Origin of the sequence: Streptomyces sp. NPDC047043 (genome assembly GCF_040644055.1) — a bacterium.
Lineage (GTDB): Bacteria > Actinomycetota > Actinomycetes > Streptomycetales > Streptomycetaceae > Streptomyces.
The window spans coordinates 225171-279908 of the sequence record NZ_JBEYVO010000004.1; the positions used below are offsets into that span (position 1 = coordinate 225171).

Annotated in this window: 56 protein-coding genes (2 of these 56 running past the window's edge); 16 read left to right on the forward strand and 40 right to left on the reverse strand. The window is 70.5% G+C overall.

Going from position 1 to position 54738, the window contains the following annotated elements; all coding sequences use genetic code 11:
- Positions 1-534, forward strand: the 3' portion of a protein-coding gene (locus ABZ880_RS08180) for an alpha/beta hydrolase (RefSeq protein ID WP_361258758.1). It extends 420 nt beyond the left edge of the window; the window shows 534 of its 954 coding nt (coding positions 421-954); its start codon lies beyond the left edge, outside the window; the stop codon is at positions 532-534.
- A 30-nt stretch (positions 535-564) separates the two neighbouring features.
- On the opposite strand, the gene ABZ880_RS08185 is transcribed toward ABZ880_RS08180, so the two are convergent.
- From ABZ880_RS08185 to ABZ880_RS08205, 5 genes are all read right to left on the reverse strand, one after another.
- Entirely contained in the window at positions 565-1626 is a 1062-nt protein-coding gene (locus ABZ880_RS08185; RefSeq protein ID WP_361258761.1) for an Ldh family oxidoreductase, read from the reverse strand.
- Positions 1627-1640: 14 nt separating this feature from the next.
- Entirely contained in the window at positions 1641-3350 is a 1710-nt protein-coding gene (locus ABZ880_RS08190) for a thiamine pyrophosphate-dependent enzyme (protein ID WP_361258764.1), read from the reverse strand.
- 13 nt (positions 3351-3363) lie between these two features.
- Positions 3364-4224: an amidohydrolase family protein gene (locus ABZ880_RS08195; protein WP_361258767.1), complete on the reverse strand. Its 861-nt coding sequence runs from the start codon at positions 4222-4224 to the stop codon at positions 3364-3366.
- A gap of 129 nt (positions 4225-4353) precedes the next feature.
- The gene (gene lhgO / locus ABZ880_RS08200) at positions 4354-5565 is read right to left on the reverse strand and encodes an L-2-hydroxyglutarate oxidase (protein ID WP_361258770.1); all 1212 of its coding nucleotides are present in this window, start codon (positions 5563-5565) and stop codon (positions 4354-4356) included.
- Positions 5558-7024, reverse strand: a complete 1467-nt coding sequence (locus ABZ880_RS08205) for an aldehyde dehydrogenase family protein (protein WP_361258773.1) — start codon at positions 7022-7024, stop codon at positions 5558-5560. The genes lhgO and ABZ880_RS08205 overlap by 8 nt, the downstream gene beginning before the upstream one ends.
- Before the next feature lie 135 nt (positions 7025-7159).
- Between ABZ880_RS08205 and ABZ880_RS08210 the strand changes: the two genes are divergently transcribed.
- On the forward strand, positions 7160-7447 hold the full coding sequence (locus ABZ880_RS08210; RefSeq protein ID WP_361258775.1) for a putative quinol monooxygenase: 288 nt from the start codon (positions 7160-7162) through the stop codon (positions 7445-7447).
- A 107-nt stretch (positions 7448-7554) separates the two neighbouring features.
- Here ABZ880_RS08210 and ABZ880_RS08215 read toward each other — a convergent pair whose 3' ends face one another.
- The 12 genes from ABZ880_RS08215 to ABZ880_RS08270 all read right to left on the reverse strand — a co-directional run bounded on the left by ABZ880_RS08215 (position 7555) and on the right by ABZ880_RS08270 (position 18504).
- Positions 7555-8550 (reverse strand): methionine synthase II (cobalamin-independent)-like protein, encoded by a 996-nt coding sequence (locus tag ABZ880_RS08215; protein ID WP_361258778.1) that lies wholly within the window; start codon positions 8548-8550, stop codon positions 7555-7557.
- A 3-nt stretch (positions 8551-8553) separates the two neighbouring features.
- Positions 8554-9033 (reverse strand): heme-binding protein, encoded by a 480-nt coding sequence (locus tag ABZ880_RS08220; RefSeq protein WP_361258781.1) that lies wholly within the window; start codon positions 9031-9033, stop codon positions 8554-8556.
- Between the two features lie 22 nt (positions 9034-9055).
- Complete coding sequence (locus tag ABZ880_RS08225; RefSeq protein WP_361258784.1) at positions 9056-9841, reverse strand: alpha/beta hydrolase; 786 nt, start codon at positions 9839-9841, stop codon at positions 9056-9058.
- A 26-nt stretch (positions 9842-9867) separates the two neighbouring features.
- Positions 9868-10239, reverse strand: a complete 372-nt coding sequence (locus ABZ880_RS08230) for a VOC family protein (protein WP_361258787.1) — start codon at positions 10237-10239, stop codon at positions 9868-9870.
- Entirely contained in the window at positions 10236-11015 is a 780-nt protein-coding gene (locus tag ABZ880_RS08235; RefSeq protein ID WP_361258790.1) for a fumarylacetoacetate hydrolase family protein, read from the reverse strand. The genes ABZ880_RS08230 and ABZ880_RS08235 overlap by 4 nt, the downstream gene beginning before the upstream one ends.
- A complete protein-coding gene (locus ABZ880_RS08240; RefSeq protein WP_361258793.1) occupies positions 11012-12460 on the reverse strand; it encodes an NAD-dependent succinate-semialdehyde dehydrogenase in 1449 nt (482 codons plus the stop codon). The genes ABZ880_RS08235 and ABZ880_RS08240 overlap by 4 nt, the downstream gene beginning before the upstream one ends.
- A gap of 14 nt (positions 12461-12474) precedes the next feature.
- On the reverse strand, positions 12475-13398 hold the full coding sequence (locus tag ABZ880_RS08245; protein ID WP_361258796.1) for a VOC family protein: 924 nt from the start codon (positions 13396-13398) through the stop codon (positions 12475-12477).
- Between the two features lie 97 nt (positions 13399-13495).
- Entirely contained in the window at positions 13496-14407 is a 912-nt protein-coding gene (locus ABZ880_RS08250; protein ID WP_361258799.1) for a LysR family transcriptional regulator, read from the reverse strand.
- A 47-nt stretch (positions 14408-14454) separates the two neighbouring features.
- Positions 14455-15405, reverse strand: coding sequence for a sugar ABC transporter substrate-binding protein (locus tag ABZ880_RS08255; RefSeq protein ID WP_361258802.1), 951 nt, complete (start codon positions 15403-15405; stop codon positions 14455-14457).
- Between the two features lie 44 nt (positions 15406-15449).
- Positions 15450-16460 (reverse strand): ABC transporter permease, encoded by a 1011-nt coding sequence (locus tag ABZ880_RS08260; protein WP_361258805.1) that lies wholly within the window; start codon positions 16458-16460, stop codon positions 15450-15452.
- A complete protein-coding gene (locus ABZ880_RS08265; RefSeq protein ID WP_361258808.1) occupies positions 16457-17944 on the reverse strand; it encodes a sugar ABC transporter ATP-binding protein in 1488 nt (495 codons plus the stop codon). The genes ABZ880_RS08260 and ABZ880_RS08265 overlap by 4 nt, the downstream gene beginning before the upstream one ends.
- Entirely contained in the window at positions 17941-18504 is a 564-nt protein-coding gene (locus ABZ880_RS08270; protein ID WP_361258810.1) for a carboxymuconolactone decarboxylase family protein, read from the reverse strand. Before ABZ880_RS08270 ends, ABZ880_RS08265 begins: the two co-directional genes overlap by 4 nt.
- A 233-nt stretch (positions 18505-18737) precedes the next feature.
- Between ABZ880_RS08270 and ABZ880_RS08275 the strand changes: the two genes are divergently transcribed.
- The gene (locus ABZ880_RS08275) at positions 18738-19151 is read left to right on the forward strand and encodes a cupin domain-containing protein (protein ID WP_361258813.1); all 414 of its coding nucleotides are present in this window, start codon (positions 18738-18740) and stop codon (positions 19149-19151) included.
- A gap of 21 nt (positions 19152-19172) precedes the next feature.
- Here the strand turns inward: ABZ880_RS08275 and ABZ880_RS08280 are convergent, their stop codons facing one another.
- From ABZ880_RS08280 to ABZ880_RS08330, 11 genes are all read right to left on the reverse strand, one after another.
- Positions 19173-20528, reverse strand: a complete 1356-nt coding sequence (locus ABZ880_RS08280; protein WP_361258816.1) for an MFS transporter — start codon at positions 20526-20528, stop codon at positions 19173-19175.
- 133 nt (positions 20529-20661) lie between these two features.
- Positions 20662-21402, reverse strand: coding sequence for a PP2C family serine/threonine-protein phosphatase (locus ABZ880_RS08285; RefSeq protein ID WP_361258819.1), 741 nt, complete (start codon positions 21400-21402; stop codon positions 20662-20664).
- A gap of 102 nt (positions 21403-21504) precedes the next feature.
- The gene (locus ABZ880_RS08290; RefSeq protein ID WP_361259231.1) at positions 21505-22149 is read right to left on the reverse strand and encodes a response regulator transcription factor; all 645 of its coding nucleotides are present in this window, start codon (positions 22147-22149) and stop codon (positions 21505-21507) included.
- 42 nt (positions 22150-22191) lie between these two features.
- Positions 22192-23517 (reverse strand): sensor domain-containing protein, encoded by a 1326-nt coding sequence (locus ABZ880_RS08295; protein WP_361258822.1) that lies wholly within the window; start codon positions 23515-23517, stop codon positions 22192-22194.
- Positions 23518-23795: 278 nt separating this feature from the next.
- A complete protein-coding gene (locus ABZ880_RS08300) occupies positions 23796-25121 on the reverse strand; it encodes an MFS transporter (protein ID WP_361258825.1) in 1326 nt (441 codons plus the stop codon).
- Positions 25122-25275: 154 nt separating this feature from the next.
- Entirely contained in the window at positions 25276-26226 is a 951-nt protein-coding gene (locus ABZ880_RS08305) for a VOC family protein (RefSeq protein WP_361258828.1), read from the reverse strand.
- Positions 26223-27299: a 4-oxalomesaconate tautomerase gene (locus ABZ880_RS08310; protein ID WP_361259234.1), complete on the reverse strand. Its 1077-nt coding sequence runs from the start codon at positions 27297-27299 to the stop codon at positions 26223-26225. The genes ABZ880_RS08305 and ABZ880_RS08310 overlap by 4 nt, the downstream gene beginning before the upstream one ends.
- A 32-nt stretch (positions 27300-27331) precedes the next feature.
- Positions 27332-28045: a 4-carboxy-4-hydroxy-2-oxoadipate aldolase/oxaloacetate decarboxylase gene (locus ABZ880_RS08315; RefSeq protein ID WP_361258831.1), complete on the reverse strand. Its 714-nt coding sequence runs from the start codon at positions 28043-28045 to the stop codon at positions 27332-27334.
- Positions 28042-28794, reverse strand: coding sequence for a PIG-L deacetylase family protein (locus ABZ880_RS08320; protein WP_361258834.1), 753 nt, complete (start codon positions 28792-28794; stop codon positions 28042-28044). The genes ABZ880_RS08315 and ABZ880_RS08320 overlap by 4 nt, the downstream gene beginning before the upstream one ends.
- A gap of 64 nt (positions 28795-28858) precedes the next feature.
- The gene (locus ABZ880_RS08325) at positions 28859-29509 is read right to left on the reverse strand and encodes a GntR family transcriptional regulator (protein WP_194084327.1); all 651 of its coding nucleotides are present in this window, start codon (positions 29507-29509) and stop codon (positions 28859-28861) included.
- 185 nt (positions 29510-29694) lie between these two features.
- Positions 29695-30192, reverse strand: coding sequence for a MarR family transcriptional regulator (locus ABZ880_RS08330; protein ID WP_361258838.1), 498 nt, complete (start codon positions 30190-30192; stop codon positions 29695-29697).
- 273 nt (positions 30193-30465) lie between these two features.
- On the opposite strand from ABZ880_RS08330, the gene ABZ880_RS08335 reads away from it, so the two are divergent.
- The 3 genes from ABZ880_RS08335 to ABZ880_RS08345 all read left to right on the forward strand — a co-directional run bounded on the left by ABZ880_RS08335 (position 30466) and on the right by ABZ880_RS08345 (position 34380).
- Positions 30466-31500, forward strand: a complete 1035-nt coding sequence (locus tag ABZ880_RS08335; protein WP_361258841.1) for a zinc-binding dehydrogenase — start codon at positions 30466-30468, stop codon at positions 31498-31500.
- Between the two features lie 142 nt (positions 31501-31642).
- A complete protein-coding gene (locus ABZ880_RS08340) occupies positions 31643-32842 on the forward strand; it encodes a histidine kinase (RefSeq protein WP_361258844.1) in 1200 nt (399 codons plus the stop codon).
- A gap of 62 nt (positions 32843-32904) precedes the next feature.
- Complete coding sequence (locus tag ABZ880_RS08345) at positions 32905-34380, forward strand: MFS transporter (protein ID WP_361258847.1); 1476 nt, start codon at positions 32905-32907, stop codon at positions 34378-34380.
- Positions 34381-34452: 72 nt separating this feature from the next.
- Here ABZ880_RS08345 and ABZ880_RS08350 read toward each other — a convergent pair whose 3' ends face one another.
- The 4 genes from ABZ880_RS08350 to ABZ880_RS08365 all read right to left on the reverse strand — a co-directional run bounded on the left by ABZ880_RS08350 (position 34453) and on the right by ABZ880_RS08365 (position 37592).
- Positions 34453-35535: a maleylacetate reductase gene (locus tag ABZ880_RS08350; RefSeq protein WP_361258850.1), complete on the reverse strand. Its 1083-nt coding sequence runs from the start codon at positions 35533-35535 to the stop codon at positions 34453-34455.
- Positions 35532-36398: an intradiol ring-cleavage dioxygenase gene (locus ABZ880_RS08355; RefSeq protein ID WP_361258852.1), complete on the reverse strand. Its 867-nt coding sequence runs from the start codon at positions 36396-36398 to the stop codon at positions 35532-35534. Before ABZ880_RS08355 ends, ABZ880_RS08350 begins: the two co-directional genes overlap by 4 nt.
- 26 nt (positions 36399-36424) lie before the next feature.
- A complete protein-coding gene (locus ABZ880_RS08360) occupies positions 36425-37018 on the reverse strand; it encodes a hypothetical protein (protein WP_361258855.1) in 594 nt (197 codons plus the stop codon).
- Positions 37019-37079: 61 nt separating this feature from the next.
- A complete protein-coding gene (locus ABZ880_RS08365; RefSeq protein WP_361258857.1) occupies positions 37080-37592 on the reverse strand; it encodes a hypothetical protein in 513 nt (170 codons plus the stop codon).
- 132 nt (positions 37593-37724) lie between these two features.
- Between ABZ880_RS08365 and ABZ880_RS08370 the strand changes: the two genes are divergently transcribed.
- Positions 37725-38069 carry a cupin domain-containing protein gene (locus tag ABZ880_RS08370; protein ID WP_361258860.1) on the forward strand — a complete coding sequence of 115 codons (345 nt, stop codon included), beginning with the start codon at positions 37725-37727 and terminating at the stop codon, positions 38067-38069.
- 23 nt (positions 38070-38092) lie between these two features.
- Here ABZ880_RS08370 and ABZ880_RS08375 read toward each other — a convergent pair whose 3' ends face one another.
- Complete coding sequence (locus ABZ880_RS08375; RefSeq protein WP_361258863.1) at positions 38093-39097, reverse strand: LacI family DNA-binding transcriptional regulator; 1005 nt, start codon at positions 39095-39097, stop codon at positions 38093-38095.
- A 122-nt stretch (positions 39098-39219) separates the two neighbouring features.
- On the opposite strand from ABZ880_RS08375, the gene ABZ880_RS08380 reads away from it, so the two are divergent.
- Positions 39220-40377: a Gfo/Idh/MocA family oxidoreductase gene (locus ABZ880_RS08380; RefSeq protein WP_361258866.1), complete on the forward strand. Its 1158-nt coding sequence runs from the start codon at positions 39220-39222 to the stop codon at positions 40375-40377.
- On the opposite strand, the gene ABZ880_RS08385 is transcribed toward ABZ880_RS08380, so the two are convergent.
- Entirely contained in the window at positions 40361-40972 is a 612-nt protein-coding gene (locus tag ABZ880_RS08385; RefSeq protein WP_361258869.1) for a poly-gamma-glutamate hydrolase family protein, read from the reverse strand. The two genes, ABZ880_RS08380 and ABZ880_RS08385, sit on opposite strands and share 17 nt — an antisense overlap.
- A gap of 10 nt (positions 40973-40982) precedes the next feature.
- Complete coding sequence (locus tag ABZ880_RS08390) at positions 40983-42014, reverse strand: LacI family DNA-binding transcriptional regulator (RefSeq protein ID WP_361258871.1); 1032 nt, start codon at positions 42012-42014, stop codon at positions 40983-40985.
- 130 nt (positions 42015-42144) lie between these two features.
- On the opposite strand from ABZ880_RS08390, the gene ABZ880_RS08395 reads away from it, so the two are divergent.
- The 5 genes from ABZ880_RS08395 (at position 42145) to ABZ880_RS08415 (ending at position 47035) form a co-directional block, all read left to right on the forward strand.
- The gene (locus tag ABZ880_RS08395; RefSeq protein WP_361258874.1) at positions 42145-43308 is read left to right on the forward strand and encodes a phytanoyl-CoA dioxygenase family protein; all 1164 of its coding nucleotides are present in this window, start codon (positions 42145-42147) and stop codon (positions 43306-43308) included.
- 16 nt (positions 43309-43324) lie between these two features.
- On the forward strand, positions 43325-44101 hold the full coding sequence (locus tag ABZ880_RS08400; RefSeq protein ID WP_361258877.1) for an SDR family oxidoreductase: 777 nt from the start codon (positions 43325-43327) through the stop codon (positions 44099-44101).
- A gap of 53 nt (positions 44102-44154) precedes the next feature.
- Entirely contained in the window at positions 44155-45159 is a 1005-nt protein-coding gene (locus tag ABZ880_RS08405; RefSeq protein WP_361258880.1) for a Gfo/Idh/MocA family oxidoreductase, read from the forward strand.
- A gap of 373 nt (positions 45160-45532) precedes the next feature.
- Complete coding sequence (locus ABZ880_RS08410) at positions 45533-46549, forward strand: Gfo/Idh/MocA family oxidoreductase (RefSeq protein ID WP_361258883.1); 1017 nt, start codon at positions 45533-45535, stop codon at positions 46547-46549.
- A gap of 42 nt (positions 46550-46591) precedes the next feature.
- Positions 46592-47035, forward strand: coding sequence for a GNAT family N-acetyltransferase (locus tag ABZ880_RS08415; protein ID WP_361258886.1), 444 nt, complete (start codon positions 46592-46594; stop codon positions 47033-47035).
- On the opposite strand, the gene ABZ880_RS08420 is transcribed toward ABZ880_RS08415, so the two are convergent.
- The 5 genes from ABZ880_RS08420 to ABZ880_RS08440 are packed head-to-tail and all read right to left on the reverse strand — an operon-like array spanning position 47028 to position 51994.
- On the reverse strand, positions 47028-48053 hold the full coding sequence (locus ABZ880_RS08420; RefSeq protein ID WP_361258889.1) for a Gfo/Idh/MocA family oxidoreductase: 1026 nt from the start codon (positions 48051-48053) through the stop codon (positions 47028-47030). The genes ABZ880_RS08415 and ABZ880_RS08420 overlap by 8 nt on opposite strands.
- A gap of 19 nt (positions 48054-48072) precedes the next feature.
- Complete coding sequence (locus tag ABZ880_RS08425; RefSeq protein WP_361258892.1) at positions 48073-48975, reverse strand: sugar phosphate isomerase/epimerase; 903 nt, start codon at positions 48973-48975, stop codon at positions 48073-48075.
- A 1-nt stretch (position 48976) separates the two neighbouring features.
- Positions 48977-49894 carry an ATP-binding cassette domain-containing protein gene (locus ABZ880_RS08430; RefSeq protein ID WP_361258895.1) on the reverse strand — a complete coding sequence of 306 codons (918 nt, stop codon included), beginning with the start codon at positions 49892-49894 and terminating at the stop codon, positions 48977-48979.
- A 4-nt stretch (positions 49895-49898) separates the two neighbouring features.
- A complete protein-coding gene (locus tag ABZ880_RS08435) occupies positions 49899-50975 on the reverse strand; it encodes an ABC transporter permease (protein ID WP_361258897.1) in 1077 nt (358 codons plus the stop codon).
- On the reverse strand, positions 50975-51994 hold the full coding sequence (locus ABZ880_RS08440) for a sugar ABC transporter substrate-binding protein (RefSeq protein WP_361258899.1): 1020 nt from the start codon (positions 51992-51994) through the stop codon (positions 50975-50977). The genes ABZ880_RS08435 and ABZ880_RS08440 overlap by 1 nt, the downstream gene beginning before the upstream one ends.
- Positions 51995-52290: 296 nt before the next feature.
- Between ABZ880_RS08440 and iolC the strand changes: the two genes are divergently transcribed.
- The 3 genes in view from iolC to iolB are tightly spaced (at most 30 nt apart) and all read left to right on the forward strand, a layout consistent with a single transcriptional unit that may run on beyond the window.
- Complete coding sequence (gene iolC / locus ABZ880_RS08445) at positions 52291-53253, forward strand: 5-dehydro-2-deoxygluconokinase (RefSeq protein ID WP_361258902.1); 963 nt, start codon at positions 52291-52293, stop codon at positions 53251-53253.
- 13 nt (positions 53254-53266) lie between these two features.
- On the forward strand, positions 53267-54145 hold the full coding sequence (locus ABZ880_RS08450) for a deoxyribose-phosphate aldolase (protein WP_361258905.1): 879 nt from the start codon (positions 53267-53269) through the stop codon (positions 54143-54145).
- Positions 54146-54175: 30 nt separating this feature from the next.
- Positions 54176-54738 carry the 5' portion of a 5-deoxy-glucuronate isomerase gene (gene iolB / locus ABZ880_RS08455; protein ID WP_361258908.1) on the forward strand. The gene runs 328 nt beyond the window's last position, so 563 of the gene's 891 nt are visible here — the first part of the coding sequence; its start codon is at positions 54176-54178; its stop codon lies off the right edge, out of view.

A 54738-nucleotide genomic window follows, 5' to 3' on the forward strand; every position in this document is an offset into this window, starting at 1 on the left:
GCCGAGCACGGCTGGGACGGCGGTCGGCTGACCGTGGGCGGGCAGAGTGCCGGGGGCGGGCTCGCGGCGGCCGTGGCGCGGCAGGCGCTGGAGGAGGGCGGGCCCTCGATCGCGCTGCAGGTGCTGCACTATCCGCCGCTCGACCTGGCGACGAACGCCCGGAGCAAGCGCGCGGCCGTCGCCAAGCCCACGCTACGGCCCTGGATGGCCGACGTCTTCGACACCTCGTACGTCCCGGACATCGAGCAGCGCGGCGACCGGCTGGTCTCGCCCGCCCATCCGTCGGACACGGCGGACCTCACGGGTATCGCCCCGGCCCTCGTCGTCACGGCCGAGTTCGACCTGCTGAAAGCGGAGGCGGTGGCCTACACGGACCGCCTGCGGACGGTGGGCGCGTTGGTGGCGCACCACGACGTGGCCGGAGCCGACCACGGATACGACACCTCGGACGACGAACGCGCCAGGAATACCTACGCTCTGATCGCACGCCACATCCGGCAGGTCGTCAATGCCGAAGCGCCCGACGTCGGTTGAGCGTCGGGCCTTGTGGCAGTCGGTCGGTGTCTAGGTGAGCGCCTCCGGCAGCGCGATGCCGAACTTGACTGCGTTCTCAGCCAGTTCCCGCCGTACCTTCGGCGCTACGGGGACGCCCTGCTGGCCCCGCTCCGCGGCCACCGTAGCGCTGCGCTCCCCCGGGTAGTACACGCCGTCGGCGCCCTCCGCCACCGGCAGGCCCTTGAGGGTGCTCAGTGTGGTGTCGACGTCCGCCGTGAAGGCGTCCGTGCTGCCGAAGGCGGCCGGGTCCACGGCGATGAGCAGGGCGTTCTGCCGGTGTTTGCGGCCTGCGGGGTCGTCGGAGTGGAAGGACGTGAAGATCGGTGCGCCGACGAGGACGCTGGTCAGCAGCTCGAAGGCCAGGGACATGCCGGAGCCCTTGGCGCCGCCCAGCGGCAGCGGCATGACCGCCTGCTCCGGGTCGGTGGTGGGGGTGCCGTCCTCGGTCGCGGCCGCGCCCTCGGGCAGCGGGGTACCGCTCGCCCTGGCCTGGCGGATCTTGCCGAGGGCGACGGTGGCGGTGGCCATGTCGAGGAGCAGCGCTGCGTGGTCGCGGGCCGGTACGGCGATCGCGAGGGGGCTGGTGGCGACGGCGGCGCCCTTGACGCCGGTGTAGCCCATGTTGGGCATACCGGCCACGAAACCGATACCGATCAGGCCCTGCTCGGCGATCTTCGAGACGTAGTAGCCGATCGCACCGGTGTGCACGGTACGGCGTACGCCGACGGAGGCGATGCCGGTCTCCCGGGCGCGCCGGGCGGCCTCGTCCGCGGCCGCGCTCAGCGCCACCGGACCGGGCGCACGGTCGGCGTCGAGGACTGCGGCCGCGGGAGTCGTCGACTCGACTTTCATGTCGGGCTCGGTGTTGGCAACACCCTTGGCGAGCAGCTCCAGATAGGCGGGCACGCGGGCGATCCCGTGGGAGTCGACACCGCGCAGGGCGGCCCAGACGAAGACGTCGGCGGTGGTACGGGCGTGCTCGGCGCTCAGGCCGGCCCTTTCCAGGAGCGTGGCGGAGAAGGTGCGCAGGTCCTCGGCGGGCACCAGGACCTTGGCAGGCGGGTTGGGCATGGGTGTCTCCTGGGTCATCGGGTGACGAGAACGTCGACGACGGCGGTGGTGCCCCCGGCCACGGCCTTGAGGGCGCGCTCCAGCGCGGGTGCGAGGGAGTCCGTGGTGTCGACGGTCTCCGTGTGCATGCCGAACGGCTCGGCGAATGCGGCCAGTCGGGGCAGTCGGTGGAGGTCCGTGCCCAGCCACTCCCCCGTCTCGGCGGCCGCGCCGTCCGGGTAGAAGCGGCGGTGGTTGAGGTTCATCGACTTGTAGACGCGGTTGTTGAACACCACGATCAGCAAAGGGAGTTCGTACGCCTTGGAGGCGTCGTACGACGGGATGACCGGGTTGTAGGCGAACGCCCCGTCCCCGATCGTGAGCACCACCGGCCGCTCCTGCGCGGCGAGTTTGACGCCGAGCGCGACCGCGATGCCCTGGCCGAGGCCGCCTTGCACGTAGAAGTACGAGTCGGGGGCGGTTGTTTGGATGTGTCGCTTGACGACGCGGCTGTGCGTGATGGTCTCGTCGACGACGATGCCGTCCTCGCCGTCGAGCAGCTTGCGCAGGGTCGCCGCGACGAGCACCGGGTCGATGCCCTCCGACTCGACCGCCTTCGCCTCGGCCTTGGCGATCGCGGCCTGTTCGCCGGCGTGCCGCTCCTCCTGGGCCGTACGGCGGGCACCCACCAACGGCGCGTCGAGATCCTTCGCGCGCTTGGTCAGCTGCCGCAGGGTGTTGGCGACGTTGCCCTCCAAGTACCGGTCGGCGAACAGCACTTGGTAGACCACATGCGGGCGCTGCGGCACCTCGTCGATCACCACGACCTTCGCCTTGGCAGGCCGGCGCGACGGCGGGTAGAAGGGTGCCCGGCAGTTCACCAGCAGGATCAGGTCCGCCTCGTCCATCCACGGGCCGATGTCGCCGCCGGCGTGCAGCGGATGCGTGCGCGGGAAGTTGCCGCACACCGCCGAATCGGGCTCGACGACCGGGATGTGCCAGGCCTCGGCGAAGGCGACCAGGGCCTCGAAGCCGCCCGGCTCCCGGCCCGCCGTCTCCGTGACGATCACGGGGTTGGCGGACTCGCGGATCAACTGGGCGACGGTGTCGACCTCTTCGGGCGAGCTGTGCGTGGAGCCCGGTACGACGACGGGCTTGGCCTCGCGGCCGTCCCAGTCCTCCAGGAGGATCTCCAGCGGGATGTTCAGGTACGCCGGTCCGGCCGGCGCCCGCCAGGCCAGCTCGGCGGCCCGCGTGATCATCGTGGGCAGGGCGTGCACACTCGCGGCCTCGGTGGACCACTTGGTGAACGGCTGGGCGACGCCGTGCGGGCCGCCCACGACGGAGAGGTTGCGGTACCACTGGCCGCCCGGGTCCTGGCCGGGGCCGTCGCCGTACGTGGTCGACTCCGAGGAGCCGACCACCATCGGGACGCCCGCGAGGAGCGCGCCGTGCACGGCCATGGAGCCCTGCAGGAGGCCGGGGGCCGCGTGCAGGAGGACGCCCTGGGGGCGGCGCTTGACGAGGCCGTACCCCGTGGCCATGCCCACCGCGACGGTCTCGTGGGTCAGGTCCAGGTACTCGGGGCAGGGCAGTCCGTCCCGGTGGCGCCGGGCCAGGGACTCCCACACCGGGGCCCACTCGGACCCCGACGAGCAGAAGATGTAGTCGGCGCCGACGGCGTTGAAGGCGGTGACGAGAGCGTCGCCGCCGTCGGCGCCCGGGGAGTTGGTCGTGTCGGTCATCTCTCGCGCTTCCTCAGCCCTCGATCGGCCAGTTCAGGACCTCGGAGATACCGCGGCCCATGATCCATTCGAGCTCTTCGGGGCTGAAGTCCCAGTGCTTGGTGAACTGTTCGATGGTGTCGGTGTAGGTGATGCCGTGACCGAGCAGCCGTGTGATGTCGGTGCCGTAGAAGCAGCGCTGCGGTCCCAGCTTGTCGACCATCTCGCGCACGTACTTCTGGATGTTGTTGTTGGGGAAGGGCTGGGTGGAGTAGCCCGGCAGCGCGGAGACCTTGACGTAGATGTTGGGGTGGACGGCCAGGTCGGCGGTCTCCTGCACCCAGTAGCCGATCGCGTCGTCGACGCAGCGGGCCATGATGCCCATGTGGTCGATGATGATCTTCAGCTCGGGGTGCTTCTCGGCGATCTCGCCGAGCTCCCGCTTCCAGATGGGCGCGTGGACCATCGTGGGGATGCCGAGCTCCTCGGCGATCGGCCAGTACCAGTCGTTGGTGCCGTCGATCATCCAGTTGCGGTCGATCGGCCGGTGGAAGGTCAGGCGCGTGCCCTTCACATACGGGTTCTGCGCGAAGTCCGTCAGCATGGCCTTGCCCTCTTCGGGCTTGTTCTGCGGGATGCGGGCCATGATGCCGAAGCGGTCGGGGTGCGCCTCGCAGGCCTCCAGGGCGTAGTCGATGCGGTCGCCCTCCCAGGACGGCGGAAGGATCAGCGCCCGGTTGACGCCGGCCTCGTCCATCAGCTCGAGGGCCTCCTCGTAGGAGAAGGGGTCCTCGCGGTGTCCGTTGAGGCGGATGCGCTCCCGCGCGCCGGGGACCCAGGGGCGGTCCGGGGTCTCTTCCTTCCAGATGTGGATCTGGGTGTCGACGACGAACATGTCTTCAACTCTTTCTGCCGAGCGGGGTGGTGGGATGGTGCGGAGGGAACGCTAGGCGGGACGTGAGGCCTTGCCGAGCCCTGGGAATGCAAGCTGTTGTTGCGCGAAATACCGCTGCACGCTGGGCATTTACCGTTTGCGTGACGTGTCGTCGAAGACCGCGTCGACGATGTGTTCGGCGATCGCCATGGAGGCCGTAGCGGCCGGTGAAGGCGCATTGCGTACGGCGGTGATCCGGCCGGACTGGTGGATGCGGAAGTCGTCGACGAGGGTGCCGTCGCGGTCCAGGGCCTGGGCGCGGACGCCTGCTCCGCCGCGTACGACGTCCTTGGCGCCGACGCCTGGGACGTACAGCTTCGCGTCCTTCATGAAGGCCGCCTTGGACAGCGAGCCGCGGTATTCCTTGAAGCCGGTGCGCCAGTGCTGGGCGGCCATCTTCCAGGAGCCCGGGTAGGCGGCGAGTCCGGCGAGGTCCCTGACCGAGACGCTGCTGAGCTTGTAGCCCTCCCTCGCCAGGGCGAGTACGGCGTTCGGTCCGACCTCGACCGAACCGTCGACCCGCGGGGTGAAGTGCACACCGAGGAAGGGGTAGCGCGGATCGGGCACCGGGTACAGCAGGCCCCGTACGAGATGCGTGCGGTCCGGTTTGAGGAGCATGTACTCGCCCCGGAAGGGGACGATGCGTGGCTCCTGTTCGTCCTGGGCGAGCCTGGCCACGGAGTCCGAGTGGAGGCCCGCGCAGAGGATCAGCCGGTCGACGCGGACACGTTCCTGGCCGGAGGCGACCTCGATGCCGCCGGGCACACGAGTGATGGACGTGACCGGGAACGCAAGCCTGACCTCGCCTCCCGAGTCCTCGATGTCCTTCGCGAACTCCCTTGCCATCGCCGGGTAGTCGGTGATCGCCGTGCGCGGGGAGTACAGGGCCGCGATGCCGCCCGCGTGCGGTTCGATCTCGCGGATCTCCTCCTTGGAGACCTTGCGGAGATCGGGCACGTGGTTGTTCCTGGCCCGCTCGTAGAGGTTCTCCATCCGGCCCGGTTCGTCCGGGCGTACGGCCACCACGAGCTTGCCGATCTCCTTGTACGGCAGCGCGCGCTCCTGGCAGTACTCGCGGAGCAGGGACACGCCCCGTACGCACAGGTCGGCCTTGAGGCTGCCGGGTGCGTAGTAGATCCCGGCGTGTACGACACCGGAGTTGTGTCCGGTCTGGTGGACGGCGACCTCGTGCTCCTTCTCCAGCACCAGGACGCGGGTGCCGGGGCGACGCAGGGCGATCTCGCGGGCCGTGGCCAGGCCCACGATGCCGGCCCCGACGACGCCGATCGTCTCGTCAGCCATGGGTCCGCTCCGCAGCACCGATGTTGACGGCCACCGTCTTGACGCGGGTGGAGAAGCGGAGCACCTCGTCGCCCTGCTCCTTGTACGCCGTGCCGGAGTCGCGGAAGCCGCCGAAGGGAAGGTGGACGTCCCAGCCGGTGGTGGTCGTGTTGACGGCGACCTGACCGCACTCGACCTCGTCGGCGAAGCGGTACGCGTTGCCCAGGTCGCGAGTGAACACCGCTGCCGCCAGGCCGAATCGGGAGTCGTTGACGGCCTCGACGGCCGCTGCGAAGTCGGCGACCGCGCGGACGGCGAGGACGGGCCCGAAGACCTCCTCGCGCCAGATCGCCGTTTCGGGGGTGACGTCGGCGAGAACGGTGGGCCGAACGTAGCAGCCGTGTGCGCGCTCGCCCTCGGTGTCGGCCCGGCCGCCGGTGAGGACGGTGGCGCCTTCCGCGACGGCCCTCTTGAGGTCGGCGAGGACCGAGTCGCGCTGCTTCGGGCTGGACAGCGGGCACAGGGTGGTCGCCGGATCGCTGCCCGGGCCGACCTGCAGCGCCTCGACCTCGGCGACCAGCAGGCGGGTGAACTCCTCGTACACCGGCCACTCGACGACGACCCGGCTGGTGGCCGTGCACCGCTGCCCCGCCTGACCGAACGACGCCGCCACCACGGCCCTGGCGGCGGCCGGGAGATCGGCGTCCCGGAGGACCACCGAGGCGTTCTTGCCGCCGAGTTCGCCCTGGAAGCGGACGTTGCGGTCGGCGAGGCGGCGGCGGATGCGGTTGCCGACGGCGTTGGAACCGGTGAAGGTGATGCCGACGATGCGCGGGTCGTCGAGCAGGGCCTGCTCGATCTCTGCCGTACGGCCCGTGACGACGTTGAGCACACCGGCCGGCAGGCCCGCGTCGTGCAGGGCGCGGGCCAGGTGCAGCCCGGAGAGCGGGGTTTCGGTGGCCGGCTTGAACACCGCCGCGTTGCCCGCGGCGAGCAGCGGGGCGAGCTTGCGGGCCGGGGTGATCAGCGGGTCGTTCCAGGGGCTGATCACCAGGATCACGCCGATGGGCTCGCGCTGGGTGTGCGTACGGTGGTTGGGGCGTACGTCGTGCAGGAGGGTGCCGTAGCCCTGGCGGGCGAGGCCGGCGTAGTACTCCAGGAAGTCGGCCGCCTTGAGGGTCTCGCCGGTCGCCTCGGCGAGGGTCTTGCCGTTCTCGGCGGTGACGTCGGCGGCGACCTCGTCGACCCGTTCGCGGATCAGCCGGGCCGCGTCGGTGAAGATCCGGGCCCGCTCGAAGGGGCTGGTGCGCCTCCAGACGGCGAAGCCGCGCTCGGCGTGGTCGTAGGCCCGGGTGACGTCCTTGGCGGCGAGGGCGGGGATGCGGGCGATCGGGGCGCGGACGTCGGCCGGGTCGTGCACGTCGATCCAGTCGCCGGTCGTCATCCACTCCCCGCCGGAGAGGGTTTCCAGAGTACGCATGCGGTTCACGACACCTCACTGGGCAATGGTGGGACCAGCCCCGGGGCGGCAGACATTGGTTGCGCTCTGTGCGAGCCGCTGATCAGGGGATTCGTGCTGGAATCGGCAGGTCGGACCTGCACGAGGAGGAAACTGATGACCTATGCAGTCGTCGCCCACTACCGCTGCGCCGCTGCCGACGAGGGAGAGGTGCGGGACGCGTTGTTGAAGGCGCGGTCGGCTACCCGTAACGAGCCGGCGAACCTTGGGTACGAGGTGCATTCCGTGGTGGATGAGCCCGGGGGGTTCCTTTTGTACGAGCGGTACGTCGATCGGGCCGGGTTCGAGGCCCACAAGGCCGCCGAGCACTTCAAGGAGGTCATCGTGGAGACGGTGTGGCCGCTGCTGATCGAGCGCACGGTGACATTCGCTGAAGTGCTTTAGCGTCTGCCGGGCCTGTGTTCGTTCAGGGGCGCGGGTTGTGTGTGGTTGATCGCGCTCACGCGGCGGTAGCCGCATCTCGATACAGCCCCGCGCCCCTCAGGGAGGCTTCAGAACTCGTTGCCCCAGCAGTACCGGGCGATTGTCTCGACCAGTACGAGCTTGTTGCGCTGCTGCTCTGCGGTCAGCAGCGGTCGGCTCACCACGTCCGCGAAGCCCCGCGACGGTGATACGGCGCCGTCCTCCAGGTCCTTGAACTCGCCCACCGCGTCGATCCGTTCCATCACCGTGTCGATGTCCTCCAGCTCGGGCACCGTCGCATCGACCACGCCCAGGCAGAAGTCGCGGTCCTCGGGCAGCGACTTGACCAGGGTGAGTTCGGCCGGGGTGCCCTGGTCGAAGGGGAGGATCCAGCGGTCGGCGGGGACGGTGCCGTAGAGCTGCTCGGCGCGGGACCCGTCCACCGCCGTCGGTGCGACCCAGCCGGGGGCGACGCCGATCCGTACGCCCTCGGGGCGCTCGTCCAGCCGTACGGCCAGCGCGTCGACGGCGAGTGCGTCCTCGAAGGACAGTGCGCCCGGGTCGGTCGGGTCGGTGCCCAACTGGCCCAGCAGGAGCGGGTTGTTGAGCTGGATCAGGCGTACGCCCTTGGATACCAGCAGTTCGATCTCGGCCTGGATGATCTCCGCGAGGGCCTCGCCCAGTTCGCGGGCGGAGGAGACGCCGAGATCGGGCTGGAACGTCGTGGCGGCGAGGTAGGCCGGTGAGGGCAGTGACACCTTCGGTGCGATGATCGTCAGCGCGGCGAGCCGCTCCGCCCAGTCCGCGAGCAGTGGGCCGTTGGCCTTGGGCAGCGATTCGGCGACCCAGCGCACCAAGCCGTAGGGGTCCGCCTCGTCCGTACGGCGGAATCCTGACACTCCGTCAATGACCGCACTGCGGAAGTCCTCACGCGGGAAGTCGCCGTCGGTCACGACGGTGGAGCGCAGCCTGCGCTGGAAGGCCACCGCGTCCTTGACCGCCTGTTCCACGCCGACCGCGGCGAGTTCGGCCGGGCGGACCAGGCTGCCGTGATGGTCGATGCGGTAGTTGAACGTGTCCGCCATGGCTCACGCGTCCTTTCCGGAGGTTCCGGCCGGTCCGCCCGCGACACCCCATGCGGCGAACTCCAGCTCGTAGCCCAGGGCTTGGAGGACCTCCTCGGCTATCTGCTGGTCCTCCTCCGCGGTGCCGCCGGCGATGCCGAGGCCGCCGATGATCTCGCCGTCCTTCTTGATGGTGACGCTGCCCTCGGTGGCCATGATCGGCAGGGCGGCGCCCGGGAGCTGGGAGAGCTGGGAGAAGAAGACCGGCTGGCTCTCCTGCCATTTCTTCAGCATCTTGCCGGGGCGCTGCATGATCGCCGCGGTGTAGGCCTTGGCGCGGGCGATGTCCGGGGTGAGCGGGCGCGCGCCGTCGGGGCGGCGGATGGCGACGGGGAAGCCGCCGGCGTCCACGACCGCGACGCTCACCGCCTTGCCGATCGCCTGGGCGCGCTTGTGGGCGGCGTCGATGATCTCCTCGGCGGCGTCCAGGGTGAGGCTGGTCATGCTGCTTCCTTCGGTGCGGGGATCATGCGGCTTCCTTGGGGGCGGTGAGGGTGCGGCGCAGGTGGGCGACGGCCGCGTTGTACTTGTCCGGCGCCTCCCAGTACATGGAGTGCGGGGCGTCCGGGACGATCTCCAGGTGGGAGCCGGGCAGGAGTTCGTGGGCGCGGGTGACGGTCTTCACGCCGAGCACCGCGTCCTTCTCGCCGGCGAGGAAGGCGACCCGGATGCCCGAGGCCTGGATCTCCTCCAGGGAGGGCCCGTTGGTGTCGAGGTTGCGCAGGTCCTGCATCCTGGCGACGTTGAAGGTGCCCATCTGCTGGAAGAGGAAAGTCAGATCGGCGCGCTCCTGCTGGAAGGGCTTGGTGAGCAGCCGGTCGATGACGGGCAGCTTGACGGCCTCGGCGCGGTCGGCGGCGGCCAGTTCCCTGAGCTCGGGGTGGCTGATGCCGCCGAGGGAGTGGCCGAGGACGACGGAGGGGACGCGCTCGGGGCGCAGGAGTCCGGCGCGCAGGGCGGCGACGGAGCCGATGGACTGGCCGACCAGCATGGCGTCGGTCAGGTCCTCCTGGTCCAGGACGGCGACGACATCGCCGGGGAAGTCCTGACCGTCGAACTCCTCCATCGACGAGTCGGACTTGCCGAAGCCGCGCAGGTCCACGGTGACGATCGTGAACTCCTCGCGCAGTGCGGCCACTTGCTGCCACCAGGCGGCGTGGTGGCCGCCGCTGCCGTGCACGAACAGGATCGCCGGACCGCTGCCGTGGCGCTCGTAGTAGATGGCGGTGCCGTCGGAGTCGGCAATGGGCATGAGGATGAACTCCCGTACGTGCAGGATCAGTTGGGGCGACGGCCGTGGAAGACGAGCTCGATCATGGTGTGGTCGGGGTCGTGGATGTAGCAGAACTTGGACTGGTTCTCCGGGCGTTCGATCGGGCGGGTGTGCCGGATGCCCAACTGCCGCAGGTGGGCGAGGAAGTCGTCCCAGTCGTCGACCTCGACGGCGAAGTGGTAGGGCGCCATGCGCTCCATCTCCTCGACCGGGGTGAAGTGGAGGTCGAAGTTGCCGCGGGTCATCAGCACCACCCGGGTGTTGGACCTGGGCATGATGCGCTTCATCCCGAAGACCTTGGAGTACCACTCGGCGGTGCGGTCGGGGTCGGTGGTGGGGAAGTTGACGTGGTGGATGTAGCGGGGTTCCCTGCTCATGACGGTTTCCCTTGTGTCCCTTCGAGTTGTACGGGGTTGGACAGCACACCGATGCCGCTGATCTCGACGTCCACGGTGTCCCCCGGTTCGAGTTGGCAGGTGGACTCGGCGCCCATCCACAGCACGTCGCCGGGGTGCACGGTGAGGTGCTTCGTCATCTCGACGAGGTGGTCGAAGGGGTCGAACACCATGTCGCCGGTGGCGAATCGGGCCTGCACCTCGCCGTTGACCCGCAAGGTGGTCGTCTGCGCGAGGGCGTCGACGTCCGTCTCGATCCACGGCCCCATCGGCTTGAACGTGTCGCTGTTCTTGCTGCGCCAGAACGTGCGGTCCTGGTGCTGCCAGGTGCGGGCGCTGACGTCGTTGCCGATGGTCCAGCCGAAGACGGACTTGCGTGCTTGTTCGTACGTGGCGTGCCGCAGCGTACGGCCGATGACGGCGACGAGTTCGGGCTCGGCCTCGAAGCGGCCCTCGACCTCGGCGGGTTTGACGATCGGCGAACGGTGGCCGGTGAGCGCGTTGTTGGCCCGGTAGCCGATCTCGGGGCGCCCGGGAGTCGGGACGCCGGCGTGCGCGATGTGCCGCGGGTAGTTCATGCCGACGGCGTAGAAGACGGGCGGCACAACAGGGGGCAGCCATACGGCAGTTGAGCGTGGCACCGCCCCGATCACCGTCGGCTCGCCCTCGATCGGCGACTCGGACAGCAGCTCGACGTCCGACTCCCCCACCCGGCCCCACACCGCCCGGCCGTCCACCGAGACCCGCGCGTACCTCATGGCACCAGCAGGTGGGAGACGCGCTTGGTGACCAGGTAGGCGTCCAGTGCCTCCGGCCCGCCCTCCCTGCCGTAGCCGCTCTCCTTCACCCCACCGGAGGGTGCCTCGTGGACCGAGCCTCCGCAGTGGTTGATGGAGAGGATCCCGGCTTCCAGTTCGCCGGACAGTCGCTCGGCGGTCGCGGCGGACCTGGTGAAGCCGTACGCGGCGAGGCCGTACGGCAGTTCGTTCGCCGTCCGGAGCGCCTCGTCGAGGTCGGTGAACGGCACGATCGGGGCGATCGGGCCGAACGGTTCCTCGTGCATCAGGCCCGCGTCCGCCGGTACGTCGGTGAGGACGGTCGGAGCGAAGAAGTAGCCGGGGCGGTCGAGCTGTTCGCCCCCGGTGAGCACCTTGGCCCCGCGGCCCACGGCATCGGCGGTCAGCCGGACCATCGCCTGCAGCCGGCGCTCGTTGGCGAGCGGCCCCATGGTGGTGCCCTCGGCCAGACCGTCGCCGACGACCACGGACTCGGCGGCCTTCACGAACTCGGCGGTGAAGTCCTCGACCAGGCTCTGGTGGACCAGGAAGCGACTCGGCGAGGTGCAGACCTGCCCGGCGTTGACGAACTTCGCCTGGGCGGCGCGGCGGGCGGCCGTGGCGGGGTCGGCGTCCTCGCACACGATCACCGGGGCGTGGCCGCCCAGTTCCATGAGCGACGGCTTCATGACCTTGCCGGCCTCGGCGGCGAGCAGCTTGCCGACGGGGACCGAGCCGGTGAAGGCGACCAGGCGGACGACCGGGGAGGGGATCAAGTGGGCGGACACCTCGGCCGGTTCACCGAAGACGAGGTTGAGGACGCCGGCCGGCAGGCCCGCGTCCGCGAAGCAGGCGACCAGGGCCGCAGCCGTCGCCGGGGTCTCCTCGGAGGCCTTGACGACGATCGAGCAGCCGGCCGTCAGCGCGGAGGAGATCTTCCGCATCGGGCCGCCCGCGGGGAAGTTCCAGGGCACGAAGGCGGCGACGGGGCCGACCGGTTCGCGGCGCACCGACAGCAGGGTGCCGGGGGCCGACGGGATGATACGGCCGTACGCGCGACGGGCGTCCTCGATGTGCCAGCGCAGGGTGTCGGCGACCCGGCGGGCCTCGCCGGTGGCCTCCGCGAGGGGCTTGCCCTGCTCCCGGGTCATGATCCGGCCCACCTCGGCGGCACGCTCGGTGAGCAGGTCGGCGGCGGTGTGCAGGATGGCGGTGCGCCGGGCGACGGACGTGTCGCGCCAGGTCCTGAAGCCCTTGTCGGCGGCCTCCAGGGCGCGGTCGAGATCGGCGGCGGTCGCCAGCGGTACTTCTCCGATCACCTCCTCGGTGGCCGGGTTGACGATCGGGGCGGTACGTCCGGTGCCGCCCTGGCACCACTCGCCCGCTATGTACATGCGGACGGCGGGGTGGCCGTGGTCGGTGGTCATGGGTGAGTGCCCTCTCAGGGTCGGGACCGGGCAGGCGCGTCCTGGTCGCGGTTGGTGCGCAGGGCCCAGATGTGGTGCGGCGGGGTGGTCTCGTGGACGCGGGTCTCGTAGCTGTCGTCGACCCGGTCCATGTCGGCGGCGTACTCGACGCGGCCGCCGCACGGGGCATGGAGGAAGCGGAAGACGTTGGAGCCGATGCTGTGGCGACCGAGCCGGCGGGCCTCCCGCCAGCCGTGGTCGATCATGTGGTTGCCGCCCTCGATCACGTCGTCGAAACCGGGGACCTCGTAGGCGATGTGGTTGACGCCGGCCTTGTCAGGGCGGTGGCACAGCAGCATGGTGTGCTGGTCCTCGTCGCCCGGGGCCTGCATGAACACGCCCATGGGCTCGACGATGTCGGTCGGGCGGAAGCCGAGGAGGTCGGTGTAGAAGGCGACCGCCTCGTCCTTGCCTGGCTTGGGGATGTTCAGGGCCACGTGGCACATACGGAGCGGGCGGACCCGCTCGATGGGGTCGAGTGCGGTGTTCCAGCGGGTGACGTTCCCGAGGACGTTGGCCGGCCGGGGTGTGACGGGGGCCGGCTTCGGGCGGGCCAGGGTGAGGCCGACGCCGAAGCCGGTCTCGTCGACGGTGTGGTGGACTCCGTCGGCGCTCTCGCGGATCTCGCGGTCCTTGGCCACGGCGGTCACCAGGCGCTGCAGCTCCTCGGGGGTGTCGACGCCCCACACGACCTCGCGCAGGGTGGGGCCGGGCTCCACCGGGGGCGGCAGCAGGCCGGGCAGGGTGTCCAGGTGGAGGGTCTGCCCGGTGAGCGTCTCGAAGACGGCGTGCTCGTCGGTCCGCTCCACCGGGAACAGCCCGAAGTCGTCGAAGAAACGGGCGCATTCGTCGAGGTCGTCGATGCCGTAGGTGACCGATTCGATCCTCTGGATTCCCATGGATTCCTCTTTTCGCGGGTCGCCTGCGAGCGTAGATTTCCGCAGGCCGAAGGCTCAATGGCGCGGTCCCCGCGGAATACGCAATCGTTTCTTGCGCCTACTGCCCGATCGCCGGGATGGGGTTGCGCGAGAACCACTCCGTCAGGAAGTCCAGGAACACGCTGATCTTGCGCGGGGTGGCCTGCCCGGGGCCGTAGATCGCGTACAGCGGGCGGTCGGGCACCGCCAGGTCGGGCAGCAGGACCTGCAGCGCTCCGGAGACGAGGTCGTCGTATGCCGGGCGCTGCGGCAGCAACGCGATGCCGCGTCCGTGCACGGCCGCCTTCTGCAGGGCGATGTAGGAGTTCGACGAGAAGGCGATGTTGCGGATCTTGTGCAGGGTCGACGCATGGCCGTGGCCGATGCGCCAGACCGGGTCGTTGACGTGCACCAGGCAGTCGTGCCGGACCAGGCCGTTGGGCTCGTCGAGCGGGCCCTCGCGGTCCAGGTACTCCTTCGACGCGCACAGGACGAACGGCAGCGAGGCGATCTTCTTGAGCCGGACGCTGGAGTCCCTGAGGTCGCGGGTGTGGAAGGCGATGTCGAATCCGCTGTCCAGGAAATCGTAGGTACGGTCGGACATTCCGCCGAGTTCGAAACGGACCTGGATTTTGGGATGGGCCGCGGAAAAGGCGGCAATGGCGTCACCGAGATCGAGGCTGCCTATCCATTTCGGACAGATGATGCTGAGCGTTCCCTCGGCGCGGTCATGCAGGTGCGCTATGCCTGCGTCCTCCGCTTCGATCTCCTCCAGAATGCGTGCGGCGAATTCCGCGTACCGCTGGCCGGGTTCCGTGAGACTCACCGAGCGGGCCGTGCGGTTGACCAGTCGTACGCCCACCTGCCGCTCCAGCTCCGCCACGTGCCGTGACACCAGCGAGCCCGACGAGCCCAGCTTCTTTGCGGCTCCGCTGAAGCTGCCCACCTGCGCGACGGTGACGAAGCTGTGCATCAGGAGCAAGCGATCCATGTTTTTCCTCCGGGCCCTCCCACTCACAGCTTTGTGAGCGAGGGTTCTTACTTCGGGCAGTACTGAGGCGCTTCGCTCAGGTTGTCCTTGGTGACCAACACAAGAGGAATGTTGGCAATCTTGTCAACCTTCTTGTTGCCCAGAAGACCGACGGCGTTCTTGACCGCCGTGTCGCCGATGGCCTTGGCGGAGTTGGCCACGGTGGCGGAGAACTCGCCGGACTTCACGGCCGCCAGGCCCTCGTCGGTGCCGTTGACGGTGACGATCCTGACGTCCTTCTTGCCGGCCGCGTCGAAGGCCTTGCGGACGGCGAAGCCCATCTCCTCGTTGGCGACGAACGCGTAGTCCAGGTCCGGGTGGGCCTCGATCATGTTCTCGGCGACGTCCTGCGCCTTGGCCGGGTTGAACATGCCGGGCTGGTTCGCGACCACCTTCGCGTTGGCCGGAAGGGCGCCCTTGAAGCCGTTCACCAGCAGGTCGGAGGCGGCGCCCGGGGCACCGGCGACGATGCCGACCTGCACGTCCTTGCCGCCGGCGTCCTTCGCGATCCAGCCGGCGTCCAGGCTGCTGACCTTTTTCAGGTCGACGACGGCCGCGCCGAGGATGTCGCTGACGTCGCTGGTCGCCACGGAGGTCAGGTAGATCGGGATGTCCGAGGCCTTGGCCTTGGCTATGTCGCCCTTGAGCGAGTCGACGTTGACCGTCTGCACGATCAGCGCGCTCACGTTGCGGGAGATCATGTCCTCGATGTTGGACAGCTCGGTACCGGCGTTCTGGTGGGAGTTGGCCGTGTAGACCTTGGCTCCCTCCGTCTTGGCCGTCTGCTCCACGGCCTTCTGCAGACAGGTGTGGAAGCCGGTGTCGCCGCCGTTGACGAACCCGAGCGAGACATCGCCGGAGCCGCTGGAGCCCTTGTCGTCGCCGCAACCGGTCAGTACCAGGGCGGAGGTGACGGCCGTGGCGAACAGCGCGCTGCGGGAGCGGGCGGAAATTCTCATGGTGAAGCGCCTTTCGTTAGAGGCAGGTTGGGAAGTGCGGGGTGTCAGTGCCGCGATGCGGAGCGGGACTTGTGCATCTCATTCGCCACGGCCGCCACGAGCAGCACCGCGCCGACCGACACCGGCTGGTAGTTGCTGGAGAAGTCGAGGAGGTTGAGCGCGTTGGCGACGACGCCGAGCAGCACCAGGCCGAGGGCGGTGCCGAGCACCGTGCCGTAGCCGCCGGCCAGGGAGGTGCCGCCGATGACGACCGCGGCGACCACGGCGAGTTGGAGGGAGAGTCCGGCGGTGCCGCCGGGGCTGGAGGAGCCGAGGCGGGACAGCAGCATCAGGCCCGCGAGTCCGGAGAGGGTGCCGGTCAGGCCGTACAGAGTGAGCTTGCGCCCTGTGACGTTGATGCCGCTGAGGCGGGCGACGTGCTCGTTGCCGCCGATGGCGAAGGCGTCGCGGCCGAAGACGGTGAACCGCATGACCAGGGCCGTCGCGGCCAGCACCAGGACGGCGACGACCAGCAGATAGGGCACGCCGAGGACCTTGTCGTTGCCGAGGGCGAACATACGGGTGCCGATGGAGATGGTGTTGCCGTTGTGCACGAGCAGCGCGACGCCGTCGAGCAGGGTGGCCGAGGCGAGGGTGACGACGAACGGCGCGACGTTGGTGAAGGTCACGACGAGCCCGTTGACGAGCCCGATCCCGGTGCCCAGCAGCAGCGCGACGACCACCGTGAGCGCTGTGCCATGGCCGTCCGCCAGCAGTTTCGCGGCGACCGCGGCGGTGACGGCGACGTTGCTGCCCATGGAGAAGTCCATGCCGCCCGCGGTCATCAGGAGGGTGAGTCCGGCGGCGAGCACCGCGTTGACGCTGATCTGGCCGAGGACGTTGATGATGTTGCGGTCGGTGGCGAACGTGTCGCTCTGCACGGCGGTGAAGACCACCACGAGCGCGAGTACGGCGATCAGTCCGGCGTGCGGGACGTCACGCAACTTGCCCATGGAAATACGGGACTTGGGTGGATCGGAGACGCCGGAGGCATCGGGAAGTGTCTTGACGCTCACTGCGGTTGTCCTCCGAGGGCCGTGGCGACGAGTTCGTCGCGGGTGATGGCGGTGATGTCGTGCTCGGCGACCGTGCGGCCGGCGCTCACGACGACGACCCGGTCGGCCAGGCGCATGACCTCCTCGGCGGAGGAGGAGGCGAGCAGTACGGCCACCCCGCGGGAGGCGAGGTCGTCGATGAGGGTGTGGATGTCGGCCATGGCGGCGATGTCCACGCCGTTGGTGGGGTCCTCCAGGAAGCAGGCGGCGGGCGCGGTCTCCAGCCACTTGCCGAGCAGGACCTTCTGCTGGTTTCCGCCCGACAGCGCGCTCACCGGCGGGTTGCCGGCCAGCGCCTTCACGCCGTACGTACGCCTCAACGGGGCCGCCCGGCGGGCGAGTTCGGTACGGCGGTGCAGGCGTCGGCGCGTGAAGCGGTCGTCGGCGAGCATCAGGTTCTCGTCCAGGGACAGCTCCGGGACCAGGCCCAGCGCGCGGCGGTCTCCGGTGACGCAGCGCAGGCCGCCGGCGAGCGAGGCGGGGATGCGGCCGAAGGGCACCGGCCGTCCTTCGACGTGGAGTTGGCCGGTGTCCGGCCGCTGTCGGCCCGACAGCAGGTCGAACAGCTGCGACTGCGCGTCCCCGGCGGGGCCGAGGACGGCGACGATCTCGCCCTTGTGTACGTCGACGGTGAAGTCCCGGATGGCCCGGCCGTGGGTCAGCCCCCGTACGGCGAGGCCGACTTCGTCCTTCGGCGTGGGGCGTTCGGGGCGGGTGGAGACGACGTCACGGCCCACCATGGCCCGTACGAGCTCGGTGTGGTCCAGCTCCGACGCGGGCGCCGTACGGACCACTGCCCCGTCGCGCAGGACGGTGAGGCGGTCGGCGACGGCCATGACCTCGTCGATGTAGTGCGAGATGTAGACGACGGCGACGCCTTCGTCCCTCAACTTCCGCACCAGGGCACGTATTTGGTGGGCCGCCTCGGCGCTCAGGCAGGCGGTCGGCTCGTCGAGGATCAGGATGCGGCCGCCGCGGCGGACCTCGCGGGCCACCTCGACCATGGTCTGCTCGGCGACGCTGAGCGAGCCCGCGGTGCGCTCCACGTCGATGTCGATGCCGAGCCCGTGCAGCGCCTCGCGTGCCTGGTCGCGGACCGCCTTCCAGTGGACGGTGCGGATGCGGGTGGGCAGGTCGCCGAGCAGGACGTTCTCGGCGACGGTGAGGCCCATCGCCAGTTCACGGCGCTGCGGGACCGAGGCGATGCCGAGGCGGCGGGCCTTGCGGACGGTGAGGCCGTGCTGGATGTGCCCGTCGACCTCGACGACGCCGCGGTCGGCCTGGTGGACCCCGGAGAGGATCTGCACCAGGGTCGACTTGCCGGCGCCGTTCATGCCCATCAGGGCGTGGATCTCGCCGGGGTAGAGGTCGAGGTCGACGCCCTTGAGGGCGGCCGCCCCGCCGAAGCTCTTGGTGACGCCCCGGACGCGGAGCACGGCGCTCACGGCTGCGGCCCGTCGCTGTCGGGAACGATCCGGCCGTAGCCGCGGATGTCCGGGAACGGGGGCTCCTTGTCGGCCTGCAGGTCCACCTGGAAGGTGTTCAGGCACATGCCGAGCATGGTGAAGTTGCCGAGCGCGCCGATCGTGTCGACCAGGCCCTTGGAGCCGAAGTGCGCGAGCGCGGCGGCGAAGGTCTCGTCGGTGACGAAGTGCTCGTCGAGGATCTCCCGGCAGAACCTGTAGAAGACCTGGTCGCCCTCGTTGTCGAAGACGGCCTCGCGCTGCTCGGCGATGGCCTTGACGGCGGCCTCCGGGATGCCCGCCTCGATCGCCTGGTGCACATGCGCGTTCCACGAGTACTGCGCGTCCCAGTTGCGGGCGGCCATCAGCAGCGTCAACTCCCGCAGATGCCTGGGCAGACTGCAGTCGAAGCGGGCGAACGCGCCCAGGGACTCGGCGCGTTCGCACATCTCCGGGCTGTGCAGCCAGACCCGGAACGGCCCACGGACGGCACCTCGGCGACCGGCGATACGGGCGGCCAACTCCTGCTGCCGCGGGGTCATTTCCTCATCGCTGAGAACGGGGAGCCTCATGTGGCCGATACCTGCCTTTTCTTTCCGGCGCGTTTCCCGCACGAATCCAGAAGCCGTGCGGTGCGAGCCGACGGTACAGCCGGGTCCGGAAAGCTCACCCCTCCCGAAATGCAAGGTAAAACTGCACGCCGGAGGGCACCCATTCACGGGCGCGCGACCTAACGTCTGTCGACGCATCACCCCGAAGTGGAGAGGAACTCCGGATGACCACGATCATCAAGGTCGCGTCGGTACCGCTGCTGGACAGAGGGGGTGCCGTCGTCACGACACCGCTCATCACCACGCCGTCGGCCGGCGGGGAGAACAGGATCACCAGCGGGATGAGCGTCTATCCGGTCGGCTCCGGCGCGCCCCTGCACTCGCACAACTGCGACGAGCACGTGACGGTCCTCGAGGGCGAGGCGGAGGTGTGGGTCGACGGCGAGGTGACGAAGCTGGAGCAGTACGACACCACCTATATCCCGTCACCCATTCCCCATCTGTTCCGCAACATCGGCGACGTCCCGCTGCGCATTCTCTGGGTGTATTCGTCCGGCCATGTGACAAGGACGTTCACGGAGACGGGGAGGACGGTGGAACACCTGTCGGCCGAGGACCAGATGGGCTCGGACGACTAGGGCCTGTGCGGCGGACAGACCCTAAGGCTCTCCCCGGGAGGTCGCGGCGTCGGTTTCCGCGGGAACGGGCCGCTGCGGAGCCGTGGCCACCGGCGCCCGGCGAGGCATGGCCACCAGCGCGATCATGGCGACGGCGCAGCAGCCGACGATGTACCAGCTGATCCAGGTGCTGGAACCGGTGTGCTGGAGGATCGCCGTGGCGATGAGCGGCGCCGGTCCGCCCGCGATGACCGAGGCGAGCTGATAGCCGAGTCCGGCACCGCTGTAGCGGACGTTCGTGCCGAACCCCTCGGCGATCAGTGCGGCCTGGGGGCCGTACTGGATGTCGTGGAAGACCAGGGAGAGCACGATCGCGAGCAGGACGAGCCCGGAGGTGCCCGTGTTCAGCAGGCCGAAGTACGGGAACGCGAACAGCCCGGTGCAGCAGATGCCGATGCCGTAGATCCGGCGTCGTCCGAACCGGTCGGAGAGGTGGCCGAAGAGCGGGACGCTGATCAGCCCGACGGCCGCCGCGACGAGCGTGTAGTTCAGCAGGTCGCCCCTGGGGAGGCCGAGCTTCTCCGTGCCGTAGGTGAGCACGAAGGTGATGAAGAGGTAGAACGGGGCCTGCTCCGACATCCGGACGAAGGCCGAGGTCAGCACGGTGAGCGGCTGGTGGCGCAGCACGCTGCGGACCGGCTGGCGCACCAGCACCCGCTCCTCCTTCACGGCGGTGAAGGCCGGGCTTTCCAGCACCCGCAGCCGCACGTACAGCCCGATGCCGATCAGCACCACGCTGGCGAGGAAGGGGATACGCCAGCCCCAGCTGTCGAAGCCGTCGCCGGATGCGGCGTGCATCAGTTTGACCATGCCGGTCGAGGCGAGGAGACCGAGCGGCACGCCGAGCTGCGGCCAGCTGGCCATCAGCCCGCGGCGGCGTTCGGAGCCCCATTCCATGGCCATCAGGACCGAGCCGCCCCACTCCCCGCCGACACCGATGCCCTGGACGACCCGCAGCAGGACCAGCAGCACGGGTGCGACCAGGCCGATGGTGGCGTAGCTCGGCAGGAGGCCGATCAGGAAGGTGCTGAGGCCCATCAGGACGAGCGTGGTCACGAGGGTGGACTTGCGGCCGATCCGGTCTCCGACGTGCCCGAAGATTGCGGCTCCCAGGGGGCGCGCGGCGAACCCCACGAACTGCGTGGCGAACGAGGCGAGCACTCCGGTGTACGGCTCCGCACCGGGGAAGAACACGTGGGGGAAGACCAGCGCGGCGGCGGTGCCGTAGAGGAAGAAGTCGTACCACTCGATCGCGGTGCCCACCGTGCTGGCGACCACGGCGCGACGGCGGTGCCGGTGCATGGCTTCGACGGCGGCGGATTGCTCGTGTACGGCCATGACGGCTCCCCGGCCAGCTGGTTGAACCCTTGAACCAATGGAACGGATTGCCGTGAGAGTGCTGGCCCGTCGCGGGCATGTCAAGAGGAGGTGCGGTCGTGGCCGCCGCGCATCCGCGCGGCCGTCGCCTCCCCTACTCGTCCGAGACGCGTACGACCGCCACCGTGATGTTGTCGGGACCGCCCGCCGCGATGGCGGCCTTCCACAGCTCGAAGACCGCCCGGCCGTCGTCGTGCTCCCGCACCAGCTCCTCGATCACGTCCGTCGTCAGCGGGTCGGTCAGGCCGTCCGTACAGATGATGTAGCGGTCACCGGGCTTCAGCGGCACCGCCGTCACATGGGGCTCGACGTCGCGGTACGCGGTGGTGCCGCCCAGGCACTGGGTGACCAGTGACGTGGTGCGCTGCCCGGGTTCGAGCGGTGGACTGTCGTCGACGCTGACCTGGCGCAGCCCGTCGCGGTCGACGGCGAGGACCCGGCTGTCGCCCACGTTGAACACCAGCAGCGAGTCGGGCTGTACGACGACGCCGGCCACCGTCGTCCCCATGGCGGCGAGCTCGCCGCCCTCCGCGGCCTGGTACACGGCGCGGTTGCAGGCCTTCAGGACGGCGCGTACGACGTCCTCGCCGTCCAGCGACGGTCCCATCGCTGCGATCCGGCGGGCGGCCAGGGCGCTGGCCACCTCGCCGCCGGGATGCCCGCCGAGCCCGTCGGCGACTGCGACGACCAGGGGCGTCCCCAGCGGGAAGACCAGGGTCTGGGGGCTCTCGGTCACGGTGGCGCACAGGGTCCACGGCCCGACGACGAGACTGTCCTCGTTCCGCTCGCGAAGCAGCCCGGGATGGCTGAGCGCACTCACTGCCACGTACTGCATGAAGCCCCACCGCCTTCCCGCACCGGACACACCACTGAAGGACGTGCTCCCCTGGCAAGTCTAGGAGCAGTTCACCATTTCTGCTGGTCAGAAGCCCTTTGCTCACGCTCCGAGGTAGCGCAGCACGGCCAGCACCCGCCGGTTCGCGTCCTCCGACGCAGGCAGGCCCAACTTGCCGAAGACGGCCGCCACATGCTTCTCCACGGCGCCGGCCGACACCACCAGCGTCTGGGCGATCGCCGCGTTCGACCTGCCCTCCGCCATCAGCGCCAGCACCTCGCGCTCGCGTGCCGTCAGCGAGGCGAGATCCTCCACGCGGCGCCCGGCACCGGCGAGTTGGGTGACGACCTCGGGATCGAGGGCCGTTCCGCCGGCCGCCACCCGGGTCAGGGCGTCGGTGAACTCGGCGACGTTCGCGACCCGGTCCTTGAGCAGATAGCCGACGCCGGCCGAGCCCTCGGCCAGCAGCCTGGTCGCGTACTTCGTCTCGATGTACTGCGAGAACAGCAGCACACCGGCGCCGGGTTGCGCCCGCCGGATGTCGATCGCGGCGTGCAGGCCCTCGTCCGTGTGCGTGGGCGGCATCCGGATGTCGACGACGCTGACGTCCGGCCGGTGCTCGGCCACGGCCGCCCGCAGCGCGTCGGCATCACCGACGGCCGCGCACACCTCGTGGCCGCGCTCGGTGAGCATCTGTGCCAGCAACTCCCGCAGCACGGCGGCGTCTTCGGCGATCACGACCCGCATACGGCGCATGCTCTCACGTCCTCGCTCCCGGGCCGGCGCGGCTCACGCGTGCAGCGGCAGCGCCACCGTCACGGCCGTCGGCCCGCCGTCCGGGCTGCTGATGTCGAGGGTTCCGTCGACCGTACGCACCCGCTGCGTCAGCCCCGCGAGACCGCTGCCGGCATCGAGCGCGGCACCACCGCGGCCGTCGTCCGTCACGCACAGCCGCAGCAGTCCCTCCTCCTGCGTGACGCGCAGGACGGTCCGCCGGGCACCGCTGTGCTTGATGACGTTGGTGAGCAGCTCGGCGGCGCAGAAGTAGGCGATCGTCTCGATGGCCGGCGTGGGCCGCTCCGGGACGTCCACGGCCAGCTCCACGGGTACGGTGCTGCGCGCCGCCAGCGTCGCGAGGGCGTCGGGCAGGCCGTCGTCCAGCGCGGGCGGGTGGAGACCGCGGGCCAGGTCGCGCAGCTCGGCGAGGGCTTCGGTGGCGTTGCTGTGGGCGGTCTCGAGCAGCCGGCGCAACCGCGCGGGGTCGGCGACGGGATCGCCGTCCGCACCCAGGCCCTCCTTCGCCATGTCGAGGCTCATGGCCAGCGCGACGAGCCGTACCTGCGCACCGTCGTGCAGGTCCCGCTCCAGTCGGCGCAGCAGGGCCGCGGAGTCGTCGACGGCCAGGGCGCGGGTCTCCTCCAAGTTCCGTACGCGCTGCGCGAGTTCACCGGGCCCGAGCAGGGCACGCACCAGCCAGCGGTCCACGGCGACGATGCCGCGGGTGACCCACGGCGCGGCGAGCAGCGTGGCCGCGCCGATCGCGGCGGCCACGAAGGTCCCGGCGAAGGAGGTGCTGTGCGGCGCGCCGCCGCCGACCGGAGTCGGCGTGATCGTCGGCATGCCTTCCGCGCCGTCGCGCGGGCGCTGGCCGATGACGGCCCAGCGCAGCGGTGCGGAGAGGTTGATCAACCCGGTGAGCCACCAGCTCACGGCGTACAACTCAAGGGCGGCAACAGGCAGTTTGACCAGCACGTACGCCGCCGACCGCCACCCGGCGGCGTCCCGCAGCCGCGCGTCCAGCCGGGCGAAGGCCTTGCCCGCGGGCCTGACCGGCGGCGGCACCGGCACCCGCTCCCCCAGCAGCCCCGCCGCCAGCCCACGGTGCACGGCGGCCAGGCCACGGGCGAGCCCCGTCGCGACGACCACGAACAGCAGCCCGAGAACGGCACCGAGGAGGGAGACGGTGAGCCCGGCACCGAGGGCGAGCAGCACGAGCACGAGCACGAACCCGCCGAGGGCGACCGGAAACCCGACGAGACAGTAGGCGACCTCGGCCCAGGCACGTCCGGTGAACGGCTGGGACAGCGCTCTCCTGGCTGTGTCGTGTGCGGGCATGGTTCCAGTGTTCCGTCGGTGAGGCCGCGCCCCAAAGGGGCACGGGAAACTGCGCGACCAGCCACGATGGCGCCGCAGACGACCAACGGCCCATCGCGGCACTCACAGCGGAGCTCTTACGCATCCCGGCGTACAAGAAGCCGACCGCCCAACCCCAGTGCCGCCGCCACATACAGGCACAGCATCGAGAAACCGGCCCTGACGCCGGACGCCGGCCCCCGCATCCGCTGCGGTGGCCGGCGTCCGTCCTTGTCCCCTGTGACCGGGTCCGCGACTGGTCAGTGCGCGGCGGCCAGCTCCTGCTCGGCGCCGGTGCGTGCGCCCGGCTTCGCGCTGCGCAGGGCCGCGATGCCGATGAAGACCATGGACGACAGGCCGGCCAGGGCGAAGGCGGTGAAGCCCCACTCTCCGTTGCCCGCGGCGAGCAGCTGGCCGCCGAGCCACGGGCCGAAGACGGCGCCGAAGCGGCCCATGCCGGAGGTCCAGCCGACGGCGGTGGCGCGGTTGTCCGGCGTGGAGCGGATCGAGACCGTCGCGTAGATCATCGTCTGGGCGCTGTTGAGGAAGACGCCGGTGAGGAAGACGACCAGCGTGGTCACGCCCATCGACATGTGGACGCTCAGCAGGTAGACACCGGCGGCCGTCAGCGCGAACCAGATCGCCGAGATGCGCGGGGCACCGAACGTGTCGGCGGCCCGTCCCGCGACCAGCATGCCCACGATGCCGCCCAGGTTGAAGACGACGACGAAGGTCAGGGCGTTGGTGAGCTCGTAGCCCTCGGTGCGCATCAGGGTGGGCAGCCAGGTGGCGACGCCGTAGACCAGGAGCAGTCCGCCGAAGGAGGCGAACCAGTACAGCAGGGTCTGGATCCACTCGCCGCCGCGGAACAGGTTGACCAGGGCGTCCCAGCGGTCGGCCGCCGTCTTCCGGCCGGCCGCGGCGGGCAGCTCGACGTCGTAGCGGGTGGCCAGCGCCTGTGCCTCCTCGGCCCGCCCCTTGGCGACCAGGAAGCTCAGTGACTCGGGCAGGAACCTGGCCAGCACCGGTGCGAACGCCAGCGGGGCCACGCAGACCCAGAAGGCCGCGCGCCAGCCGACCGGGTCCACCAGCCACTTGGCCACGTAGGCGGAGAGGATGCCGCCCGCGTGGTGCGCGGTCATCAGCATGCCGATGACGATGGCGCCGCGGCCGCGCGGGGCGTAGTCGGAGACCATGCTGATCGCGGTCGGCAGCAGACCGCCGAGGCCGACGCCCGCCAGGGTCCGGCCGAGGCCGAAGACCGCGACGCTGCCCGATATCGCGCAGATGCCGGAGGCCAGCGAGAAGACGGTCACGCAGACGACCATCAGCTTCTTGCGGCCGATCCGGTCCGCGACCGTGCCCGCGGTCAGCGCGCCGACCAGCATGCCGAAGGTGGCGTAGGAGCCGAGGTCGCCGGCCTGGTCGGCGGTGAGGCCGAAGGTCTTCGTCTCCAGCAGGTGCGGCAGCACGGAGCCGTAGATGAACATGTCGAGGCCGTCGAAGAGCACGGCCAGCCAGCACAGACCGACGACCAGGAGGGCCAGTCTGCTGATGCGAGCGGACGGGGAGGGGGAGGAGGACATCTTTGTTTTCCTCTCGTGGAACAGGGTGCCCCGACGCTAAGGACCGGGAGCGAGATTCGTCAACGTTTTTGTCAACAATCTCATCGACAATCAAAGGCGGTCCGTTGCGCCGCGCCGGGGCGAGGGAGCGGCGGAGGGAGCGGTGAGGGACCTGTCAGGAGACCGGCGGTGTCCCGTGCGTGTGGAACGACTCGATGGTCTTCAGGCCCCAGGCCTGCCCCTTCTTGCGCTCCTCCTCGGTCCAGGTGATCAGCGGCCAGTCGGGCGCGAGGACGAGGCGGGTGAGCGGGTTGCACAGCTCGATACGGTTGCCGCCCGGCTCGTAGACGTACAGGAAGAACGTCTGCTGGATGGCGTGCTTGTGCGGGCCCGTCTCGATGAACACACCGGTGTCGATGGCGAGATCGGCCGCGCGCAGGATGTCCTCGCGGGTGTCGGTCGCGAAGGCGATGTGGTGCAGCCGGCCGGCCGAACCGGTCCAGTCCTCGGTGTAGACGACGTCGTACGACTTGTTCGTGTACGTCAGCCAACGCGCCGCGATCCGCCCGGAGTCGAGCCGGATCTGCTCCGTCGGCCGGGCCCCCAGCAGCTGTTCCTGGAACTCGGCGTTGGCGAGCACGTCGGCGGCGAGGAAGTTGATGTGGTCCAGGCGGCGGACCCCGACTCCCCTGTTGGGCTTGGCCTGTGGCTGGTTCTTCAGCGCCGGGCGCAGTTCCTCGGGGGCCCGGTAGTGCTCGCTCTCCCAGTACAGGGCGTGCTCGTGGCCGTCCGGGTCGGTCGTCAAGTACAGCTTGCCGAGGCCGGGTTCGTCCTCGACCCACTTGCCGCTGCCACCCGCCTCCTCGATCGCCTTGATACGGCGGTGGAGGGCGTCCTCGCCGGAGGTGCGCAGGGCGAGCCGGCCGAGGCCGGGCCGCTCGCGGGCGGTGAGGACCAGGCTGTGGTGCTCGTAGTCGTCGAAGGTCCGCAGATAGACCGTGTCGCCGTGCTGCCCGTTGACCGTGAGGCCCAGGTAGTCCGTGAAGAACGCGACGCTGGCGTCGAGGTCCGGCGTGAACAGCTGGGCATGGCCGATGTGGGCGATGTCGCCGAGCGGCGGAGTCATCGTTGACCTCCTTGGGGTTGTGCGGGGATCGGTGCCGTCTCGGCGGACCTCGGGAAGACGGTGCCGTCGAAGATCTTGCGGGCGGTGCGGACCACGGCGGTGCGGTGGGCGGCGGGCAGGCCGTCGGGGGTGGCTCCGAGGCTGCTTTCGATGTCCAGGAATCCCGTGGGATGTTCTATGCGAATTCGGTCACTGTCGGGATCGATCTCCGAAAGCTCCGCGCCCACGCTGCCTTCGATCCGCAGGCCGGCGGCCACGCCGGCGGCGCCGAGCACACCGATCGAGGTGTGGCAGCGGACGGGGATGAAGGTGCGGGTGCTGACCGCACCGCCGTCCCGGGGCGGGGCGAGCAGGGTGAGCTTGGGCACGGTGGTGTCGGAGACGTCGCCGAGGCCCATCAGGCGGCCTGCTTCGAGCCGGATCTCGCGGAGCCGGTCGGCCAGTGCGAGGTTCTCCTCCAGATCCTTGGGTGGTTCGTAGCCGGTGACCTCGAGCGACGAGGCGGCGAGGAGGACCGTGGGCATGCCGTTGTCCACGCAGGTCACGGGTACGCCGTCGATCTCGTCGCGGATGTTGCCGGTGGGCAGCAACTTCCCTGCCCCGGCCGGGAATTCGATGACCACGGGCGCGGCCGTCCCCGGCACGCCCGAGATCTCGGCGCCTCCCGTGTAGTCGACGCGGCCGCCCGGGGTCGGGAAGGTCGCCGTCGCGTGGTCGCCGGTGTTGACCATGCGGATGCGGACGGAGGTCGACTCCTCCCCCGCCGGGACCAGTCCGCGCTCGACGGCGAACGGGCCGATGCCCGCGAGGATGTTCCCGCAGTTCTGACGGTCACTCACCTCAGGCCGGTCGACGACGACTTGGAGGAAGAGGTAGTCGACGTCGGCGTCCGGGTCGGCGGAGGGCGAGACCACGGCCACCTTGCTGGTGAGCGGGTGCGCGCCGCCCAGGCCGTCGATCTGCCGGTCGTCGGGGCTGCCCATGATGCGCAGCAACAGCGCGTCGCGCAGGGCCGGTTCGGCGGGGAGGTCGTCGGCGAGGAAGTAGGCGCCCTTCGAGGTGCCGCCCCGCATCAGCAGACAGCGCACCTCCTCGGGCCCGCGGGTCACGACCGCTCCCCCGCATCCCCCGCGTACTCCTCGTACGTCTTGTACTCGACGCCGAGCCGCTCGAGGGTGTCCCTCAACCCGTAGCGGTCCAGGCCGAGTTGGCCGTCGAGGAAGGCGGCACGGGTGGCGGCCTCCTTGGCCTCGCGGGCTTCGGACCTCTCGACCGTCTCGCGGGCGCGCTCGCGCGGTACGACCACGACACCGTCGTCGTCGGCGAGGATCACGTCGCCGGGGCGGATCATCTGGCCGTCGATCGCGATCGGCACATTGACCGAGCCGCCGGTGGCCTTGACCGTGCCCTGCGAGGAGACCGCCCGGGACCAGGCGGCGAAGCCCATGTCCCGCAGCTCCTGGGTGTCGCGGATGCCGGTGCTGAGGACGACACCGCGCACGCCGCGCTGCTGCAGGGCGGTCGCGAACAGCTCGCCGAACAGACCGTCCGTGCACGGCGAGGTGGTGGTGACGACCAGGATGTCGCCCTCGCCGCACTGCTCGACGGCCGCATGGATCATGAGGTTGTCGCCGGGCCAGCTGAGCACGGTGACGGCCGTGCCCGCGACCCGTACGCCCTGCTGGACGGGCCGGATGTCCGGACCCAGCAGGCCCGTTCGCCCCATCGCCTCGCTCACCGTCGCCACGCCGAAACCGGCCAGCGCCTCGACGTCCTTCGGGTCGGCCTTCGGCGGGTTGGTGACGATCACGCCGCTCATGCCAGCTCCTTCGCGATCTGCGGGTAGGGACGCATGTACGCCTCGGCCATGGTCTTGTGGGCCAGGCCCAGGTTGGGGCCGGCGTTGCGCTTGAGCTGGACGCCTCGGCGTACGGCGAGGTCGGTGTAGTAGTCCCACAGGTGCTGCTGGGCGCCGAGGCACTCCATCGCCTTGCGCTTGGTGTCCCACACCTCGGTGATGTCGAGCAGGACCTCGGGCTTGAAGCCGCTCATCTCGGGCTGGTGCGGCTCGAAGTAGAAGACCGGCGGGGCGCCGATGATCTCGCCCTCCCCCGGGTAGCCGATGGCCTGCGCGAGGACGCGGGCCTCCAGCGCCATACGGTTGGCGGCCGGATGGTCGCCGTTGTACGGGTCCTCGACCGGGTGGGTGAGCACGACGTCGGGCTGGGTCTCGCGGTAGACGGCCACCAGCCGGTCGGTCAACTCGGCGGTGGGCACGAGGGGGTAGTCGCCGGCGTCGAAGAAGCGGACCTCGGCGCCGAGGGTCGCGGCGGCACGCTCGGCCTCGTCCCGGCGTATCGCCTTGATCTCCTCCAGTTGTTTGCCCTCGCGCCACGCCTTGGCGGACTCGCCGCGCTCGCCGAAGGTCAGACAGGCGATGGTGACCTTCTCCCCGCGGGAGGCGGCCAGGGCGATGGCACCACCCGCCCGCCACACGAAGTCCCCGGCATGCGCGGTGACGACGAGTGTGGAACGTGGATCGGTGGCGGGCGCATTGGCCTGGGTCATTGCTGCAATCTCCTTGGTGACAGGTTGACGCCCGCCCTGTCAGCGGCTCTCGGCCGCGCGGCTGTCAGTCGCGCAGCGCCTCGATCACGCTGGTGAGGTGGGCGCGGACGGCCGCCTCGGCCGCCTGCGGATCCCTGGCCCTGATCGCCTCGATCATCGCCAGGTGCTCGTTCAGGGAGTGCTGCGGACGCCCCGGCCTGAGCGCCAACTGGAAGCGGTGGCGCACCAGTTGGGCATTGAGCCGCTCCAGCAGGTCCACTGCCGTCTGCTGGCCGGAGAACTCGCGCACCTTGGCGTGCAGTTCCTGGTTGAGCTCGGAGTACGTCACCGGCTCACCGTCGGCCACGGCCTTGGTCATCGCCGTGCCCAGCTCCGTCAGCTCGGCGAGCTGCTCGTCGCTTGCGGCGACGGCGGCCTTCGCCGCGCACAGCCCTTCGAGGACCATGCGGCACTCGGTGATGGCGACCGCTTCCTCGACGGTCACCACCCGCACCCGCGAGCCGCGGTTGCGGATCCGCTCGACGAGGCCCTGGGCCTCCAGATCGATCAGTGCCGCCCGGATGCTGGCCCGTGTCACACCGAACTGCTCGGCGAGCTCGTTCTCCACCAGCCGCTGCGCCGGTGCCATCTCGCCGTGCAGGATCGCCTGCCGCAGCTGCGCGAGCGCATGCTGTTTGGCCTGCTCTCCGGTGCTCGGACGGGCTTCTTTCGGCATCGTTGCCCTCCCTGAGTGAGTGCCTGTCGAACCTAAATCTAGCCAAACAAGATTGTCAACAATTTTGTCTGCCGTATTGCAGGCACGACTGACAGGCGTGACCGGCACCAATGACCGGAGGACGACGAGGGGCCCGGCACCGCGCTACGGCAGTGTCGGGCCCCTCGTCACCGGCGGACCGCCGGTCAATGGACCGTCGGCAGCGGGTCCTCGGCATGGGCCACGAAGTCGTCCACCAACCGGTGGAAGAGCGCCGCGAGTTGCTCAAGGTCCTCCCCCGACCAGTCGGCCAGCGCCACTGCCAGGCCACGGCGGCTCGCCTCACGGACGCGGTGGACCGCCGCAAGGCCGAGGTCGGTGAGCTGGACGCGCTGGGCCCGGCGGTCGTCCGGGTCGGCGATCCGGATCACATAGCCACCCCGCTCCAACTGCCGCAACTGGCGAGTGACATGGGAGGCCTCCACCGACAGTCGGACCGCGAGCACGCCGGGCCGCAGTGGCTCGCTCTCCGCGATGTGCCGCAGGATGGCGACCGCGGCCCGGTCCAGCGGCAGCCCGGTCAGCGCCATCAGGCGCTCGTGCTGCCGGGCCCGGCCGGCCAGGTATGTGACACGGGTGAGCGCCTGCTCGATGTCACTCACGTTCGCCGGGACGGACACTGAGGCGGGTCGTTGCACGGGCATGTACTCGAGAGTAATTCTACTTGCCTGACTTAAGCAATATGCAGATAATTGCTTGACTTAAGTAATCCAACTGTGCTTGCCTAAGTCAAGCAAGCCAGTCAGTTCGCAGACCGGGGCCGCGTCGAGCGGAGGCGGCCCCTGTGCGCCGGCTCCGTGGGGACGGGGGCGGCGCGGTCACCGGGTCCGGCGGGCCGGGACACTCCCCCGCCCGGCCCCGGACCCGGTGACGCCTCTCTTCCCACGCTCCTCTCCACTCCGAAAGCGAGCCTCTCCATGGCCACCATGAAGTCCGTCAAGACCGGCGCCAGGGACCACATCGACCTGGTGGACGTCGAGCGTCCCGTACCGGGTCCGAGGGACGTCCTGGTCAAGGTCCGCGCCTGCGGCATCTGCGGCACCGACACCTTCTTCCTGCACCTGGGCGGCATGCCCGCCGGCGCCGACGGCTCCATGCGCTCCATCCCCCTGGGCCACGAACCGGCCGGCGAGATCGTGGAAGCGGGTGCCGAGGTGACCGGTCTGAGGGTGGGCGACCGGGTGGTGGTCAACCCGCAGGGCGTCCCGTCCGGGATCATCGGGTGCGGTGGTGCGCACGGCGCCATGAGCGAGTACCTGCTGCTGGAGGACGCCGAGATCGGCAGGACCGTCGCCGTCTTCCCCGACACCGTGCCCTTCGACGTCGCCGCGCTGAACGAGCCGATGGCGGTCGCCCGGCACTGCGTCAACCGGTCCGAGGCGAAGGCGACCGACAAGGTCGTGGTCTTCGGTGCCGGGCCCATCGGCCTGGGGGCGACGATCTGGCTGAAGCTGCGCGGGGTGGAACACGTGGTCGTCGCCGACGTCATCCCCGAGCGACTGAAGACCGCACTGGCGGTGGGTGCGGACGCGGTCGTCAACTCCGCCACCGAGGACGTCACCGCCCGGCTGACCGAACTGCACGGGCCGGCCACCAACGCGCTCGGTCAGCTCCGTGCGGGCACCGACATCTACATCGACGCCGCCGGTGTGGCCGCCGTCTTCAACGCCACCGTCGATGCCGCCAAGTGGGGGGCCAAGCTGGTCATGGTCGCCGTACAGAAGAAGGGGGCGGACATCGATCTCGGCGGGATGCTGCGCAGTGAGCTGACGCTGATCGCCTCGCAGGGGTATCCGACCGAGATCTTCGAGGTGACGCCGGAACTGGTGGAGCACCATGAGCGGTTCGCGAAGCTGATCAGCCATCGGGTGCCGTTCGGTGAGGCCGAGCGGGCGTTTGAGTTGGCGATGACGCCCGGGGCCGCCGAGAAGGTCGTCGTCACCTTCGAGTAGGCGGCGCCCGGGGTGCGGCTATGGGCGGTGCCGCGATGGGGCCTTGGCCGTCTGCTGCACCGTCGTGGCTTGTCGCGCAGTTCCCCGCGCCCCCGCCGGGGCGCTCCTCCCCCGCGGTGCTTCGGACAGGAACCCCACTTCCATGATCGACAATCTGCTACGTCCGCCTCGCGGACGCCCCCGGCCCGTCGACGCGGTTGTCGCCGCCGCTCTCTTCGCCTGTTCCTTTCCCGGCAGTCTGATCACCCTTCCCGGGCAGGATCTCGGGATCCCCTGGTGGCCCGGGGTGCTGCTGGCCGGGGTCTCCTGTGTCGCACTGCTGTGGCGGCGCGGGCGGCCCCGGGCCACGGTCGTCGTCACCCTCGGCTGTGCCGCGGTCGCGGCCGCACTCGGTTGTCTCCTCACGGTGCTGCTGCTGGGGCCACTCATGGTCGCGCTGTACTCGCTGGCCGTCGGTACCGACCGGAAGACCGCCAACACCTTTGCCTTCAGCGGCATCGCGGTGCTTGTCGGCACGGGGCTGCTGAGCGGCCCCACCGGCGAACCGCTCGTTCTCAAACTGCTCGGTCCCGCCGCCTGGTTGCTGTTGCCGACCTCGCTCGGCACGGTGACCCGGCTGCGTGCGGCCTACCTCGATGCCGTGCAGGCGTGGGCCGAGCATGCCGAGCGCACCCGGGAGGAGGAGGCGCTGCGGCGGGTCTCGGAGGAGCGCATGCGTATCGCCCGTGATCTGCACGATGTCGTCGCCCATCATCTGGTGCTCGCCAATCTCCAGGCCGGCACTGTCGCCAGGCAGTTGTCCGACCGGACCGGCGAGGCCTCGCGGATCGCTTCCGACCTGACCCGCACCACCGCCGCCGCGCTGCGTGAACTCAAGTCCACCGTCGGCCTGTTGCGGCAGGACGGCGACGCGGACAAACCCCTGGAGCGCCCGCCGGGGCTGGCCCAACTCCCCGAGCTGGCCGCCTCGTTCGAGAACGCCGGGCTCGAAGTCACCGTCACCACCGAGGGCGAGCGCGGTCCGCTCTCCGCGGGCGCCGATCTCACGGCGTACCGCATCGTGCAGGAAGCCCTCACCAACGTCACCAAGCACGCCGCCGCCCGCGAGGCCGAGGTGCGGCTCGTGTACTGCGCGGACCGGCTGGCGGTGACGGTCGCCGATGACGGTGGGGGGACGCGGACCCTCCCCGCTCCCCCGGGCGGCGGCTACGGCGTCGTGGGCATGCACGAGCGCGCCCGTTCGGTCGGCGGCCGTATCCGCGTCGGCCCTCGGCCCCGGGGCGGCTTCGAGGTCGTCACCGAGCTGCCGCTCGAGCCGCACCCCGAACTTCCACTTGCTTAAGTCAATCAATTCCGTCTATGCTTGCGTAAGTCAAGCAATGAACCCTTGCCGGAGGCCCCGCCATGTCCGAAGCCCTTGCCCGACCCGCCGACGCGGGGACATCGGCCCCGCCGAAGCCGAACGCCGTGGTGGCGGTGCTGGCGCTGGCCGGAATCGTCGTATCGCTGATGCAGACCCTGGTCATCCCGATCGTCCCGGAGCTGCCCACCCTGCTGCACGCCTCGGCCTCCAACACCGCCTGGGCCGTCACCGCCACGCTGCTCGCCGCCGCGGTGGCCACCCCGGTCATGGGCCGTCTCGGCGACATGATCGGCAAGCGGCGCATGCTTCTGGTCAGCATCGTGCTGCTGGTCTCCGGCTCCGTCGTCGCCGCGCTCGCCGACTCCCTCGTACCGATGATCATCGGCCGTACCCTGCAGGGCCTCGCGGCCGCCGTGGTGCCGCTCGGCATCAGCATCATGCGGGACGCGCTGCCCGCCGACCGGCTGGCGGGTTCCACCGCGGTGATGAGCGCCTCGCTGGGTGTGGGCGGTGCGCTGGGGCTGCCGGCCGCCGCGTTCATCGCCGACCGCTGGGACTGGCACATCCTGTTCTGGACCTCGGCCGTGCTCGGTGTCGTGGCCTTCGCGCTGGTGCTGCTGATCGTGCCCGAGTCCAGGGTGCGCACCGGGGGCCGCTTCGACCTGGTCGGTGCGCTCGGTCTGTCCGCCGGTCTGGTCTCCCTGCTGCTGGCCGTCTCCAAGGGCGGCGACTGGGGCTGGACGTCCGGCACCACGCTGGGTCTGGGCGCCGCCGCCGTGCTGATCCTCGGTGCCTGGGGCTGGTGGGAGCTGAAGGCGAAGCAGCCGCTGGTCGACCTGCGGACGACCGCCAGGCCGCAGGTGCTGTTCACCAACCTGGCCTCGGTCGCCCTCGGCTTCTCGATGTTCGCCATGTCGCTGGTGCTGCCGCAGCTGCTGCAGCTGCCCACCCAGACCGGCTACGGGCTCGGCAAATCCATGCTGACGGTCGGCCTGGTGCTCGCCCCGCAGGGTCTGGTCATGATGGTCATGTCCGCCGCGTCGGCGAAGGTCACCCAGGCCAAGGGTCCGAAGGTCACGCTGATGATCGGTGCGCTGATCGTGGCCACCGGCTACGCCCTCAACATCGTCCTGATGAGCGAGGTCTGGCACCTCGTCCTGGTGTCCTGCATCATCGGCGCCGGCGTCGGCTTCACCTACGGCGCCCTGCCCGCGCTGATCATGGGCGCGGTCGACCCGTCGCAGACCGGTGCCGCCAACAGCCTCAACACGCTGATGCGCTCGCTGGGCACCAGCTTCGCCAGCGCCCTCGCCGGCGTCATCCTGGCCCAGATGACCACCGACTTCGGCGGTCACGCACTGCCCTCGGAGAACGGCTTCAAGGTCGTCATGGCCATCGGCGCCGGAGCCGCCCTGCTCGCCTTCCTCGTCGCCTCCTTCATCCCGCGCCGGCAGACGCCGGCCCCGGTGGCCGAGGGCGCGAGTGAGCAGGTGGAGGCGGCCGCCGCGCAGGCGTGAACGCCAACTGCCGCACAGACGGCCGTCGTTCCGCTCCCGCGGTGCGGCGGCCGTCGGTCGTGTGCGGGCGGCTCAGCCGTTCACGTCCGCCGGTGGTGCGCCCTCGTACGCCGCCCGCAGCACGGCGAGCGCCCCGTCGGCCGTGACCTCGCGCGGGTTGGCGTAGGCCTGGCCGGCGGTCTGGGCGGCCGCCACCGCCAAGTCGGCTTCCTTCAGGCCGAGTTCGGCGAGCGAGCGGGGTGCGCCGAGACGTTCGGACAGCTCCCGCACGGCGCGCGGGGCGTCGTCGGCGTCGAGGGCGCGGCCCACGGCGGCGGCCGCGTCCGGGACCGCGGGGGCGTTGTAGGCCAGGGCGTACGGCAGGACCACCGTGTGGGTCTCGGCGTGCGGCAGGCCGAAGGTGCCGCCCAGGACGTGGCAGAGCTTGTGGTGCAGGCCCATGGTCGTTGCGCCGAGGCAGGAGCCGCACAGCCAGGCGCCGTACAGGGCGCGCCCGCGGGCCTCGACGGAGTCCGGGGCTTCGGCCACCGCGGGCAGCGCGTCCGCCATGGCCCGTACGCCCTCCTGGGCCATCAGCGCGATCAGGGGCGAGGTGTCGGGGGCGTAGAGCGCCTCCACGGCGTGGGCGATCGCGTTGATGCCGCTGGTGACGGAGAGCGGGACAGGGAGGGAGAGGGTGAGTTCGGGGTCGTAGACGACGCTGCGGGGCAGGACGGACGGGTCGCGGCCGGTGCGTTTGGCGCCGTGTTCGGTCAGGCCCCAGACGGGGGTCATCTCCGAGCCGGAGTAGGTGGAGGGGACGGCGATCAGGGGCAGGCCGGTGCGCAGGGCGATCGCCTTGCCCAGGCCGATCGAGGAGCCGCCGCCCACCGCCACACAGCCGTCGGCGCCCGCCGCACGGGCCGCCTCGACGGCGCGGTCGGCGACCTCGACGGGGACATGCATACGGGCGCCGTCGTGCAGGCCCGCGCAGGCCGGGCCCAGCGAGTCGGCGACCGCCCGCGCGGTGTCCGCGCCGTGGCTGCCGCACACCACCAACAGCCGCCGCAGGCCCAGCCGTTCGGCCTCGCCGGGGGTCGCGGTGGTGGCGGCGCCGGGCCGGAAGACGACCCGGGCGGGCCGGGACTCGTAGGAGAAGTCGAGGTGGTGCGTCACGAGCGTTCCAGTACGAGGTCGAAGCGGGCGTGGCGGAAGGGGTTCGGGACGCCGAACTCCTTGGCCAGGGACGGGTCGTCGGTCTCGTAGAAGTCCTGGACCAGGCTCGGTTTGACGGCGAACACCGCGTCGGAGTCGAGGTAGTCGCTGCCCTCGACGAAGATGTGCGTGGTGACCGGCACATGCCCTTCGGCCGTGGCGATGAAGTGGATGTGGGCCGGGCGGTAGGGGTGGCGGCCGGTCGCGTGCAGGAGGCCGCCGACCGGGCCGTCGGTGGGGATCGGGTACGGGCTCGGCACACAGGTGCGGAACCGGAAGCGGCCCTCGGCGTCCGCGGTGAACAGTCCGCGGCCGTTGCCCGGCGGCTGGACGTCCGGCTGCTGGACGTCGTAGAAGCCGTTGCCGTCGGCCTGCCAGACGTCAACCAGTGCGCCCGGCAAGGGAGTTCCGTCCCGGGACAGGACCCGGCCGCTGACCACGCACGGCTCGCCGCCGCCCACCAGGTCGATGTCGGCGCCGAGTTCGCGGACCGGTGACTCAGTCATGTGGAAGGGGCCGAGGACGGTCGACTCGGTGGCGCCCGGGGCGCGGTCGCCGTTGATGGTCTCGACGAGCATCGACAGACCGAGCACGTCCGACAGGAGGATGAACTCCTGCCGGGTGTCCGTGCAGGTCTGCCCGGTCGCCGTGAGGAAGGCGATCGCGCGCTCCCACTCCTGCTGGGTCAGGCCGGTCTCACGGGCGAAGGAGTGGAGGTGGCGGATCAGGGAGCTGAGCAGTTCACGCAGGCGCGGGTCGGCGGTGGCGTGCAGGCTGCGCACCGCCTCGTCCGTGACCGTCGTGTGGGTGGCGTCGGTGGTCATGTCGGCTCCCTTCCCCGGTGCGCGGGTCAGCCGAACCAGACGACGAGCCGTACGTTCTCGTCGTCGGGCCCGGTCGCGAGCTCGCGCATCGCTCTCCATATCCTTGCCCAGCATCCCTCGTCCGGCGGGGCGAGCATCCGCGCGGTGAGCATCACGGGCCGGTACACCGCGCCGTCCAGGTGCACCTCGCGGCCGGGGGGCCACTCCGGCGGCGCGAGGAGCAGGGTCCCGCCGAAGGTCTCGGTGGCGGCCCGGCGGAGGTTGGGCGTCACCCGAACGAGGTGCTCGCCCTGGGGGTCCGACATGTGCGCCCAGTACCAGGCGGGCCGGGAGGCCAGGGGCGCGTCCCAGTCGACCGCGGTGACCTCGGCCCAGGTGACGTGGGTGTGGCTGTGCTGGTAGTCGCCGATGCCCGTCTCCCGTACGGGATCCGAGATGTCGTCCGGCAGCCCGCGGTCGGCGAAGAGCGCCCGCTCCACGTCTCCCGTGCCCCGGACGCCGAAGAGGCAGTCCCAGGCGACGTAGTCCCGCGGCGGCCGGAAGTCCAGCAGGTCGACCTCTACGTCCCAACGTCCGTCGGCAGATCGGCGCTCGATGGCACCGTCGATGTCCGTCCCCACGCGACGAGACCTTAGTGCAGCGCACGGGGGCGCAGGACCTGTCTTTCGGATCGCCTCGGCATCATTTGATGATTGCGTTGGCCACGACCACGATCACGCCCAGAAGTGCGTCCACGAGGCCGATGAGTGCCGCGACGGGCCACGGGCGCTTCGACCACCTTGCCGTCACCACGCCCAGCGTGAAGAGCAGGGCGATGTTCAGCGTGAACGCCGGGTACTCCACGTCCTTCGCGGGCCACCAGCCCCAGCCCGCCCCCGCGAGGATCAGCACGGTCGGCAGCACGGCGGCGACCAGGGGCCACTCGTCGGCGAGGGCGCGCAGGGAGTCCCAGCGGCGGTGGGGTGTGCGCTCGGCGATGTAGTGGGAGTAGCCGTGGGCGAGGGCCGAGGCGAGTGCGGTGACCAGGAGCCAGAGGGCGTCGTAGCGGCGGGTGTCGCGGGAGGTGTGGCCGTACTGGGTGAGCGCCGCGACCATGGAGCAGGCCAGTACGGCACCGTAGACGCCGCCGAAGAGGACCGTCTCACGGGTGTCGTGCTGTCGCGGGGCGGCTAGGGTCGCCGTGGTGTCCGCCATGCCTTCCACGATCACCCGGGCCCGGGAGGTCCGCCAGTTCGCGGCCGCCGCGACGAAGTGTCCTCCCACCTGCGCCGATACCGCACACAGTGTCCACGCCCGGCCGGCGGACGATCTCGTTAGGGTCGCCGCATGACCCACAGCTTCGTTGTGAACATCCCCGACGCCGAGCTCGAACCCGAGCCCCTCGACCCGGAGCAGATCGTCTCCGGGACACCCGAGGTGACCGGGAAGGTCGTCTGGGAGTCGGCGGACGGGAAGCAGATCCGCGGCATCTGGCAGATCACGCCCGGCGTCGTCACCGACACCGAGGCGGACGAGCTGTTCGTCGTGATCAGCGGGTCCGCGACCATCGAGGTCGGGGGCGGGCCGACGCTGACGGTCGGACCCGGCGACCTGGCCGTCCTGCGGGAGGGCGACCGCACGACGTGGACGGTGCACGAGACGCTCAGGAAGGCGTACGCCATCAATCTGTGAGCGCCCCCGAGGCGTGAGCGGAGTCAGTCGGTGAGCGGGGCCGCCGCCGTGCCGCGGATCTCCAACGTCGGTGCCGTCAGGTGCAGTTGCCCCGCTCCCCCAGGCCGCTCGAAGCGGTCCAGGAGGCAGCGGGCGGCGCGCCGGCCGAGCTCGTGGCCGGAGCTGTCGACCGTGGTCAGCCAGACGTGGCGCAGGCGGGAGATGCTCGTGTTGTCGTAGCCGACGACGGACACGTCGTGCGGGACGCGGAAGCCGAGTTCCTCGGCCGCCGAGAGGACGCCGACCGAGGCGATGTCGTTGACGGCGAACACGGCGGTGGGCCGCACCGGGCGGCTCAGCAGCCGGACGGCGGTGCGGTAGCCGCCCTCCTCGGTCATGTCGCTGGGTTCCACGAACCCCTCGGCCGCGAGACCGTGCGCCCGCATCGTCGCCTCGAAGCTGCGCCGACGCAGCTCGCCGACGGCGCCGTAGCCCGCGATGTGCGCGATGCGCCGGTGGCCGAGCCCGATGAGGTTTTCGGTGACCAGCCGCGCGCCCGTCTCGTCGTCGCCCGCGACGACGTCCACGCCGGGCGGGGCCTGTTCGCGGGCGCCCGCGACGACGACCGGGATCCGTTCGGCGGCCGCCCCCAGCGCGGCCGGATCGGGCAGGGTGCCGACGACGACCAGACCGTCGACCCGCAGGTCGAGGAGCGGATCGGCGGGATCCTGGCCGACCCGGCGGTTGAGGCGGGCGTCCGCCAGCAGCATCCGCAGGCCGTTGTCGTGCAGCAGCGAGTTCAGCCCGTCGAGCAGCTCGACGAACCAGGGGTTGCGCAGGTCGTTCAGGAGCACGCCGACCGTGCGGGTGCGCTGCTCGCTGAGGCTGCGCGCGGCGGCGTTCGGCCGGTAGCCCAGCTCCTGCACCGCCCGCTGCACGGCCTCCCGCTTCTCGGGTCGCACCTGCTCGGAGCCGCGCAGCACGAGCGAGACCAGCGACTTGGACACACCGGCCCGTTCGGCCACGTCGCGGATCGTCGGCGGTTTCATGTTCTGGACCGTTCCACGAGCTGCAGTGGCTTGTCAAAGGGGTCAGGGAGGCTTGACACCAGGCTGACATCCCGCTCAGGGTGGGCTGGACAGATTGTGGACCGGTCCAAAGAGGGGCTGTCATGGTGGATTCGCTGGGTGTCGCCGTCGTCGGGTTCGGCTGGATGGGGCGGGTGCACACCCAGGCGTACGCCCGCGTCCTGCACCACTACCCGCAGCTCGGCCTGCGCCCCGAGCTGGTGACGGTCGCCGAGGACGTGCCGGGCCGGGCCGAGGAGGCGGCCGCGCAGTTCGGGTTCGCGTCGACGACCCGTGACTGGCGTGACATCGTCAAGGACCCTCGCGTCCAGGCGGTCTCCATCACCGCTCCGAACTTCCTGCACCGGGAGATCGGCGTCGCGATGGCGGAGGCCGGCAAGCACATCTGGATCGAGAAGCCGGTCGGTCTGAGCGTGGCGGACGCCCAGGCTGTGGACGACGCGGTCGCGCGGGCGGGCGTGCAGAGCGCGGTGGGCTTCAACTACCGCAACGCGCCTGCCGTGGAGGCCGCGCGCGAGCTGATCGCCTCAGGTGGGATCGGCACGGTCACGCATGTCCGGGTCCGCCTCTTCAGCGATTACGCCGCCCACCCCGAGGGCGCCCTGACCTGGCGCTACGAGAAGGAGCGCGGCGGCAGCGGCGTGTTGGGCGACCTGGCCTCGCACGGCGCCGACCTGGCCCGGTACCTGCTCGGCGACATCGCGTCGCTGACCGCCGACACCGCCGTCTTCATCCCCGAGCGGGCCCGCCCCACCGGTGCCACGGCCGGCCACACCCGCGCCACCGGCGGCGAGTTGGGCCCGGTCGAGAACGAGGACTACGTCAACTGTCTGCTGCGCTTCGCCTCCGGCGCCCGCGGCGTCCTGGAGGCCTGCCGGGTCTCGGTCGGCGAGCAGAACAACTACGGCTTCGAGGTGCACGGCACCAGGGGCGCGGTGTTCTGGGACTTCCGCCGCATGAACGAGCTGGGCGTCAGCCGCGGCACGACCTACCAGGACCAGCCCGTCAGCACGGTCTATGTCGGCCCGGGCGACGGCGAGTTCAGCGCCTTCCAGCCGGGCGCGGCCAACGCCATGGGCATGGACGACCTGAAGGTGATCGAGGCCCACCGCTTTCTGCGCTCGATCGCGGAGGGCCAGCCGTACGGAGCCACGCTCCCGGACGCCGTACACAGTGCCGCCGTACTGGAGGCGATGGTGAGTTCGGCGGAGAGCGGCTCCTGGGTCAACGTTCAGTCATAGCGGCAAGCGACTCCACGCCCTTGGCGAGGGCGTCGACGACGGGCCGGGGAGGGTTGTCCGGGACTCCGGGCGCCCACCTCCGCCGCCGGGTCCGGGCCGCGAGCGGGAGTTCCACCTGGACGCCGCCGCCGCGGGTCAGGTTCACCGGGTTCCTGGGATGCAGGCCGCGCAGGGACACGGGGATCTCGTCCAGATCCGTGACCGCCTCGAACTCCGGCCGCAGCGTGTCGAGTTCGTCGGCGACGAGCCGCGCCGCCGAACGGTTGCCGCCACCGAGGAAGATGGACCGGGGCGCCGTAGGCCGCATGTGACCGTGCAGGGACACCACGACGGTCACCTGCGCCAGGAACTCTTGCAGCAGCCCGCAGTGCCCGACCGCCATGCGCGGCGACGGGATGTGCACCGGCTCCGGCACGCCCGGCTGGGTGAAGACCAGGCTGGTGGTGCCGCACAACTCGCCCACGGACCGGGCGAGTTCGGCCGTGCCGCCCTCGTTGCTGCCGTGCAGGGCGAGAAGTCCGGTGTCGCCGCCCGGGGTCAGGGTGGCCAGCAGCCGAACCCCTTCGATCTCGACCTCTTCGGTTCTCGTCGTCACTCCGGTCCTCTCAACTCGTCGCCTGCGGGGGCATGTTGTACGGCGTGACCACCTGGATCGCGGACGGCGGCGTCGGTCCCGTGCGCGGCAGTGCGTCGTGGGCGCGCATCACGATGTGGCAGGCCTCGCGCATGTCCTGGCGCAGGTCGTGGTGGAGGACCGCGGACAGCCGGTGTTCGCGCAGCAGACGGGTGTTGTCGTGGTCGAGGTCGTGCGCCACGAACACCGCACAGTCGCGGCCGAGGTCCTCGAAGGCGCGCAGGGTGGCGATGTTGCCGCCGCCGATGGAGTAGACGGCGCGGATGTCCGGGTCGCGTTCGAGGGCGGCGCGGACGAGGTCGTACTGGGTGGCGTCGAGGCCTTGGCCCTCGGCGATCTCGACGAGCGTGCGGTCCGGGTGGTGGGCGCGCATGGCGCTGCGGAAGCCCATCTCGCGCTCCTCCTCATTGCGGAAGAAGCCGCTGCTGAGGCTGGTCAGCACATTGCCGGGGCGGTCGCCGAGCCACTGACCCATCAGGTAGGCGGCGGTCGCGCCGGCCGCACGGTTGTCGATCCCGACATAGCCGAGGCGGGCGGTGGCGGGCAGGTCGGTCACCAGGGTGACGACGGGAATGCCGGCCTCGGCGAGGCGCGCGACGGCGGCCGTGATCTCGGGGACGTCCGGGGCCTTGAGGATCACCCCCTGCGAGCCGCGCCGGGCTATCCGGTCCAGGATCCCCGTCAGCTCCGTCACCGGCCCGGTCTCCCGGAAGTGGAAGCGCGACCGCACGACCGCCGGATGCAGGGACGGCAGCTCCGTCTCCAGGGCGGCGCGCACGGCGGTGGAGAACCGGTCGGGCGTCTGCATCACGATGTCGATCATGAAGGTGCGGCCCACCAGCCGGACCTGGGTGCGCTGCCGGTCCAGGTCCGCGATCGCCTGCTGGACCTCCCTCGCGGTGCTCTCGCGAACCCCGCCCCTGCCGTTCAGGACCCGGTCGACCGTCGCCTCGCTCACGCCCGCCTGACGTGCGATCTCCCGGATCGGGAAGGGATGGCCCATACGGTGGCTCCTTGAGGGGTTTTTGATGGCCGCCTGCTGGTTGTTCGACGGGTTTGTAATGACAAGAATGACAGCGCGGCCCGGTCGTGTCACCGAGGGCTGTGTCGTCCCTCCGACCGAAAGGACACCGATGTCCTTCACCTCCGTGGAGCACCGCGCCTGGCTCTCCGAGCAGGACTGCGACCTCAGCGACTTCCGCGGAATCGTCGAGCGGACCACCGACCTCGCCGACTACCCGCACGCCTCCGCGGTGGAGCGCAACGTCCTGATCTACGACAGCGAGCGGCTGCGCAAGGCCAAGCGGCGCCCGGTGCGGTCCGAGCTGGTGCGGGCCCTGGCCGACGGACCCGGCATCGTGGTCTTCCGGGGCGCCTTCCCCGACCCGTCCGTCGTCGACCGGCTCAGCACGGTCTTCGACGCCCTGATCGCCGAGCAGCACGCCTCGTGCGCGCACGCCGGGGACCACTTCGCCAAGCCCGGCGCCAACGACCGGGTGTGGAACGCGCTGGAGAAGGCCGCCCTCTACGATGCCGAGGCCTTCGCCGACTACTACGCCAACGACATCCTGGCGCTGGTCTCGGCGGCCTGGCTCGGCCCCGGCTACCAGGTCACCTCGCAGGTCAACGTGGTCAACCCGGGCGGCGCGGCGCAGACCGCGCACCGCGACTACCACCTGGGCTTCCTGTCCAACGAGGCCGCGGCCGCCTACCCGGCCCATGTGCACGTCCTCTCCCCCGTGCTCACCCTCCAGGGCGCGGTCGCGCACTGCGACATGCCCGTCCAGTCCGGGCCGACGATGTACCTGCCGTACTCGCAGCAGTACGAGCCCGGCTATCTGGCCTGGCGGCTGCCCGAGTTCCAGGCGTACTTCGACGCCCACCACGTCCAGCTCCCGCTCGCCAAGGGCGACGCGGCCTTCTTCAACCCCGCGCTGTTCCACGCGGCCGGCACCAACCGCACCGCCGACGTCCGCCGCACCGCCAACCTGCTGCAGGTGTCCTCGGCGTTCGGGCGGGCGATGGAGACGGTGGACCGCGAGGCGGTCGCGAACGCCGTCTTCCCGGTGCTGCTCAGGCGCCGGGCCGAGGGCGTGGGCGAGGAGTGGCTGGAGCACGTGATCGCGGCGAGCGCGGAAGGCTACCCCTTCCCCACCAACCTCGACAGCGACCCGCCGGTCGCCGGGCTCGCCCCGCCCTCGCAGGCGGACCTCGTACGGCGGGCGCTGCGCGAGGGATGGGCTCCCGGGACTCTGCGGGACGAGCTGCGAGCCGGCGCCGAGCGCCGCGAAAGCTGAAAGGACCTGGAACGACATGGGACTTCTCGACGACAAGGTCGTGCTCGTCAACGGCGGCAGTCAGGGCGTCGGCGCCGCCGTCGCACGGGCCGCGGTCCGCGAGGGCGCGATCGTCGCCGTGAGCGGGCGGCGCCCCGCTCCCGGCGAGGCGCTGGTGACCGAACTGACAGCCGCCGGCGGCAAGGCGATGTTCGTGCGGGCCGACCTGTCGGACGCCGAGCAGGCGAGGACCGCGGTGGGTGACGTCGTCGCGGCGTACGGCCGGATCGACTGCCTGGTCAACTCCGCGGGCCTGACCTCCCGGGGCACACTGCTCGACACCACACCCCAGCTGTTCGACCAGCACATCGCGATCAACCTCAAGGCACCGTTCTTCGCCATGCAGGCCGCCGTCGCGGACATGGTCTCCCGGAAGTCGCCCGGCACGATCGTCAACATCATCACCACCTCGGCGCACGGCGGACAGCCCTTCCTCGCGCCGTACGTGGCCTCGAAGGCCGGTCTGGCCGGCCTGACCCGCAACGCCGCGCACGCGCACCGCTGGGACAAGGTGCGGATCAACGGCCTCAACATCGGCTGGACGGCGACCGAGGGCGAGGACGTCACGCAGAAGACCTTCCACGACGCCGACGACGACTGGCGCGAGGAGGCCGCGGCGAAGCTGCCGATGGGCAAGCTCGGCCAGCCGGACGAGATCGCCGACTTCGTGGTCTTCCTGCTGTCCGACCGGTCGGGCGTGGTCACCGGATCGGTGATCGACTGGGACCAGAACGTACTCGGCGGACTCGACTGACGGCCCCCGACTCCCTCTCCGCTCGTAGGAAACACTCAAGGAGCTGCACCCCCATGCGTATCGGAATCCTCGGCCTCGGCCGCATCGGCGCCTTCCACGCCGAGACCCTCTCCGGGCTCGACGTGGTCGAGTCGCTCGTCCTGACCGACCCGTTCGCGGACGCCGCCAAGAGTGCCGCGGAGCGGTTCGGCGGCGAGGTCGTGGACTCGCCGGAGGCCCTGCTGGCCGCCGGCGTGGACGGCATCGTGGTCGCGGCCGCGACGGACGCCCACCCCGGGCTGATCCTGGCCGGGGTCGAGGCCGGCATCCCGGTCTTCTGCGAGAAGCCCGTCGCCAAGACCATGGCCGAGGGCGTCGAGGTCCTCAAAGCCGTCGAGGGCAAGGACGTGCCGATCCAGATCGGCTACAACCGCCGCTTCGACGCCGGTTTCGTCGCCGCCCGCGCCGCCCTGCAGAGCGGCGAGCTGGGCAAGCTGCACACCGTTCGGTCGACCACGCTGGACCCGGCGCCGCCGCCGGCCGCGTACATCGCCGCCTCCGGCGGCATCTTCCGCGACTGTTCGGTGCACGACTTCGACATCATCCGCTGGGTGACCGGCCGCGAGGTCGTCGAGGTGTACGCCGTCGGCGGCAACCGCGGCGCCGAGTACATCAAGGAGGCGGGCGACGCCGACACCACCGGCGCGATCCTCACCCTGGACGACGGCACGATCGCGGTGGTCTCCAACTCCCGCCACAACGCCCGGGGTTACGACGTCCGCATGGAGATCCACGGCTTCCAGGACTCCATCGCCGTGGGCCTGGAGGACAAGCTGCCGCTGCGCTCGGTCGAGCCCGGCGTGACCTTCCCGGCCGGCACCCCGCACGACTTCTTCATGGACCGCTTCACCGCGGCCTACCGCGCGGAACTCACCGCGTTCACCGAGGTCGTCGCGGGTTCCCGCCCCTCTCCCTGCACGGTGGCGGACGCGCTGGAGGCCGGCTGGATCGCCGACGCGTGCACCCTGTCGCTGCACGAGCACCGGCCGGTGACGATCGCCGAGGTCCGCACCGCCTGACGGTGCCCACAGGTCTCGTGTTCCGGGCGCTGGGCGGCCTCCGGCGCCCGGAACACGAGTGTGTCGGCCTCCGCGCTCCTGGAGGAGCAGGATGCAGCGGCAGAGGCGGTCACCGCCCGGCTGCGGGACGATGTCCCGTAGCCGGGCGGGCGGTTGGAGGAGGTGCATCTGCGGCACGAGCGGGCGTTCATGCTGCATTTCGGCAGCGGCGACCTCGAAGACGGCGTCCTGGAGCGGCTCGACGCGCTGCAGGGCCGAGGCCCCACCTGGTCGAGTGCACCATCGCGCACGCCCAGGACCTCGCCTGCCGCCATTGCCCGTCGGCGGGCGCCACACCAACCCCGCACGAACCGAACCGAGGAGGACGGACGTCATGAGCGAACCGGTCCGCGAACCACTGCGCATCGGCGTCCTGGGCGCCGCACGGATCACCGAACGCGCCCTGATCGACCCGGCCCGGACGACCGGTCACCGCCTGGTCGCGGTGGCCGCCCGCGACCGGTCCCGCGCCGAGGCCTTCGCCGCCGAGCACGGTGTGGAGCGGGTTGCGGACTCGTACGCCGACCTGCTCGCCGACCCCGAGGTCGAGGCCGTCTACAACCCGCTCGCCAACGGCCTGCACGGGCCGTGGAACCTCGCCGCCCTCGCGGCCGGCAAGCACGTCCTGAGCGAGAAGCCGTCGGCGAGCAACGCCGAGGAGGCCGCCGAGGTCCGCGAGGCGGCGGTGAAGGCCGGCACGGTCTTCATGGAGGGCTTCCACTACCTCTTCCACCCGGTCACCCGACGCCTGCACGAGCTCCTCGAGAGCGGTGAACTGGGCGAGCTGCAGCGGGTGGAGACGATGGTCGCGATCGGGGCCCCCGGCGACAGCGACCCGCGCTGGTCGCTGCCGCTGGCCGGCGGCGCCGTGATGGACCTCGGCTGCTACAGCCTGCACGCGGTACGGATGCTGGCACCCTGGGCGGGCGGCGCACCCCGGCTGGTCTCCGCGCGGGGCGGGGAGCGGGCGGGCGCGCCCGGCGTCGACGAGTGGCTGGACGCCGACCTGGAGTTCCCGGGCGGGGCCACCGCATCCGCGCGCTGCCACATGGCCTACGACGGCCTGGAGATGAGCTGCCGGATCGTCGGCAGCCGGGGCGAGGCGCTCGCGCCGAACTTCGTGCTGCCGCACCTGGACGACCGGGTCGTGGTCCGCACGGCGCAGGGCGAGCGGACGGAGCGGCTCGGGGCCCGGTCGTCGTACACCTACCAGCTGGAGGCGTTCGCGGCCCGGGTGCGCGAGGGCGCCCCGCTGCCGCTGGACGCGGACGACGCACTGGCGACGATGACCCTGATCGACGGCTGCTACCGCGCGGCCGGTTTCGAGCCCCGGCCGCGGACGCGGCTGTAGGCGGATGCCGGACACGGCCATGGCTTTGGGATGATCGACGCCATGGCCGTACGCATCGCACCCGCCGACGTCACCGACCTCCAGCAGGTCCTCACCGACCACGCCCGCTACTGGGGCGAGCGCGACCTGCGCGACCTCCATCTCCTGGCCCTGGTGCAGGAGTTCGGCGAGACCTGTCTGGTCGCCCGCTCGGACGACGGCATCCTCGGCTACCTGATCGGCTTCGTCACCCCCGACCGCACGGGATACGTGCATCTCATCGCGACGAGGGACGACGCCCGCGGCACCGGGCTGGGACGCGAGTTGTACGCCGCCTTCACCGAGGCCGCCCGACGGCAGGGGGCGGTCCGGCTGAAGGCGATCACGAGTCTCGGCAACAAGGGTTCCGTGGCCTTCCACCGCAGCCTCGGCTTCGACGTCCGCGTGACGGAGGACTACAACGGTCCCGGTGAACCGCGGGTCGTGTTCTCGCGGTCGCTCAACTGACCTCGTACAGCGCGGGCCGCTCCACCAGCTCGACCTCCGCCCGGGCACCCTCCGTGAGCGCCCGCACGCCCGCCTCGCAGACCGCGGCCACGGCGTAGCCGTCCCAGACGCTCGGGCCGGTGACCTCGCCGCGGCGGGTGGCGTCGACCCAGGCCTGAACCTCGCGGTCGTAGGCGTCGGCGAAGCGTTCGACGAAGTCCTGGGCGACGGTGCCGCCCCAGCGGCCGGCCATGTTGGTGACCATGGCGTGGCCGTCGCCGATGCGGGCGGTGCCGCGTTCGCAGACCACCTCGGCCTGGACCTGGTAGCCGAAGCCGCAGTTGACGAAGATCTCGACGTCGACGATCGCGCCGCCGTCGGTCTCGAACACGACGAACTGCGGGTCCTGCATGCCGTCCGGCGCGTTCGCGGACGGTGTCGGGCGCAGTACCGTCACGGCCGTGATCTCCTGGCCGAGCAGCCAGCGGGTCACGTCCATCTCGTGCACGACGGAGTCGTTGATGAGCATCTCGCTGCGCCAGCCCGGCGCGGAGGCGACGTTGCGATGCCGGTTGTGCAGCATCAGCGGCCGGCCCAACTGCCCGGACTCCAGCAGGCACTTGAGTCTCGTGTACTCGGCGTCGTAGCGCCGCATGAAGCCGACCTGCACCCGGCGGTGGCCGAGTCCCAGCTCGGCCTCCATGACGCGCATAGCGGACGCCGCGTCCGGGGTGAGCGGCTTCTCGCACAGCACGGGCAGATCGCGCTCGAACGCCGCCAGCAGGGCCGCCTCGTGAGCGGGCCCCGGGGAGGCGATCAGCACGGCGTCGACGTCGGACGCCGCCATCGCGGCGGCCGGGTCGGTGTAGGCGGTGCAGCCGTCGACGCGGGCCGCGACGGCCTTGGCGCGTTCCGCGTCGACGTCCACGACGGCGGTCACCCGGGCGCCGCTGGTGACCTCCTGGATGCGGCGGACATGGTCGGCGCCCATCTTCCCGGTGCCGACGACGGCGACTTGCAGCATTGCGGGCTGAGCCATGGTCGTCCCCCTCGGATGGTCAGGCGCCGCAGGACCTCAGGAACTTGCGCGTGCGCACCGCGATGGGCAGCGGCTTGTCCGGCTCGCACGGGTACATGTCCTGCTCGACGATGGCGAACAGCTCCACGCCGAGCTTCTGCGCGGCCTCCATCACCGGACCCAACTCGGGGACACCGGCGGGTGGTTCGCACATCACGCCCTGCGCCACGGCAGGCCCGAAAGGTGTCCCCTTGGCCTGCACGTCGGCGAGGATCTCCGGGTCGACCTGCTTGAGGTGCAGATAGCCGATGCGCTCGCCGTACGTCTCGATCAGCTTGACGCTGTCCCCGCCGCAGTAGGCGTAGTGCCCGGTGTCCAGGCACAGGTTGACCAGTTCGTCGTCGGTCGAGTCGAGGAAGCGCTCGACGTGGTCCTCGGTGTCGATGTGCGTGTCCGCGTGCGGGTGCACCACGATGTCGAGGCCGTACGTCTCCTTCACCTCGTGGCCGAGCCGTTCCATGCCCTTGGTGAGGTAGGCCCACTGCTCGCCGGTGAGCTCCGGCGGCTCCAGGATCTCGGCGGTCTTGTCGTCCCGCCAGAAGGAGGGGATCACCACCAGGTGCTTCGCACCCATCGCCTGGGTGAGCGCGGCGACCTGGCTGACGTGCTCCCAGGTGGACTCCCAGACGGACGGGCCGCGGTGCAGTCCGGTGAAAACCGTGCCCGCCGAGACCTTCAGATCACGTCTGTCGATCTCGTCGGTGAGCCGGGCCGGGTCGGTCGGCAGATAGCCATACGGACCCAGCTCGATCCACGAGTAGCCGGCCTCGGCGACCTCGTCGAGGAAGCGTTCCCAGGGCACCTGCTGCGGGTCGTCGGGGAACCAGACGCCCCAGGAGTCGGGGGCCGACCCGACCCGGATGCGGTCGAGCGAAGCAGCCATCTCAGCCCTTCCCCTCGGGACCGGCCGCGACGGGTGCGCTGAGGTCTTCCTCTTCCGGGAGTTCCTCGACGTCGACCCCGCGGACCTGGGACAACTCGTGCTTGAGCGCGGCGAGTTCGGCGCCGCCGGCCATGTGGTTGGTCAGCTCCTCGAGCGTGATCTGGCTGCGCTCGGCGGAGAGTTCCATGGTGCCCAGGCGCAGCACGCTGAAGTGGTCGCCGACCATGTAGGCGTGGTGCGGGTTGTGGGTGATGAAGATGACCCCGAGGCCGCGGTCGCGGGCGGCGGCGATGTACTTCAGCACCACACCCGACTGCTTGACGCCGAGGGCGGCGGTCGGCTCGTCCAGGATCAGTACGCGGGCGCCGAAGTAGACGGCGCGGGCGATGGCGACGCACTGGCGCTGGCCGCCGGAGAGGGTACCGATGGGCTGTTCCAGGTTGTCCAGGATGATGCCCATGTTGCGGAGTTCCTCGTCCGCGGTCTTCTTCATCTTCTCGATGTCGAGACGGCGGATCGGCCAGGGACCCTTGGTCATCTCGGAGCCGAGGAAGAAGTTGCGCCACACCGGCATCAGCGGGACGGTCGCCAGGTCCTGGTAGACGGTGGCGATGCCCTTGTCGAGCGCGTCGCGCGGGGTGGAGAAACGCACCGCCCGGCCGTCGACGAGGAACTCGCCCTCGGTGTGCTGGTGCAGCCCGGAGATGATTTTGATGAGGGTGGACTTGCCGGCGCCGTTGTCGCCCAGCACGCAGGTGACCTGGCTGGGGCGGACCTGGAGGCTCACGCCGTGCAGGGCGCGGATGTTGCCGTACGCCTTGCCCGCGTTGCGCAGTTCGACGATCGGCGCGTCGTCCGTCTCGGGAACGGTGTCGGCGATGATCTCGCCGTGCGTACCGGCCTTGTTCATGGATGTCATCGGGTCACCTCCGGGTCATGGTGCGCTGGACCCACAGATTGATCAGGACGGCGCCGAGCAGCATCACGCCGAGGAAGGCCTTGAACCAGTCCGGGTTCCAGCCGGCGTAGACGATGCCCTGCTGCACCATGCCGAACATGAACGCGCCGAAGACCGGGCCGATCGCCGAGCCGTAGCCGCCGGTCAGCAGACAGCCGCCGATCACCGCGCCGGAGATGTAGATCAGCTCGATGCCGACGCCCTCGCCGGACTGCACGGTGTTGAACGAGAACAGCTGGTGCATGCCCACGAACCAGGCACCGAAGCCGACCAGCATGAACAGGGAGATCTTCGTGAACGCCACCGGGACACCGACGGCCCGTGCGCTGTCCTTGTTGCCGCCGACCGCGAAGACCCAGTTGCCGTACTTGGTGCGCAGCAGCACCCAGGTGGCGATCGCCGCGAACAGCAGCCACCAGAACACGGTGATCTTCACCTGCACGCCGCCGATGCCGAAGGACGAGGCGAAGACCTTCCGGGCCGAGTCGAAGCCGTCCATGTCGCTGATGTCGTCCGTCGCCACGTTGCCCGTGACGAGCTTGGTGACGGCGAGGTTGACACCCTGGAGGATCAGGAAGGTGCCCAACGTGACCAGGAAGCTGGGCAGTCCGGTCTTGACGACCATCCAGCCGTTGAAGAAGCCGATCGCCAGCGACACGACCAGCGCGGCGAGCACGCCGACCCACACGTTCAGGGTCAGCTGATAGGCCGTCATGCTCGCGGTCAGCGCCGAGGTGATGACCCCGACACCGGACGACAGGTCGAACTCGCCACCGATCATCAGCAGCGCGACCGGGATGGTCACGATGCCGAGCGTGGAGGACTGGTACAGGATGTTCGCCATCGAGCTGGCGTCGCGCACCGGCGGCGCCGCGATCAGGAAGAACACGTAGACCGCTACGGCGCCGAGGAAGACACCCACCTCGGGGCGGGCCAACACCCGGACGGCCAGGGACCGTTCGGCGGTTCGCCCGTCACTCTTCTTGGGGCCGGGGGCCGGCGGTGAGGTCACCGCCGGCTCGGCGTGCTGGGTCATACTCATCACCGGGTTCCCTTGGCGGCGAACTTGGCCACCGCCTCGACGTTCGACTTGTCGACGAAGGCCGGGCCGGTCAGGACGGCCTGCTCACCACCACCGCTGTAGTTGCCGTTGTTCTTGTAGAGCCACAGCGAATCGACCGCCAAGTAGCCCTGCAGGTACGGCTGCTGGTCCACCGCGAACTGGATCGTGCCCTTGCTGATGGCACTCGTGAGGTCCTTGTTCAGGTCGAAGGTGGCGACCTTCGCCTTGCTGCCGGCGTCCGACACCGACTGCACCGCGGTCAGCGCGAACGGGGCGCCGAGCGTTGCGACGTAGTCGATGGAGGAGTCCTGCTTGAGCTTGGCGGTGATCGTCGACTTCACGGACGGCATGTCGGTGCCGTTGACGTTGAGGACGTCGGTCTTGCCGGAGAAGGTCTTCTTCAGACCGTCGCAGCGCTGGGTGAGGCCGACGTTGCCCTGCTCCTGGACGACACAGACCGCGTGCTTGGCGCCGAGGTCGTTCAGCTTCTTGCCGAACGCCTCACCCGCCACGGTCTCGTCCTGGCCGAAGAACTCCATCAGGCCGAGCTTCTTCCAGTCGCTCAGACCGGAGTTGAGGCCCACGACGGGTATGTCGGCCGACGTCGCCTTGCCGATGACGCCCTTCAGGGCGTCCGGCTTGGCGAGGGTGACCGCGATGCCGTCGACCTTCTGGTCGATCGCGTTCTGCACCAGGTTGGACTGGTTGCCCGCGTTCGGGTCGGCCGAGTAGATCAGCTTGATGTTGTCCTTGGCGGCGGCGGCCTCGGCACCCTTGCGGACGATGTCCCAGAAGGTGTCACCGGGCGACTGGTGGGTGACGAGCGCGACCGTCATACGGGGCGTGGTGGCCTTGCCGGCAGAGGCGTTGGCCCCGCCCTCTTCGGACTTCTTGCCCCCGGAACTGCTGGAACAGCCGGCGAGGGTCAGGGCTGCCGCCGCGGCGACCGCCACTACGGGAACGAGTCTGCGGGAGCGGGGGTGAGAAGAGCGGTCCATCTTTCCTGGCACCTCACTGTGCGTTGCGGGGGAAAGGGAGAGGGGATCACGAAGATCCAGGGGCCCGGGATCTTGGCATGTCCGGGTCGTCTGCCGCAAACGCGGCGGTTGGCCTGGGACGGGATCAAACCCCCGGCCGCGCCCGGTGTCAATACTTTGTTAAGACATCATTTCACAAGCAGGTCCGAATGTAAGTACAAACTATTGACAGCGTCACCCCCAGAGGCCTACACCTGGGAGGCGGCAGGCCCACGGGGACCACCCGCAACCCGAGTACAACCCGAGGAGCGTCGCGCATGGCCGAGTCAGCCCAGTCCTTCGACTTGATCACTATGGGCCGCATAGGCGTCGATCTCTACCCTCTGCAGTCGGGCGTACCCCTGGCGCAGGTGGAGGCCTTCGGCAAGTTCCTCGGCGGTTCGGCCGCCAACGTGGCGGTGGCCGCGGCCCGGCTCGGCCGGTCCACCGCGGTGATCACCCGCACCGGGGACGACCCCTTCGGCACCTACCTGCACGAGGCGCTGAAGGAGTTCGGCGTCGACGACCGCTGGGTCGCGCCCGTCGCCGCGTACCCGACACCGGTGACCTTCTGCGAGATCTTCCCTCCGGATGACTTCCCTCTGTACTTCTACCGGCAGCCTAAGGCTCCTGACCTGGAGATACATTCCGAGGAGCTGGACTACTTCGCCATCCGGGCGACCCGCGTCTTCTGGATCACCGGCACCGGTCTGAGCGAGGAGCCGAGCCGCTCCGCCACCCTCGCCGCCCTCAAGGCGCGCGACAAGGCGGGCACCACGGTCTTCGACCTGGACTGGCGCCCGATGTTCTGGAAGGACCCGGACGAGGCCCGCCCGTACTACGCGGAGGCGCTGCGGCACGCCACGGTCGCGGTCGGCAACCTCGACGAGTGCGAGGTCGCCACCGGCGTCCGCGAGCCGCGGGCCTGCGCGGAGGCGCTGCTGGAGGCCGGTGTGGAGCTGGCAGTGGTCAAGCAGGGCCCCAAGGGCGTCCTCGCGGTGCACCGCGACGGCACCACCGCCGAGGTCCCCCCGGTGCCCGTCGAGGTGGCCAACGGTCTCGGCGCGGGCGACGCCTTCGGCGGCTCCCTCGTCCACGGGCTGCTGTCCGGCTGGGAGTTGGCCGAAATCATGCGGTACGCCAACGCGGCCGGCGCCCTCGTCGCCTCCCGACTCGCCTGTTCCTCCGCGATGCCCACCGAGGCCGAGGTCGAAGACCTCCTCGCGCGAGCCACTCCCTGAAACGGAGCTTTCCTTGTCCCTCAGCATCCCCGACCTCGTCTCGGTCAGGGCCCGGAATCCCGAGGCCGTCGCCGAAGCGGCCGCCCGGCGCATCCGCCGTCCGCTCATCGGTGACAGCGGCCGCCTGATGATCGTGGCCGCCGACCACCCGGCCCGCGGCGCCCTCGGCGTCGGCGACCGGCGGCTCGCCATGGCCAACCGCGCCGACCTGCTGGAGCGCCTGTGCATCGCGCTCTCCCGGCCCGGCGTCGACGGAGTCCTGGCCACCGCCGACATCCTGGAGGACCTCCTCCTGCTCGGGGTGCTGGAGAACAAGGTCGTCATGGGCTCCATGAACCGCGGCGGCCTCGCGGGCGCCGCCTTCGAGCTGGACGACCGCTTCACCGGCCACCGCGCCGAGGACATGGCCCGCCTCCGCTTCGACGCGGGCAAGCTGCTGCTGCGCATCGACTACGACGACCCGGGCTCGCTGACCACGCTGGAGTCCACCGCCCGCGCCATCGACGACATGGCCGCTCGCCGGCTCCCGCTGTTCGTCGAGCCGTTCATCTCCCGCCGGATCGACGGCAGGGTCAGCAACGACCTGTCCGCCGAGGCCGTCACCAAGTCCATCGCCATCGCCTCGGGCCTGGGCGGCACCTCCGCCTACACCTGGCTGAAGCTGCCCGTCACCGAGAACGCGGACGACATGGGCGAGGTCCTGGAGACCTCGACGCTGCCGACCGTGCTGCTCGGCGGCGAGGTCGGCGAAGACCAGGAAGGCGCCTACGAGCGCTGGCGCAAGGCTCTCCGGCTGCCCACGGTCTTCGGCCTGGTCGTCGGCCGGTCGCTGCTCTACCCCGCCGAGGGCAGTGTGGAGATGGCGGTCGACACGGCCGTGGGTCTGCTGTGACGTTCCTGTTGTGACTCGGAGGAGTGCCATATGACATACCACCTTCCCGCGGGCAAGGCCCTCGGCGGCCCCTACGTCGTCGACGTCACGCCGGACAAGGCCGGCTGGGGCTACTCCAGCTTGCGCGTGCTGGAGCTGCCGCCGGGCGGCACGCACAGCTTCGACACCGGCGACAGCGAGTGGATCGTGCTGCCGCTGAGCGGCTCCTGCACCGTCGCCGCCGCGGACGACTTCGGCCACGACACCTTCGAACTCACCGGCCGCGACAGCGTGTTCAGCGCCGTCAGCGACTTCGCCTACGTGCCGCGCGACGCCCGTACGACCGTCACGAGCGACGGCGGCGGACGCTTCGCGCTCACCGGGGCGCGCTGCACCAGGCGGCTGCCCGCCCGCTACGGACCGGCCTCCTCGGTGCCGGTGGAGCTGCGCGGCACCGGCAACTCCTCCCGCCAGGTCAACAACTTCGGCGCGGCAGGCGTCTTCGAGTGCGACAAGCTCATCGCGGTCGAGGTGATCACCCCGGGCGGCAACTGGTCGTCGTTCCCGCCGCACAAGCACGACGAGCACCGGCCCGGCGAGGAGTCCGTCCTCGA

What these genes read in the sequence shown, in the direction of transcription:
- ABZ880_RS08210 (WP_361258775.1), top strand. Translation starts at nt 7,160, where the DNA reads ATGACCTATGCAGTCGTCGCCCACTACCGCTGCGCCGCTGCCGACGAG.
- ABZ880_RS08240 (WP_361258793.1), bottom strand. Translation starts at nt 12,460, where the DNA reads ATGACCACCGACCACGGCCACCCCGCCGTCCGCATGTACATAGCGGGC.
- ABZ880_RS08340 (WP_361258844.1), top strand. Translation starts at nt 31,643, where the DNA reads ATGATCGACAATCTGCTACGTCCGCCTCGCGGACGCCCCCGGCCCGTC.
- ABZ880_RS08440 (WP_361258899.1), bottom strand. Translation starts at nt 51,994, where the DNA reads ATGGACCGCTCTTCTCACCCCCGCTCCCGCAGACTCGTTCCCGTAGTG.
- iolC (WP_361258902.1), top strand. Translation starts at nt 52,291, where the DNA reads ATGGCCGAGTCAGCCCAGTCCTTCGACTTGATCACTATGGGCCGCATA.
- ABZ880_RS08415 (WP_361258886.1), top strand. Translation starts at nt 46,592, where the DNA reads ATGGCCGTACGCATCGCACCCGCCGACGTCACCGACCTCCAGCAGGTC.
- ABZ880_RS08285 (WP_361258819.1), bottom strand. Translation starts at nt 21,402, where the DNA reads ATGCAGTACGTGGCAGTGAGTGCGCTCAGCCATCCCGGGCTGCTTCGC.
- ABZ880_RS08380 (WP_361258866.1), top strand. Translation starts at nt 39,220, where the DNA reads ATGGTGGATTCGCTGGGTGTCGCCGTCGTCGGGTTCGGCTGGATGGGG.
- ABZ880_RS08315 (WP_361258831.1), bottom strand. Translation starts at nt 28,045, where the DNA reads ATGAGCGGCGTGATCGTCACCAACCCGCCGAAGGCCGACCCGAAGGAC.
- ABZ880_RS08330 (WP_361258838.1), bottom strand. Translation starts at nt 30,192, where the DNA reads ATGCCCGTGCAACGACCCGCCTCAGTGTCCGTCCCGGCGAACGTGAGT.
- ABZ880_RS08365 (WP_361258857.1), bottom strand. Translation starts at nt 37,592, where the DNA reads ATGGCGGACACCACGGCGACCCTAGCCGCCCCGCGACAGCACGACACC.
- ABZ880_RS08355 (WP_361258852.1), bottom strand. Translation starts at nt 36,398, where the DNA reads ATGACCACCGACGCCACCCACACGACGGTCACGGACGAGGCGGTGCGC.
- ABZ880_RS08300 (WP_361258825.1), bottom strand. Translation starts at nt 25,121, where the DNA reads ATGTCCTCCTCCCCCTCCCCGTCCGCTCGCATCAGCAGACTGGCCCTC.
- ABZ880_RS08235 (WP_361258790.1), bottom strand. Translation starts at nt 11,015, where the DNA reads ATGAGGTACGCGCGGGTCTCGGTGGACGGCCGGGCGGTGTGGGGCCGG.
- ABZ880_RS08410 (WP_361258883.1), top strand. Translation starts at nt 45,533, where the DNA reads ATGAGCGAACCGGTCCGCGAACCACTGCGCATCGGCGTCCTGGGCGCC.
- ABZ880_RS08270 (WP_361258810.1), bottom strand. Translation starts at nt 18,504, where the DNA reads ATGACCCCGCGGCAGCAGGAGTTGGCCGCCCGTATCGCCGGTCGCCGA.
- ABZ880_RS08390 (WP_361258871.1), bottom strand. Translation starts at nt 42,014, where the DNA reads ATGGGCCATCCCTTCCCGATCCGGGAGATCGCACGTCAGGCGGGCGTG.
- ABZ880_RS08310 (WP_361259234.1), bottom strand. Translation starts at nt 27,299, where the DNA reads ATGCGGGGCGGCACCTCGAAGGGCGCCTACTTCCTCGCCGACGACCTC.
- ABZ880_RS08395 (WP_361258874.1), top strand. Translation starts at nt 42,145, where the DNA reads ATGTCCTTCACCTCCGTGGAGCACCGCGCCTGGCTCTCCGAGCAGGAC.
- ABZ880_RS08375 (WP_361258863.1), bottom strand. Translation starts at nt 39,097, where the DNA reads ATGAAACCGCCGACGATCCGCGACGTGGCCGAACGGGCCGGTGTGTCC.
- ABZ880_RS08215 (WP_361258778.1), bottom strand. Translation starts at nt 8,550, where the DNA reads ATGGCGGACACGTTCAACTACCGCATCGACCATCACGGCAGCCTGGTC.
- ABZ880_RS08280 (WP_361258816.1), bottom strand. Translation starts at nt 20,528, where the DNA reads ATGGCCGTACACGAGCAATCCGCCGCCGTCGAAGCCATGCACCGGCAC.
- ABZ880_RS08250 (WP_361258799.1), bottom strand. Translation starts at nt 14,407, where the DNA reads ATGGATCGCTTGCTCCTGATGCACAGCTTCGTCACCGTCGCGCAGGTG.
- ABZ880_RS08400 (WP_361258877.1), top strand. Translation starts at nt 43,325, where the DNA reads ATGGGACTTCTCGACGACAAGGTCGTGCTCGTCAACGGCGGCAGTCAG.
- ABZ880_RS08325 (WP_194084327.1), bottom strand. Translation starts at nt 29,509, where the DNA reads ATGCCGAAAGAAGCCCGTCCGAGCACCGGAGAGCAGGCCAAACAGCAT.
- ABZ880_RS08225 (WP_361258784.1), bottom strand. Translation starts at nt 9,841, where the DNA reads ATGCCCATTGCCGACTCCGACGGCACCGCCATCTACTACGAGCGCCAC.
- ABZ880_RS08305 (WP_361258828.1), bottom strand. Translation starts at nt 26,226, where the DNA reads ATGACTCCGCCGCTCGGCGACATCGCCCACATCGGCCATGCCCAGCTG.
- ABZ880_RS08255 (WP_361258802.1), bottom strand. Translation starts at nt 15,405, where the DNA reads ATGAGAATTTCCGCCCGCTCCCGCAGCGCGCTGTTCGCCACGGCCGTC.
- ABZ880_RS08435 (WP_361258897.1), bottom strand. Translation starts at nt 50,975, where the DNA reads ATGAGTATGACCCAGCACGCCGAGCCGGCGGTGACCTCACCGCCGGCC.
- ABZ880_RS08190 (WP_361258764.1), bottom strand. Translation starts at nt 3,350, where the DNA reads ATGACCGACACGACCAACTCCCCGGGCGCCGACGGCGGCGACGCTCTC.
- ABZ880_RS08290 (WP_361259231.1), bottom strand. Translation starts at nt 22,149, where the DNA reads ATGCGGGTCGTGATCGCCGAAGACGCCGCCGTGCTGCGGGAGTTGCTG.
- ABZ880_RS08420 (WP_361258889.1), bottom strand. Translation starts at nt 48,053, where the DNA reads ATGGCTCAGCCCGCAATGCTGCAAGTCGCCGTCGTCGGCACCGGGAAG.
- ABZ880_RS08430 (WP_361258895.1), bottom strand. Translation starts at nt 49,894, where the DNA reads ATGACATCCATGAACAAGGCCGGTACGCACGGCGAGATCATCGCCGAC.
- ABZ880_RS08230 (WP_361258787.1), bottom strand. Translation starts at nt 10,239, where the DNA reads ATGAGCAGGGAACCCCGCTACATCCACCACGTCAACTTCCCCACCACC.
- ABZ880_RS08220 (WP_361258781.1), bottom strand. Translation starts at nt 9,033, where the DNA reads ATGACCAGCCTCACCCTGGACGCCGCCGAGGAGATCATCGACGCCGCC.
- ABZ880_RS08345 (WP_361258847.1), top strand. Translation starts at nt 32,905, where the DNA reads ATGTCCGAAGCCCTTGCCCGACCCGCCGACGCGGGGACATCGGCCCCG.
- ABZ880_RS08405 (WP_361258880.1), top strand. Translation starts at nt 44,155, where the DNA reads ATGCGTATCGGAATCCTCGGCCTCGGCCGCATCGGCGCCTTCCACGCC.
- lhgO (WP_361258770.1), bottom strand. Translation starts at nt 5,565, where the DNA reads ATGGCTGACGAGACGATCGGCGTCGTCGGGGCCGGCATCGTGGGCCTG.
- ABZ880_RS08195 (WP_361258767.1), bottom strand. Translation starts at nt 4,224, where the DNA reads ATGTTCGTCGTCGACACCCAGATCCACATCTGGAAGGAAGAGACCCCG.
- ABZ880_RS08320 (WP_361258834.1), bottom strand. Translation starts at nt 28,794, where the DNA reads ATGACCCAGGCCAATGCGCCCGCCACCGATCCACGTTCCACACTCGTC.
- ABZ880_RS08245 (WP_361258796.1), bottom strand. Translation starts at nt 13,398, where the DNA reads ATGGGAATCCAGAGGATCGAATCGGTCACCTACGGCATCGACGACCTC.
- ABZ880_RS08370 (WP_361258860.1), top strand. Translation starts at nt 37,725, where the DNA reads ATGACCCACAGCTTCGTTGTGAACATCCCCGACGCCGAGCTCGAACCC.
- ABZ880_RS08295 (WP_361258822.1), bottom strand. Translation starts at nt 23,517, where the DNA reads ATGCCCGCACACGACACAGCCAGGAGAGCGCTGTCCCAGCCGTTCACC.
- ABZ880_RS08185 (WP_361258761.1), bottom strand. Translation starts at nt 1,626, where the DNA reads ATGCCCAACCCGCCTGCCAAGGTCCTGGTGCCCGCCGAGGACCTGCGC.
- ABZ880_RS08275 (WP_361258813.1), top strand. Translation starts at nt 18,738, where the DNA reads ATGACCACGATCATCAAGGTCGCGTCGGTACCGCTGCTGGACAGAGGG.
- ABZ880_RS08425 (WP_361258892.1), bottom strand. Translation starts at nt 48,975, where the DNA reads ATGGCTGCTTCGCTCGACCGCATCCGGGTCGGGTCGGCCCCCGACTCC.
- ABZ880_RS08335 (WP_361258841.1), top strand. Translation starts at nt 30,466, where the DNA reads ATGGCCACCATGAAGTCCGTCAAGACCGGCGCCAGGGACCACATCGAC.
- ABZ880_RS08205 (WP_361258773.1), bottom strand. Translation starts at nt 7,024, where the DNA reads ATGCGTACTCTGGAAACCCTCTCCGGCGGGGAGTGGATGACGACCGGC.